The sequence below is a fragment of the Bacteroidota bacterium genome, from assembly GCA_018816945.1.
GTDB lineage: Bacteria > Bacteroidota > Bacteroidia > Bacteroidales.
In genome coordinates, this window is record JAHIVC010000064.1 from 1 (window position 1) to 49,157 (window position 49,157).

Sequence of the window (49,157 nt, forward strand, 5' to 3'; positions counted from 1 at the left end):
TGGGAAAAGCTATGGTCTGGAAATATTGATGCAACAAAAATTAAGTAATACCATATACGGTATCATATCATACACCTGGGTAAGAAGTGAATTTCAGGATAAAACCGGTAAATACATTCCTTCCGCCTGGGACAATCAACATATTTTAAATATAGCTGCAGGTAAAAAACTCAAAAGAAACTGGGAGGCAGGCATGAAATTCCGATTACTTGGAGGTGCTCCCTATACACCATATAATATTGAATTATCCTCTTTAAAAACGGTTTGGGACGTTACCCGCACCGGAATTCTGGATTGGAACCGTTTAAATACTTTGCGTAATCAGGTTAGTCATGGATTAGATATCAGAGTTGACAAGCGCTGGTATTTTAGAAAATGGGCTTTAGATTTATATCTGGATATCCAAAATATTTATAATTTCAAATCAAAAGGATTAGGATACCTGGATGTTCAAAGGGATATCAACGGCAATCTGATAGAAAACCCGAATAATCCTGATGCATATCTTACCAAAGAAATTGAAAATACAAATGGGACAATTCTTCCATCAATTGGCATAATGATCGAATTCTAAACCAACTGTCAAATTGTAATAAACATTTAAATAATAACACCAAATTGTAATTGATAGTTATTTATTACTACCAATCACATCTTTTATACATATTAATAAGTAATATTCTATCCTTAAATCCGTAACAAGGAGAACAATAAATCTTACTTAAAATCTAAAAAATTACAATATATTTATAAATTCTAATGATTATTGGTTGAGTATTTTCCCAATAAAAGTATAAATCAAAACAAATAGAACTATGATCAGTGCATACCTTACTATAGCCAGACAAAAATTGTCTGAGTTTTGTCTTCTTTCTTTTAATAAACCGAAGAAGTTATTTCTATTATCAATTTTTGTTTTCTCACTTATTTCTTCAACACAAGCTCAGGGAACAAGATTATTGCGCCAACCGAACATCAGTTCAAGCCATGTGGTTTATACCTATGGTGGCGACATTTGGATCAGTTCATTAAATAGCCATAATGCCGTACGACTTACAAGTACGCAGGCAGTTGAAAAAGATCCATTTCTATCCCCAGATGGGAAATTTGTAGCCTTTACCTCAAACCGTTCAGGAATGGATGCAATTTATTCCGTTTCAATTGATGGAGGCACTCCTACCCGACTCACATGGCATCCAAGTCCGTCCAGGGTGCGCGGTTGGACACCCGATGGAAAACATATCCTCTATTCTTCAACCAGAGAAACAGCTCCATCCGCTTATGATCGGCTTTGGACAGTTTCAGTGAATGGTGGCCCAAGTGAAATGCTAACAGCTCAATGGGGTACCAGTGGATCATTTTCACCGGATGGTAAACAAATTGTTATTGACCGCGTCAGGCGTTGGGATGTGGAATGGCGTAATTATCGCGGAGGACAAAATTCCCCTCTAGAAATTATCAATCTTAAAGATTTATCGGAAACCTTTATTCCAAACGAAAGTACTTTTGACATTCTTCCTGTATGGATGGGCGAAACAATTTACTTTTTATCCGATCGTGATTGGACCTCGAATATTTGGGCCTATTCTCCAAAATCCGGTGATTTAAAACAAATCACAAAATACACCGACATTGATATCAAATGGTTAGCTGCAAGCAATGGCAAACTGTCTTTTGAGCGCGATGGTTATCTACATATTTTAGATCCAAAATCGGATGAAACAACCCAATTAAATATAACTGTTACAGGAGATTTCCCCTGGGCCGAAACTAAATGGGAAGATGTGAGCAAAAACGCGAGATCAGCATCAATCTCGCCCAATGGGAAACGTGCGATTATGGAATCAAGAGGAGAAATTTTTACTATTCCGGTTGAATTTGGAGATGCAAGAAACTTAACACAAAGTTCGGATGCAGCAGATCGTACTCCAATCTGGTCTCCTAAAGGCGATCAAATTGCCTGGTTCTCGGATGCGAATGGTACAGGATATTCGTTGATGATTTCAACTCAAGATGGATTAAGTCCGACAAAAAGCATCTCTATTGGAGAATCAAAATTGGGATGGGAACCTGATTGGTCGCCAGATGGAAAATTTATTGCTTTTGTCGATGATGATGTTCGCATGAGAGTTGTAAATATTGCCGCAGGAACAATCCAAACCATTGATGTGGGAGGAAACAACCTTGAACGTGGTTCGGTTGGATTAAGCTGGTCGCCTGATTCGCAATGGTTGGCTTATGCAAAATCCGGGTCAAATAATTTTAGGCAAATAAAACTCTGGTCGTTAAAAGACAATAAAATTACTGCCATTACCGACCCATTTGCTGATTCATTTTCACCAAGCTGGGATCTCGACAAAAAGCATCTTTACTTTTTAGCCAGTACCGACGTTGCCTTGGGTTCAGGTTGGGCCAACACCAGTGCCATGACCGCAAATCCTGTTTATGCTGCTTATGTGGTTAATCTGCAAAAAGATGAACCTTCACCTTTTAAGGACAAGAGTGATGAAGAAGCAATAGAGAAGGAAGATTCGGAGAAAAAAGACACAGAAAAAGATGCTAAAAAACCTGAAACAAAAAAAGGAGAAAAGGAAGAAAAAGATGCCAAACCAGAAGCACCTAAAGTAATACAAATCGACTTTGATGGAATCGAACGCAGAACGATGGCTTTACCTATTCCATCACGTAATTATACGTTTACCTTAAGCGGTCCATCTGGTATTTTATTCATAGCTGAAAGGATTCCAAACAGCAGAGGATTAACCATTCAAAAATTTGATCTTAAAGAATCTGAATCTAAAGAATTTGCGAGTGGGGTTAATCAAGCAACCGTTTCGGCTAATGGAAAACAGATGTTGCTTAACATGGCTGGCAGTTGGAAAATTGTTGAAACTTCAAAACCAAATGCAAAGGATGCAAAATCCTTGAAAGTTGATTTAAAGATGAAACTTGACAGAACTGCTGAATGGAAGCAGATGTTCAATGAAGCGTGGCGTTATGAGGGTGATTATTTCTACGATCCAAATATGCATGGCAGGGACTGGAAAGTAGTTTATGAGCGTTACGCTCCATTAATTCCTTTCGTAAAACACCGTTCCGATCTTACCTATATTTTGGATCAGGTAAACGGAGAACTTTCCGTTGGTCATAGCTTTGTTATGGGTGGCGACTTCCCTGAAGTAGAACCGGTTAGCGTCGGATTACTCGGGGCCGATTTAGTTGCAGAAAACAATCGCTGGAAAATCAAACGTATTTACACAACCGAAAGCTGGAATCCTGAATTATCAAGTCCTCTCGATCAGCCCGGCACAAAAATTCAGGAAGGCTTTTTTATTGTTGGGATCAACGGGAAAGAGATTACCGCTAAGGATAATCCTTATGAATTTTTAGATGGAACCGTTGGAAAACAAACTGTTCTGCACTTGAATAAAAAAGCTGAATTTGAAGGTTCATGGAAGGAGATCGTAAAACCCATCAGAAGCGAAAACGCTTTACGTCAGAGAGCCTGGGTTGAAGATAACCGTCGTTTGGTTGATAAATTATCAAATGGCAGGTTAGGATATATCTGGGTTCCAAATACAGGAGGCCCCGGTTTTGTTTCCTTTAACCGATATTTCTTTGCTCAACAAGATAAAGAAGGTGCCGTGATTGATGAACGGTTCAATGGTGGTGGATCTTTGGATGATTATATGGTTGACCTGATGACTCGCAGTTTAAGGGCTGCATTGACCAATGAAGTTCCAAATGGCAAACCTTTACAATTACCTGCCGGAATACTCGGGCCAAAAGTTCTGTTGATTAATGAATTGGCAGGATCAGGTGGAGATTATTTTCCTTGGGCATTCCGTCAGCAAAAGATAGGACCATTAATTGGATCCAGAACCTGGGGCGGTCTTGTGAAATCATCAGTTCATTACAGTTTGGTTGATGGCGGTGCGCTTACAGCACCTGATAACGCTGTATTCGATCCAATCAATAACAAATGGGTTGCAGAAAACGAAGGAGTAGCCCCGGATATCGAGGTACGTCAGGATGCTAAATCGTTGGATAAAGGGATTGATCCACAACTTGAACGAGCTGTGAAGGAAGCTTTATTGTTAATAAATAAGCATCCTAAAAAAGAAATCACCCCTCCTCCGTTCCCAACACCTGCAATTAAGAAATAAGAAAGACTAAATTAATTTTATTTCCAGCCCTTCTGATACTTTTGCTGAAAAGCAATTGAATTAGAAGGGCATATTAATCTATCGAATTCATTATTATATGATTCTCATCGATCAACCCTATATCTCAGATTTTCTGATAAAAACTATTAAAGAAAATAATATTGAAATTATTTCGACCTCGGCAGCCAGAGAAATGGTTTCGGACAACTCCCTAAACTGGATTTCAGAAGAGGATGCAATTAACAACTTTAAAACCGATGCAAATAGTTTATTGCTTTCCATCTCAGAAAATGCAATTAGTTGGATCGAAAAGAATCTTGGATTTACGAATCTCCCGAATCAAATTAATCTTTTTAAAAACAAAATAAGGTTTAGAGAACTATTAAAGGACGCATATCCAAACTACTTCTTTAAAGGAATAAAATTTGAAGAACTTAAGCAATTCAAAAGTGATGACTTTAAATTTCCTTTCATCCTTAAACCGGCGGTTGGATTTTTTAGTGTTGGGGTATACAAAGTTGACTCGTTCGACGAATGGAATCAAACCATTGATAAAATTGAATTGGATATTGAAAAGATCAAAGGCTCTTATCCGAAAGAAGTTGTGGATGTTTCCGAATTTATCATTGAAGAAATAATTGGTGGTGAAGAATATGCCATCGATTGTTACTTTGATCATCATGGCGAGCCGATTATACTCAATATTTTTCATCATATTTTTTCATCAAACGATGATTTAAGCGATCGAATTTACAGTTCATCAAAAGAAATTATCGAATCTTTAAAAGATAAATCTGAAGAATTTTTGAAACTGATCAGTGCGAAAACAAATCTAAAAAATTTCCCTGCCCATATTGAAATTAGAATTGACAATGATGGAAATATCAATCCCATTGAAGTTAATCCTTTGCGATTTGGAGGATGGTGCACAACAGGAGATCTATCCTGGTTTGCTTATGGGTTCAATTCTTATGAGTACTTTTTGAAAGGTAAAAAGCCTGATTGGGATTCCATCTTTAAAACAAGAAAAGGCAAAAAGTACAGTATTGTAGTTCTGGATAATACTTCGGGATATAGTGCAGATGAAATTGAATTCTTTAATTACGATCTTTTATTGAAAGATTTTGATAAGCCTTTGGATTTAAGAAAAGTGAATATGAAAGGATATCCGATTTTTGGTTTTCTATTCACCGAAACGAGTGCTGATAAAGAAGCAGAATTAGTTCAAATACTAAATTCAAACCTCAGAAAGTATATCAAACTAAAGTAGCTGAATTTCACAATACGAATTAATACTTTGCATATTGTAAATTTTGTTATATTTTCATTCCTTAAATGTTAATCCAATCCCAAAAAATGAAAAAGATATTTAAATATAGCTTCTTATCAATTGCATTTACCGTAGTTTTATTCTCGTGTAATTATTCAGTCAAAACAGAAAAAACCTCAGATTCAGAAACACACCAAACAAGTGCTGGAATTAAAACAGATTGCAATGAAGTCCATTGGTCGCATGCCGCTGGAGAAAGTGGTCCGGAAAATTGGAAAAATTTGTGCGATGGTTTTACAGCCTGCGGTGGAGTAGCTCAATCGCCGATTAATATTGTCACGAGTACTATAGAGGAAATAGGTGGATTAAGTCCACTTAATATTATTTACAAGTCATCTAAAACTGATATTATTAATAATGGACATACGGTACAATTTAACACCTCGGGAGATAACATCCTGCTCATTGGAAATAAAGAATATGAGTTAGAGCAATTTCATTTTCATGCCTTGAGTGAACATACCATTAATGGGTATCATTACCCCATCGAGGTCCATTTTGTTCACAGGCATTCGGATACAGATTATGTGGTGCTCGGAATCATGTATGAAGAAGGTGAAGAAGATCCGCTCTTAACAGAATATTTAAATAATTTCCCGGTAAGCAAAGGGGAATTCACTTCCGATAAGTCCATTGATTTGAGTAAGCTGTATCCGGCTGAATTAAGCTATTATTATTATTCCGGTTCTTTGACCACACCACCATGTTCGGAAATTGTGAGCTGGTATGTTTTAAAAACCCCACTTCAGGCTTCAAAAGCGCAGGTGGATAAATTTTCGAAAATATTAAACAATAATTATCGGCCCGTTATGCCACTGAATGACAGGAAAGTATACGGATTCTAGAACTTAATAGAATAGAAAATCAGAATTTGATTGGTAAGAAACAAGTTGGAGAATTCACACTTTCCTTAGATATACTACTTTACTATCGTTTACTCCATAATAATCAGGTAACTCAGCGACTTTCTCACAATCAGTATTTTCATAAAAGGCCCTTGTTGGCTCATAAAGCTGTCGTGAGGATGTCTCAATCCAGATATTTTTGCCCCCTAATCGGGCTACATCCTCGTCAACCATTTTAAGCATCATTTTTCCAATTCCTTTTCCTTTTTCATCCTGGTGAACGACCATCCAGTATAAATCGTAACTATGAAATGTACAGGTATTCTTCCCGTAACAAGCGTAGGCAAGCACCCTATTGTCATGTTCTACAATGATAAAAATATATCCACTCTTTTCTTCACCTTTAGTTAAATTCTCTTGTGCCAATTCCAGTGCAACTTCTACTTCAAAATCATAAAAAAAACCGGTAGATACTAGTATTCCGCGCAAATCGTTAATATCGCTTTCTTTCAATTCCCTTCTAAATTCCATAATCTCAGTTTAAATCATTTAAAATCCTGCTAATCATCATTTCAATCGTATATCCGGCATAGTCATTCGCCGCAACAAAACCACTATCGGGAGCGATGCAAGGATTTCCATTTATTTCGAGTATAAATATATTTTCATTCTGATCTACTCTAAAATCTACCCGGGCATAGCCTTTTAAGTTAAAAGCCGTCCATGATTTTTGGCAAATTTCGATGAGCTCAGACTTAAGCTTTGGATTGTTTTCCAAAGTTCCGAAAGCACGGTTCGTTTGTTTGTATTCTTCGCTACTCTCATCCCACTTGGCTTTATAACCAACAATTTTGTGTTTGTCGTTAAAGAATTTATCAAAAACAATTTCGGCAGGAGGTAAAACCTCGGCTCCGGTTTTACTTGCTAAAATACTTACATTAAATTCTCTTCCTTCAATAAACTCTTCAATAAAATAATGAGAATCCGGGAATTTTTTGACCTTTTCAAATTTCTCTTTTTCAGCAACTTTAAAAATAAAATCTTCGGAAATACCTACCGATGCTTCTTCCCATATAGGCTTTGCGATATAGGTTTTTTCCGGATTTAATTTATTATGCTCATTGATAGCAAAAAAATCAGCCGTTGGCAACTGGTTAAAGCGCATCATTTTTTTTGCCAAAACTTTATTGGTCGTAACAAATAGTGCATCCAACGGAACACCTGTATAAGGGATTTTAAATGAATTTAAGATGGCTGGTGCAAAATAAATAAGCTCTCCTTTTCCCCAGGTTGCTTCCACCAAATTAAAAACCACATCAGCCTCCTCATCTTTTACTTTTAACAAATCGTCCATCAGATCATTACCGACTGTGAGGCATGCAACTTCACTATTCAGATTTTCACACGCTCTCTTAACCAAATTTCTTTGACTGATGACGTCCACTTCATCAGGGTTGTTGGTTAAAACCTGATTATGAACTATTACGATTTTCTTTTTCATCTGTTTATAATTTGTCTTTTATTTGCCAGATGCCTGCCTGTCGGCAGACAGGGAACTCGCCATTGATAACGATTCGCATGTGTGAGAATATCTCTCATGGCTCGTTTCATTTATGAAAATTTCTTTTTATGGCCGAATCTAATATTTCATCTATTATTTCCTGATATGAAATTCCATTCAAGCGACAAAGAATGGGCAAATCGGAGGTTACAGGATTAAGTCCTGCCAAAGGATTTACTTCGATAAAACTCACCTTACCAAAACGATCGATCTTGACATCAACCCTTCCACCATCCAAACAATTCAACGATCTCCATGCCGCAAGAGCCACCAATTTGCATTGTTCAAGCATTTCTCCTTCAACAGCAATATAATCAACAAGATCTTCATAATTTTCTTTAGTGTCGTATGAATATACCTCTTGTATATTTTCCCGATACACGATTTCCATTGCTCCCGGTACGTAAGCATCTTCACCACAACCAAGCACCCCAACCGTAAATTCCCTTCCCGGCAGGTATTCCTCTACCAAAACCGGCTGGTTAAAAGTTCGAAGCAAATGAACACAAACCATTTCTAATTCGGCTTTTGAATTGATCACTGATTTTGAATCAATACCTTTACCAGTTCCTTCAGAAATAGGTTTAGCAAAAAGTGGATATTCAAGATTAAGCTTTTTTAAATCAGAAATTTGAGAAACAACATGGAATAAAGGTGTATTTACGCCACTATCGCGAACAATTTGTTTAGCAAAGGCCTTATTTAATGAAACACCTAATGTTACAGGTCCTGAAAAAACATACGGAATTTTATGAGCATCAAGCAAGGCAGGAACTAAGGATTCACGTCCTTCACCATAAAGCCCTTCAGCAATATTGAAAACCATATCCCATCTTTTACCAACAAGCATTGCGTTCATTAAACTAATAGCATGACCGATTCGCTCGGTTTGGTGGCCGGCATTTTGAATCGCTTGCTCAATTCCTTCAATGGTGCTTTCCTTATCGAATTCGGCAGTTTCTTCTAAGGTATAACCTTGCTTTAAATAATCGGATCTAAGGTCGTAAGTAAGTCCTATTTTCATTTTCCATTATTAATTCTTGTTGACAAATATCCTTCAAAAAAATTGCGTGCATTAATTCCGAGTGAGCGGTTTTTATACCCGCCTTCCTGAGCGAACAACATTGGAAACGGTAATTTACCCAATTCAGTTCCATTATTTTTGAAGTCGGTGGCTGTAAGCGACCAGGTGCCAGTCGGATCACCTTTTGCCGGGTCAAAACCAAGGCTGACAATTAAATATGCAGGTATGAATGAAATGATTTCTTTGATCGCTTTTTTCAAATGATGTAAGTATTCCTCTCCTGACAATAGTTCTTTCAAAGGATGATTTATATTAAATCCTTCACCAATCCCCTCACCTTTTTCATCCGCAAAACCTGTAAAATAAGGATATGCAAAGGAAGGATTCCCATGAATGGAAATGGTTAGGACATCCTTACGATCATAAAATATTTGCTGATGACCGTTGCCATGATGATAATCAATGTCTAAAATTGCCACTTTGCCATATTTTGACAGGAAATTAGCAGCGATTGAAGCATTGTTAAAATAGCAAAAACCTCCAAAAACACTTCTTTCCGCATGATGGCCAGGAGGTCTGATCAATGCATAAACTGTATGATATCCTTCCAATAATAATTCAGCTCCGGTCAAAGCACAGTTCACTCCCGAACGGGCTGCTAAATATGCATTTTTATTAATTGGTGTAAAAGTATCCATACAATAATAACCTGCAAGTACCGAATAATCATGTGGTGGTCGTGTTGCATTACGAACAGGGAAAACATAAGGATAAATAGATTTCCCTTCAGGCAATTTGTCGCAAACTGTTTTTATATAATTAAAATATTTGGCGTCGTGCACATCCGTAATATGTTTATCAGGAAATCCTCTTGTTGGTTTTGTTTTAAATACATTTAATTTTTCAATTTCCTTTAAAATACTTCGTATCCGTATGGGTGATTCAATATAGCCCACCTCTTTAATATGGTGAATATCATGTTTGTCGTTAATGATCAGTGCGATCTCATCTTTTACGGCGTGTTTTTTTTCATAAGGGCGTTCCTTAATGATATATTTAAAATCCCTTAGTTTAACGGGATCGTCCTTTACCGAAGACAATACCATTTTAATATAATCTTCGGGACAATAATCAGGATATTTCCGCTCTAATATAGCTCGGATTATTTTTTTCATCTGAACAGATGAAATCCGGATATCATTACCCAAATCATCATAAACTAGATATGGTGGGCAATCGTCAGTTTCTGTATCGACTAAGGTTTCATATTTTGTACCTATTATCGGTCTGGCTCCATATCTTTCATAGAATGCCAGCCTACCTTTATTTTGTTTTATGAAACTCTTATCCTTACAAAGTTTTTCATCATCCGGTAAGCATTCCATAAAGATTCCGATAGATTTCAGCATTTGTGCCTCTTCTCTTAACCTTTCGTAAATTGCACCGCCAACCCCCGATGAAGTCTTACCTGGTTTAACTGCAATGTAGTCCAGGAAACAAAAATTTTTATCGGGCATAAAAAACATGATGGCAAATCCTTTAACATTTGACCTGCCATCTTCGGCAACGAATAAAATAGATGCAAACTTAAATTTTAAGGGGTCTTTCATCTGTTCGAGAATTTCATTTACTTTTCCTTCCTTTACCGAAGGGAAATGCATTCTCAAGATGCTGAATACCTGTTCAATTGAAGCAGCATTTGATGGAAGATAAGCGTCTGTAATCTTCCTGATTTTAAACATGGCCATTATTTTATGGGATCGTAGTATTTAAAGGTCTTTCCTTCAAAATTTTTCAAGACGACATTATCTCCTTCCCTGCCCTGATAATATTCGGGAAGGATAGGTATTTTACCACCTCCGCCGGGAGCATCGATAACATAATGCGGAATGGCATAACCACTTGTAAATCCTCGTAATCCTTTAATAATTTCAAGACCTTTTGAAACCGGTGTTCTGAAATGTGATGAACCCGGAATAGGATCGCATTGATAAATATAATAAGGCCTCACCCTGACTTTTAAGAGTTTATGCATGAGTTCTTTCATCGTGTCAACATTATCGTTCACATCTTTAAGCAGAACCGTCTGGCTCCCCATAACAATTCCTGCATCAGCAATACGATTGCAAGCCTCAGTAACTTCAGGGGTAATTTCATCAGGATGGGTGAAATGAATGCTCATGTATAGCGGATGAAATTTCTTCAACATTTTCACCAGCTTGGTCGTAATTCTTTGAGGCATAACAACCGGAACTTTCGTACCGATACGAATAATATCCAGATGCGGTATTGCCCTCAATGATGATAATAGAAACTCAAGATGCCGATCTGGTAATGTTAGTGGATCACCTCCTGAAAGAATGACGTCCCTGACATTTGGATTGTTGCGGATATATTCAATTGATGTTTCCCAAGCTTTCACACCAAAATGCTTCTTATCTTTTGATATCATATGCGAGCGCGTACAATATCGGCAATAAACAGAACAAAATCCTGTAGATAGCATTAAAACCCTGTCTGGATAACGATGTATCAGGTTTTCAACCGGACACATAGAATCCTCGTGCAAGGGATCACTCTCTTCACCGGGTGAAGTAATGAGTTCGAGCTTATTGGGAACTACCGCCTTGTTTAAGGCATAACCCTTTGGTTTACCATATAAAAGGCTTGCATAATATGGTGTTATCCTTAGTGGCAATTTTCTTGATTTTGATAAAAAATCGAAATCATCTATATTGCTGATATCAAACAATTCAGAAAGCTTTTTGAAATTTGTATAACTGTTTTGGATTTGCCATCTCCAACTGCTCCATTGTTTTTCGGTTGCTTGAGGGAAGAATGTTTCGCGAAATTTTACTGCTTCGGGGCTGGTAACTTTGAAATCGGAAGGAGAAATTTCGGTTTTACCGAATAATAAATCTTCTGAGGTTGTGGTTTCAAGGATTACTTCAATTGAAGATAAATCCTCCACAAGGGGAGGTTCGTAATCCATCTGTGAAATTTCATTCATAATATTATATCTTTAAATAGTTATTTCTATGTTAATTTTCTGCTTTATTAAAATTTTAAAACCTATATAAAAACCGAAACGAAATTACATTTTTTATACACTAAAAAACATTCATATTCGCATCTCAAAATTATTCAAATTAGCAGTAAATTATTTTTTTAAAAAAAATAAAATATGAACAAGTAATTACCACACACAACACTGATAATCTGATACTTTACAGAATTGAAAGATAATTGCTATCAAAAAATATTAAATAAAATTTAATAATAAAGATTGTTAGAAATAAAAGGTACTTAAACCTGTAAAAATAATGATCTGGTAAGAACCCATCCGATTTAACTTATTTTTATAGAATTACGTTTTATCAAAAAAAAAAACGAAAGAAGGCCAATTATACCATTTTATATAAAATTTTCTCAAGAGATTGGTGATCATTTTTCGTACTTATTTTTTTTTCGATAGAACCGGATAAATAATTTTCTGACATCAGTGGTATAGGGTTTACAACTTCTCTTCAATTTTTGTTGTATTGAAATCAGCTAAAATTACTACACTCATTATTCCCATTTTAGGAATATGTTCTTAAAGTTGTCCATTTTTAATAAGTACATTTAATTTATCAAACTACTATTCAGCATCTTACACAACTTGTACAATTCTTGATCTGATTATAAAAGTATGAATAGATAAAAAGGTAATTTAGAGTAGGATTGAAATCCCAAACAGTTATCGGATACATAATTGGCAATAGAAATGACATCAACATTTAACAATTACCTTTCTAGTGTAGTCTTGTTTCATGAAGAAAAAAAACGCTGCCCTTGAACTAGGCAGCGTTTTTTGTTTAAAACATTATCAACTAGAACATTCTTCGTTCACCTTCAGCCGGAGCTTTATATGGCTTACGCGGCAATTGATTATCTCTCATCGCTGCATTATATATAAATGATGCAACTACAATTGCATTATGTGTTAAATCACCCATCACTAATCGTTCGTAAGTATCCATATTGGTATGATAACCCCTATCATATTCGATTTCGTCTTGAATAAACTGAAATGCAGGCAACCCTAAAGGATCGAATGATTGATGGTCGGTACCGCCTGTATTTCCTATTGCAATTATGCTCATTCCCATAGGATTAAATGGTTTCATCCATGCTTCAAAAATGGGTCGAACCATTTCGTTTTGTTGTAAATAAATACCTCTGAACTTACCTGTACCATTATCCATATTAAAATAAACATCAAATTTTTCAAAACCGGATTTCAATTTATTACTTTTTGGATCACGTATGTATTTTTCAACATAACCTCTTGATCCATGCAATCCTTGTTCCTCTCCTCCCCATAATGCAATACGGATGGTACGTTTAGGTTTTACATCAAGTGCTTTCAAAATACGCATTGCTTCCATCATTACGATACAACCAGATGCATTATCAGCAGCACCGGTTCCCCCGTGCCATGAATCAAAATGCCCGCCAATTAAAACAATTTCATCTTTTAATTTTGGATCAGTTCCTATTATTTCGCCCATTACGTTGGTTACTTGCGGACTAGTACTAAACTCGTTTTGTATATCAATTTCCAGTTTAACCGCAACTTTATGCTGTAGTAACCTTGTGATGCGCCCATGTGCTTCAATTGGTAGATTTACTTGAGGAATTGGTTGTGGATCGCCACTTTTGTAATTGGCACCACTTGATCGTGGTACATTAAACTCACCAGATCCATTCAAAATGACAGCAGCTCCTTCACTGATTAAAAACTCAGATATTTTTTGTCGGAGTAGCCTCATTTTCATATAATCCTCCATATTGAAATTGCCTCTTCTCCTTCGGGCTTCTGTACTTTCCTCCTGAATCTTTAATAAATCAGACTCAGTATACCTTGTCGCAAGCGGTTCAAAACTTAATTCATAAGTCTCAGTTGATGGCATCAGAATTATTTTACCCTTAAGCTGTCCCTTATATTTTTCTAAATCTTTCTCATCTTTAACATCTATTAAGACTGCTTCTCCGCTTATTTCACCAGTTGTACTGCCGGTCCATGCAATTGGAGTGGCAGAAAAATTAGCATAATATGGCGCAGTCATTGCAACATATGTTCTGATATTATCCCAACCTCCTCTATCAAAAGCCCTAACTTCATCAATCATAACATTTTCGAAGCCATATTCGATCATTTTATTTTTAACCCAAACATTTGCATTGAGTTTGGCTTTAGAGGCTGTCAATCTAGGTCCCAGAAAATCCGTCATCCAAAACGACAGGTCTTCAATTTTTGAATTCGCCTTTCCTTCTTGCTTAATTTGATAAACGATATTCAGGTCAACTTGCTCCGTTTGGGCAATAATATAGATTGGAAGAAACAAGAAAAGAATGATAGCACTAATTAAATTTTTATTCTTCATAATAATACTGTTTAGGTTTTGGTCAAATCTAAGAAATAAATAAAGCAGCGTTTGACCTACTTATAAATAATATATAAATCGAAATTATTTAGCTACGTATATACAAGAATGAAGTATGAGAAGATTAAAATTATCATAAATTATGATGATTTTTTTGATTTGTTCATTTTTAAAATTATTTTTACCCGATAAACAAAAAAAAACTCAATGAAAAACGCTATTCTACTTATTTTTATGCTATTATGTGGTAATTTATTTGCATTCAATATTAATTGCAATGTCGATGATGAATCTATACTTATTCAAGAACTCAATTTAGCTAAAGTTACTGAAGATGTTGATGCAAAAGTTAAATCTATTCGTAGAGTAATTAATAAAAAAGTACAAAGAACTTTATTTAGTTTCACTGAAGATCTTATTGCAGATTTGGTTCGTACTTCTAGTGGTGTTTATTACGAGGAAATGGGCAAAAAAGTAGTTACTAATAATTTTGAGAAATTAACACCTGAACAAATCGATGTTTTGAATTTTTTCTTACTTGCAGAAGCTGCAAGTGAACTTGACAGAAAAAATTTTCTCGCCGAAGAAGATTCATTGCGCCTTGAATTATATAGGGATCGCAGAGATAAGCTATACGGTGCATTGGAAAAAATTTTGGAAAAAATTTCAGGCATCTCAGATTCAGTAATAGAAGATATTAAATAATTATCGCATTAATTTCAGCTCAACAATTTAAGAACAAGTAATCTTTTAATGAATTTGATAAAGAAAAGCATTAAAATTTACGCCTTATCTTAGATTTTGTTTATAAATATCTGCTATATCTATTTCAATCTATAAGATATCGAAATGTTTTTTCGTTAAATAGTAGATTTTTATAACATATTCTACTCTTATCATTATTTATATTTATATTGATATTATCTAAGACCATATTTTAGATCATTTTTTATATTTATATTTGACCATATTTAACTAACCACCAAGCTGACCCATCGATGACAAGAAGATTATTATTCAAGTTATTTTTTATTGTTATAATTTGTGTTCTATTTCCATTCAAATCTTATCTTCAAACGAATTCGAAAAATGATATCATCCTCATAAATCTAAAAATTCATACTGATAACATTTACAGGCTTAACGACCTGCTTGTTAATGGCAAACTTTATCGCCCACTGAATGCCAATGCCAATGGATCGCCATATTTTCAAAATGACAAGCTTTGGAGAAAGAGTAAATTATTTATTAAAGGAACCGAATTTTCGGACCAAAATATTTTATATAACATTGAAAATGATGAATTAATTGCAAATATTATTTATCCTGATGGCAATACCAAAAATATTGTTCTTGATCAAGAGTTAATTGATTCATTATGGATTGAGGATCATTTCTTTATTAACATAACATCTTTTACAAAGGAAAATATTAAAGGTATTTATGAGCAGGTATATAACGGTCGTTTTAAAGCTCTTATAAAGCATCACGTTACCTATAAGCGCGTGATTGATTATAATGCTCCTAATGGTTATTACGATGATCCTGAAAAATCTATTTTTATTCTCACAGAGGATAGACTTGTTAAAATATCAAATAAACGAACCCTTTTAAGTTATTTTAAATCCGATAAAAAAGAAATAGGACGTTTCATAAGAAGAAACAAAATCAATTTAAAAACCGCATCTATTATCGAATACTTCACCCTGTTTAAAATTTGTGATGACCTTTCCAACGAATAAAATATATTTTTTAAAGCTGTTTAGTATAATCTTCTTTGCATTTTTTGCAAATTGCCCAATCTTTTCTCAAAGTAGAGACGTAATAGTAACAAAAGACTATAATAATTTGTCTTGGGAAGCTTTTGTTCAAAAAGCAGAACTTGAATTACAGATAAAGATTTACTACAAAATTGCGGAATTTCCTTCATTGACAGTGCACATTTCGGAAAATATGCTGTTGAGTTCACTTTTAGCTGATCATCTCAATAAATTTGGCTATCAAATTGCCATTGATAAATACAATAACGTTTTTATTTCAAAAGAGTCAATTATCACCACTATGATTTCTGATTTTTTCAAAGACTTTAATGATGATCAAAGCAACCTAAAGTTAGTAGATGAAGTGCAAGTAAAATCAAATTTTATCCAAACAAATGATGAATTCATAGCTAAAGAAATAACCGTTGGATCTAAGAAACAAGGTCTTAATAAAAGCAAAGCTGTGGTGAGTGGATATATTAAAGATGCCATTTCAAAAAAACCAATTTCAGGGGCAACTATTGCATTATCAGACTTAAGTTTCGGTGCGGTTACTGATGATGAAGGACATTTTAGTTTCCAGATAGATAAAGGGAAACACAATATGACAGTAAGCTATATAGGCAGCAAAAAAGAAAAAATTGAAGTCAACGTATTATCGGATGGATCATTTGAGCTGTTTCTGGAAGATGAAGCCATTCTTCTAAATGAAGCCGTAATCAGTGCAAATAAATATGATAAGGTCAAAGGTACCGAAATGGGTATTGAAAAAATAACCACAAAAAGCATAAAAGAAATCCCGCTTGTAATGGGTGAAAAGGATATCATAAAGGTTGCTTTATTACTACCTGGAATACAAACAGTTGGAGAAGGCTCATCAGGGTTTAACGTCAGGGGTAGTCCTACGGATCAAAATTTATTTTACATAAATAATTTACCCATCTATAACACCTCCCATTTAGCAGGATTTTTCTCTTCATTTAATTCGGATGTGATTGATGAGTTTACACTTTATAAGAGCAACATCCCTGTTAAATTTGGCGGGCGTTTATCTTCTATTTTTGAAATTACAGCAAAACAAGGTAACAAAGAAAGATATACGGCAAGTGGCGGGATTAGCCCTATAACCGGCAGGGTTTTATTTGAAGGCCCAATTAAAAAGAATACGAGTAGTTTCATTATTGGGTTAAGATCGACTTATTCAGACTGGTTACTTAAATTAGCAAAAAACCCTGACATAAAAGAAAGCTCCGCAAATTTTGGTGATGCAATCGCAAATTTCACATTCAATTTAGGGAATAAGAATCAAATCAATCTATTTTCATATTATAGTTATGATCAAATGGATCTTGCAAAGAGAACGAATTATAATTATAAGAATATTGGCTCCTCGTTGGTTTGGAAACACATATTTAACAATGTTAACAGTCATGATTTAAGTTTTGTACACAGTATTTATAATTTTTCGGAAGAAAGTAAGGATATTGCCGTTGCTTCTTATACCCATTCAAATAAATTAGAACATACGGAGATAAAATCCAGTTTTAACATCAATAATATTAAGGATCATAAAATCAATTTTGGATTAAATAGTATCCTTTATCAGGTTTACAGAGGGAAATACGAACCGTTGAGTTTGGAAAGTTTAATTGATTCGAAGGACCTGGGAAAAGAGAAAGGAATCGAATCTGCCTTATTTTTTAGCGATGAATGGACATTATCTCCTAAATTATCGGTGAGTGCAGGGCTACGTTACAATTTATTTGCATATATAGGAGCCCAGGATGTAAACGTATATCTCGATAATTTACCAAAAATTAGTGCAAACATTATTGACACACTACATTTTAAGAATAATGAAATCATAAAATCCTATGGAGGTTTAGATTATAGAATTGCAGCAAATTACATGTTCAGTAATGATTTTTCAATAAAACTTTCCTATAACCGACAGCATCAATACATCTATATGTTATCAAACAGCATCGCCATATCTCCTGATTATAAGTGGAAACTTTCTGATTATAATACCAAACCTATTGTTGGCGATCAGTATGCCGCAGGATTATATTTTAATACTTATTGGGGAGGCCACACTTACGATCTTTCAATCGAAGGATATTATAAAAATGCTAAAAACATTGTAGAAATTAAAGATGGGGCAAACCTGATCATGAACGAATTTTCGGAGCAATCAACGCTACAAGGCAAAATGGATGCGTATGGAGTCGAATTTATGCTTAAGAAGAACACCGGAAAATTAAATGGTTGGTTTAATTATACTTATTCGAAAACCAGTGTGAAAGTTGACAGTGAATTTCCTGAAAACAAGATCAATTTTGGTTATTCATATCCATCAAACTATGATAAACCACATGCTTTAAATCTGGTTGCCAGTTATCGTATTAAAAGACGATTAAGTGTTTCAGGCAATGTTGTTTATTCTATAGGAAGACCGATTACATACCCAACTGCGATATATTATCAAAATGGATTTAAAACACTACATTATTCCAAACGCAATGAATATCGAATTCCTGATTACTTCAGGGTTGATCTTTCGGTTTCGATAGAAGGCAATTTAAAGAAAAATAAACTTGCTCATGGTTCCTGGACTTTCTCAGTATATAATCTTACCGGACGAAATAATGCATATTCGGTATATTTCAGATATGAAGAAGGTAAAATCAACGGATATAAATTATCCATTTTTGGAAGTCCTATCGTATCATTAACTTATAATTTCAAACTTGGGAATTATGCAAATTAGAAAATCAGGCAGAAACAAACTATTGATTATATTTTTAATCATTGCTTTAGGGTTGGGGCTCTCATGTAGTGAAAAATATTGGCCTGAATTGAATCCTGCTTACGAAAATCTACTGGTCATTGATGGTAAAATCACCAATGAACCAGGACCATATACCATTAATTTATCAACCAGTTCTTCGATCGAGGAAAATAGTTTCAATCCCTTATCAAATGCTCAAGTTGTGCTTAGCGATGATTTTGGCAATAGTGAATTACTTCTTGAAACAAGTTCTGGTAAATATCAGACTGCCATAAATGGGCTCCAGGGAATTATTGGGCGAAAATATAAAATTTCAATCATAGCAAACGGAAAATCCTATGAATCTTCATTTGAAGAACTTAAAAACCCGATTGAAGTTGAAAAGTTAAATGCTGAATGGGTAAAACATACAGGAGCATCAGATGAGGAAGATGAATACGGGTATCAATTTTATCTGAGCACAGAAACAGCCAGCGAAGCATTGAATTATTATTACTGGGAACTGACCGAAACGTATCAGTATACTTCCTATTATTTTGCGCACTCAATTTACTGGGGTAAAAACCTTCCGGGGAAAAATGGGTTTGAATTCTTTCTTCATCCGGATACGCTATTTATTTGCTGGAATTCAAGACAAATAGATGAACGTTTCAGTTATACCACCAAAAATCTTAAAATCCCCAAATTAAATAGGTTTGTGATCAATTTTGTTCCAAATAGTGAAAAATTAAATTTCAAATATGCATTACAGGTGAAACAATACACAATTTCTGAGAATGCATATATATTTTTAAATAGTTTACAAAAGCAAAACGATATTGAAAATTCATTATATACCACACAGCCATTTCAGATATTAGGAAATGTGCAAAATGTTGATGATCCTGAGGAACCTGTTTTAGGTTACTTTCTGACTGCAGGAGTTAATGAAAGCAAACCTCTATTGGTTAATAGACCGATAGGTTTTTATATTCCGTCCGACTGGGGCGAATGCAGCGTACTTACAGCTGATAATATTTTTAACGTAATGCAGAGAGTACAAGCATTGCCTTCGCGATACTGGCCAGTTATACTTGCTGTTGATCCAAATCCTGAAAACACAAATCCCATTCTTGTTGATGCGGAATGCGTTGATTGTCGAGTAAAAGGAGGAGTTCCGGTTAGACCAGCTTTTTGGGATGACAATTCATTGTTAAATACTCCGGATGGAAAAATTAAATAATTGAATGAAAAAGATTTTTATCATATATTTCGTTTTTTTGGGATGGCTATCCAATGCTTATCCTCAATCAGATTTTAGCAGACTGACCAATAATTTGACTGAAAACATTGTTTTGACAACAGATAGGGATATTTATATCAGTGGTGAAAAAGTATGGTTTAAAGCACAAGGATTCATCGCATTAGATGTTCCAAATAATCAACTTAGTAATATTTTATATGTCGAACTTTTCAATGCCTCTAATCAATCCTATGTAAGAAAAAAGTTCAAAATTATAAATGGGATGGTTTCTGGAATGTTTATCATTCCACAAGAACTGAATTCAGGAAATTATTTTATAAGGGCATATACGCAATATCAACGAAACAGTTTACCCGAAACATTTTTCACTCAAGTCATTACCATCATAAACCCCGCTATCAAATTATCCAAAGAGATTTCGGAATATAAAGGAATTGAAATCTTTCCTGAATTTGGCCTGATCATGAATAATTTGACCAATAGAATAGCAATAAATTTTGGTCAAAGAGATGAGAACAAAACTTTAACCGCCTGGTTAACAGATGAAAATCAAAACAGGGTTTCCGATGTATCAATCAATAACGGACTGGGACTCATGCAGTTTATCCCTACTGAAAACAAGCAGTACACACTCCACACGTTTAATATTCAGGATACATTGCTTACTAAACTACCCAAAGCCTCAAATGAAGGAATAGTAATGAATGTTTTAAAAAGCAATTTTTCAGATCAAATAGATCTGCAAATCATTAGCCGGCAAGCATTAAATCAGGAACTTAAGCTGGAATTATTATCCTCTCATTTAAATAAAAAAACTGAACAGCAAATTTATTTACAAAATCATGAAACGCATTTATCGATTCCGACTAGCTCCTTTGATCCGGGATTTAATTATTTTATCCTGCGAAACAATAAAAATGAAATATTAAGTATTTATTGTCATCTTAAACCCTTCGACAATCCTATCGCAATTAAAATTACGCCCGACAAACAAAGCTATAAGCGACGCGAAAAGATTGAATTGGAAATTGAACCGACCGTGAAAAGTGAAGAATTTATCGACTTATCAATCACTGTAGCAAAAAAAGGTACCATAAACGGTTATAATGATAAAATGCCAAGACAAATCATCGAAAACCCTGTCCTGTTAAATTCATACCTGAGCTCAAATAGTGGAATAAATGCAGAAACTAAAGAATTAGATGCGCTATTAGTTGCATATAATAGCAAACTTGCAAACGATGTTGTTTTTAGAAATAATTTGACAAAATTTAAATACAATCTTGAATGGATTCCTGAAATAAGAGATGTTTCACTAAGTGGGTTCGTGATAAACAAAGAAACAAGAATGCCTACTGCTAATGCAGAAGTATATGCTTCTGTATTCAAAAATAATCCTCAAGTTCATATGTATAAAACTGATAAAGATGGTTTTTTTATTTTCTCTCTCAATAAATTAACTGAGTTACATGATGTTTATTTAAGTGTCAAAAAAAATAATATTACTGATAATCAAGAATTTGAACTGCTTGTAAATCATGATTTTTTAAGATCGTACCCCACACTTAATTCAACTTCAATAGATATTGATTCTACCCAAATTCCTTTTATTGAGGAACTTTACATTAATACTCAAGCTTCTAAAGTCTTTAATACTGAGACCGGAAACCGGGCCAAACCAACTGATAATCTACCTTTTATTTTTTCAAATCCCGAATTTAGCCTTGATTTGGATAACTATGTTGAGAATCCTTCACTCGAAGTTATTTTCAGAGAATTGGTTCCAAGTGTTAAAGTTAAAAATGATGGTGGAAAATATTCATTAACGGTTACCGATCCGGATAGAAGATTAGCACAAAGTGATCCCTTAATTATGGTTGATTTCATAGCTATTTTTGATGTGAACGAACTGATGAAGATTGACCCCGCAGACATTAAAAAAATTGATATATATACCACTCCATTCATATTGGGCAACACACAAATTGAAGGAGTTATTTTGATTACCACTAATACCGATAATTTCGGGGGAATAAAAATGTCTGCCGAATCTGCATTTTTCGAATATACTACCGTATCCGATTCATATTATTTTGATCCGCCAACTTATGAATCAGTTGAAACAGCCAATAGTCATGATGCCGATTTCAGAAATTTACTTCATTGGCATGCCTCCTTAAAAGTCAAAGATTTCAAAAAAGTTACATTTTATGCATCTGATCATTGTTCCGAATATGATATCATCATCAGAGGAGTAACAAAAGATGGAAAAAAGTATTATGGAAAGAGCAGTATTGAAATATCAAGATAAAAAAAGGACCCGAAATCGGGTCCTTTTTTTATCTGTCCATTCGTATTTTCTATTGATATAAAACAGGTTTTCCGAATCCCACTTTCTCCAACTCTTTCAATTGTGTTTCGGCATCCCCTACTACAACATAATACATTTTATCAGGATGAATGTATTTTACAGCCAATTCCTTGAGTTGTTCGAGGGTTAAATTCTTAACCGCATTTTCCTCATTTCTGATGTAATCGGCCGGAAGATTATAAGTTCCCATATCTCTTAACATTCCATTCAAGGCCCAGAGCGTCTCAAAATTCCTTGCATTGGATTTTATTAATGCATCCTTTGTAAATCTAAGGTCCTCATCCGAAACCACATCTTTGTACGTTTCCATCAGATTTTTAAAAATTTCGACCGACTCAAGTGTTGCAGTTGATCGCACACTTGATGATGCTATAAAGGTACCGGGTATAAAACTTCCGTTAAAACTGCTGCGGGCACCATAGGTAAATCCTTTTTCTTCACGTAAAACTGTATTAATAAAGCTATTAAAGGATCCGCCCAGCTTGTAATTCATTACGGTGGTCAAATAGTAATCCGGGTCGGTTCTAGCAAGCCCTAAGTTGCCTATACTAATAACCGATTGTTTGGCACCCGGAACATCGATAAAATATATCTTTGATTCGCTTGGTTGCTCCGGTAAGCTATATTCAGGAAAAACAACCTCTTTTTCGGTCCACTTTTCGGCCAACTTACTTAATGATGCCATTACTTTTTGCTGGTTGATTTGTCCCGCAACGGTAAAAAAGGCTACACTCGGTGATATATTGGAATTGTAATAATCTTTTAGGTCATCAATTGTGATCGATGAAACTGTTTCTACTGTTCCCTGTCGATCGATCGATAAGATATGCCCATCCCCGTAAATAAGCTTATTGAATGCCTGACTTGCCAAAGAATTTGGATTCGCTTTTTGTCTCATCAATCCGTTCTGAATGGCTGTTTTTGCAAGTGCAAATTCTTCCTCATCCCAACGTGGCTCAAGCAAGATCTCTTCGACCAGGGCCAAAACGGCATCATAATTTCTTTCAAGCGTATTAGCACTGATAGACATTCCATCCGCTCCTGCAAATACATTGATTGACGCACCTAAATTATCAATAGCTTCTTCTAATTCAAGCGGGGTTTTGTTCTTTGTTCCTTGCGTCATCAGATTGGCCATTAAAGAAGCAGTGCCGGCTTTATCAATCTTATCGAGATAATGCCCGCCTTTTAGGATAATATTGAATTGAACCAATGGCAGTTCATTTTGCTCGATACCAAATACCTCCATGTTATTGCTAAGTTTAGCTTGCCAAACTACCGGTAAGTTTAAAGCCGGTTCAGGACCAAATGAAGGGCGAACAGAACGATCAAAAGCTGTTTTTGTTTTGATAATTTCTTCTTCGGCCTCATCCGTAATTTCAACCTGAGTGGCGTTCAAAATATTTTCTTCTACAACATCGGCTTTTACTGAGCCTTCAGCAACCATATCAACCTGTCCTTTAGGGACAAAACTAACTGCCAGGTATGGTTTGTCTTTGATGTATTTATTGTAAACCCTCAAGATATCATCTTTGGTCACTGCTTTTAACATTTCGATGTCTTTCTTAAAATAAGAAGGATCTCCAGCATATTCATTATAGGTAGCTAATTGGCGCGATTTTCCAAGAATGCTGCTCATTCCATTATAAAAGTCAGTTTCTAAACTGGCTTTGATCCTTTCCACATCACCTTCTGTAAAGCCCTCATCTTCAAACTTTTTAAATGCTTCAAAAACTGAAGATTCGACTTCACTTAAACTTACGCCCCTGTTGGCAGTTACCATTACGTTAAAGGTTCCTGCAATTTCAATAGATCTGTTTGATGCCCTCGGGCCAGAGGCTAGCTTCTTCTCTTTCTCCAATACCGTATAGAAAGGAGCTTTTTTACCCTGAGATAATAAACTTCCTAGATATGAAAGGGCATAAGAGTCAGGTGTATACTCTTCGATGGTTGGCCATACCATGCGTAATTGCGAAGCTCTGGCAAAATTATCTTCGTGATAAACTTTTTTGATTTTGTCCAATTTCACAGGTTGTGGTTTTGAATCCTCCACTTTATTTCCTGAAGGGATTTCTCCAAAATATTTCTCAACCCATTCTTTAGTTTGAGCAATATCGAAATCACCTGCTATTACAATGGTTGCATTATTTGGAACATAAAACCGACCATGGAATTCTTTTACATCCTCTACAGTAGCATTTAGCAAATCTTCCATTTCCCCTATCACGGTCCAGCTATAAGGATGACCATCAGGATATAAATTTTTTGCTGTTACCCATCCTGCATGCCCATAAGGAGCATTATCGACAGATTGTCTTTTTTCATTTTGCACCACATTCTGCTGAATGTTGAATGCTTTTTTGGTCACTGTATTGATCATGTATCCCATACGGTCAGATTCCATCCAAAGAACCATTTCCAGCGCATTTTTAGGCACAACTTCGAAGTAAGTAGTAGCATCGTTACCTGTACCACCGTTCAATGTACCACCGGCACTTTGAATCAATTTAAAGTACTCGTCTTCACCAACGTTTTCCGATTTTTGAAACATCATGTGTTCGAATAAATGGGCGAATCCGGTTCGACCGGTAACTTCACGGTTTGAACCTACATGGTACTGTACCGAAAAAGATACGATCGGATCCGAACGATCAACATGCAGTATAACGTCCAGTCCGTTACCGAGTGTGTATTTTTCGTAATCAATTGTTAATTGGTCCTTTTGCGTACTGCACGAAAACGAAATCAGTAAAAATAACGCGATCAGGACATTCATAAATTTTTTCATAATTAAAGTTATTAGGTTAATATTTGTGGTTTTAAGGTATTTCAATCTCAGAACTCAAATTTAATGATAAATTAATGCCAAAAACAACTTATAATCCTGTTTTAAAGCCATAATATACATACCATGAATTAGTTACTATTAACGAGGTGATAGATCAGGCAAATAATACACATGAATACAAACTTCTGAATTTAAAAAACAGAGGAAGATTTGCCCGGATTGAAACTTTCCAAATAAAAATATAAGAAATAAAGAATTAAAATAACGTTGGTTATTTCAAAATTCAGAAAATGAAAATACTGTTTTTGATATTGGATATTTTTTTATCTTTGCAGCTCGAAAAATGGTCGCATAGCTCAGTTGGATAGAGCAACAGCCTTCTAAGCTGTGGGTCGAAGGTTCGAATCCTTCTGCGATCACTTGAGTGTATAGAATAAAAACGCAAAGCCCTGTAAATCACAAAACTACAGGTCTTTTTTGTTTTCAGCCTTCTGCGTTTTTACCCCCTTTTCTATACCTTGCTGTTGGACTTACTATTGGACTTGAAATTTTTCAAAAAAGTCCAATAGTGATACACCTTAGATGCTGATAATCATTGCTTTATTTTGCTTGAACTTTCTAAATTAAGTTAAACATTTAAACAATTTCTGTCATGGGCCGTTGGACATCTTACAATCTGTTATTTTTCATCAAAAGAAAAAAACTTCTTAAATCAGGAAAAGCAGCATTATTTGCTAAGATTACTGTCAATAAAAGGAGTGCTGAATTCGTATTAAAATGCACTGTAAATCCTGAGCACTGGAGCAAGGAAATGGGCGCAGCTAAAGGAAATTCACAGGAAGCCAAGTTAGTTAATGAATTTATTAATTCCGTTAAATTCAGGTTTCAATCCAACATCAATAAGATGATCAGTGGAGGTATTGAGATAACTGCTGAAAATCTTAAAAATAAGTACCTTGGATTCGAACCAAAAGCTAAAACTGTTCTGGAAATTTTCCAAGAACACAATCAAAAATTAAAGGCATTGGTAGGCAATGAATTTGCTTATGGAACATATCAGAATTACCTCACTTCATACCGGCACATCAGGGATTTTATTCTTTTTAAATTTAAAAAGGATGATTTGGAAATCTCTAAGGTAAATCATGAATTCATTTCCTCTTACGCATTCTACCTCAAGAGTGAGAAAAGCTGTAATCATAATACTGCAATGAAGCAGCTTAATAACTTCAAAAAAATTACCCGTACTGCGCTTTATAGTGATTTATTGCCAAAGGATCCTTTTTTAAATTATAAACTCTCAGTGAAGAAAGTCGATCGCGATTTCTTAACAGATCATGAATTATCTAAACTTATTAATAAGAAGTTCACTATTTATAGACTTCAGGTTGTAAAGGACTGTTTCCTTTTCGCCTGTTATACCGGCCTGGCTCATGCTGACCTACAAAGACTGACTTCTGAAAATCTCATCATTGGTGTTGACAATAAACTCTGGATAAGCATAAAAAGAAAAAAAACCAATGTCCAAAGTAATATTCCACTCTTACCGGTTGCAAAAGCAATCCTGGATGAATACAAAGAACACCCAATAGTCATCGAAAAGGGGTTACTTCTACCAATTCTATCCAACCAAAAAATGAATGCATACCTGAAGGAAATTGCAGATATTTGTGGCATAACTAAAACACTTACAAGTCACATAGCCAGATATACTTTTGCAACCACAATCACACTTAATAATGATGTGCCAATTGAAAGCGTTTCAAAAATGTTAGGGCACAGTTCCCTGGAAATGACTAAAATTTATGCCAGATTACTAGATAAAAAAGTCGGAAGGGACATGGAACACATCGCTGAAAAGTACTCGTCTTAAAATTATTTTTACTTTTTAGGTGCGACAAATTTGATTTAGAGGTATAAAGTAATTTATCCTATTATCTTTTTTAGCAAAATTCTTTTGAATCACTTTTAAGCTTAAGATTTGAATTCAATTATAATTAAGGAAGAGCAGGAATTTAGAGTTTATGGAGATATCTTGCAAGGACGCCTGCAACCATTTAAACCTCAATTTAATGATCGGGATCTATTATCCGGATTAATTGAGTATGCCAATACCCGGGAAGTTGTTATAAAAGTGACTGATCTTGACTTAAACAAAGACCTTGATACCATTGAATTTTCCAAATTGGGTTATAGGGACAAAGACGATTTTTCTGCCAATATCCGATCAGGTGAAAAACCCGGGACCGCTATTATTACCATCGTTCCAATCAGTCACTACCTTCTGGGAGATAAAATGGACAATGATATCGAGCAGCCTCCCTGTTTTAAATCTAAATGCTATCTGCGTTTAATCATCGATGAATTCGAAAGAATAAAGATCAGGGCATGTAAACTTTTGAATACTCCACAAGATCCTGAACAATTAAAATTTATTGCATTAAAAAATCTCCGTACAGCGGAGTTCCTGCTTCGTGAATCTTCAGCCGTAAGTCATTTCCTGTTTGTTCCGGAAGATGATACTCAAAAACGATCCTTATACTACATAACTGTTTGCTTGAAAAAGTTCCTGATTAAATCCATCCGTTTCTATCATAAACTTTTTGATCCTTTAATTACTGAATTCTTTGAGCAATCCGAGAACCTAATTAAAAATATTGATTGTATCACTAATTCCGATTGTATTAAATATCTGTACCCCGATGAACTCGATAACAACCTGAAAGAGCAAACAGAAAATTATTTTCGATATCCGATAAATCCTAATAGAGGCAAGGACGACTTTTTAAATATTTTAAAGAGTAACCCGGCACCCATCTCAAAAATAAAGTTCAAACAAAATGGAACACCGGTTCTAAGATGGACCGGCAAAATTAATTTACTTATCACCCTATTTTATGATCTGATGGAAAATGGTCAAATTACCTCCTCCGATGGAAAACATATCAAGGAAAATTCAAACATATCCGATATGTTTAAGAACACTGATACAAATATGAAACTCGTAGAATTTTTATATGATAACTTTCTGGATAACAGTGGTCAAAGGCTATCAAAAAATACGCTTAGAACCTACCTGAATCCCAACCGTCCCGACAAAAGGTCCAAAAGGTCTCAAAACTTAAATCTGGACAAATACAAATAGTTTTTACCAACCCACTGAATTTCAAAAACATATCAAATAAAATGGTATCATGATACTATTTTATTGCTCTTGGACTTTTTTTTTCCTCTTACAATTGCTTTGATTTTCATAAGCCCTGCATGAAAATCGTGAAACACCTTGAGCTGTTCATCGAACTGTTCATCGAGCGGAGCCGAGATGAACGAGATGAACAAGATGGCCAAGATGAATCCACACCCAAGGTGAAGGGCATAACCAAAACAATTTAAATCATGGAAGTAATTACAATCGAAAGTGAAACTTTTAAAAAATTGATTAAGAGTTTAGAGGAATTAAAAACTGTTGTTTCCGAAAACTTCAATCATTCCTCAAATCCGGGAAACCTGAACAATAAAACCTGGCTAAACAAAAAAGAAGCCTGTCAAAAGCTGAGGGTATCCGAAAGAACCCTGCAGACATACCGCAATACTGGTATCATTCCATTTTCAAGGATACAGGGCAAAATCTATTACAAAGCCGAAGACTTACAAGCATTTTTTAACGACCATTATCAAAAAGGTAATTCGCATTAGTAAAACAATTTAAAAGCGTTGGCCCGGAAGAACGGCGGGGATTAGGTATGGCCTTGCGCGTAGAAGCATCGTTCTTCCTTGATTTTTTGCTTCGTTTTGTATCAAGACAAAATGAAGATTAGAATCTACCATTAATTAACAAAAAGTAAACATGGCAACCTTACCTGAATTTATATCAGGATTTCTTTCCTGCCCGCCCTGTTTGGTCTCACTATGGCAGGCGGGTGGACAAGCAAAAGAAACGTAGCGAAGCGAATTTCGGCATAGCCAAATGAACGAATAAATCGAACACTTTTTATTGCTTAAACATTATACAACATGAAACGAGCATGTTCGTTGAACGCAAACAAGGATGAAAATCTCATATGCGAGTTCCATCCGACCTATTTTATTAAAATTATTTACGGATGAAAAAACAAGATAATATCAATAAGCTTAGAACAAAACTAGCCTACTTCAAAATCCTATACCGGATATTTTGTTTTCACAATTTCCAATTAAAATTGATAGACCTGATCCTTCGTGTTTATGACAAAAAAGATGCTTTTCTCGATACCGAAATCAGCTCTAACGAACTTATCATCAATTCACTCCATCAGGACATCAGGCATCTAAAGAAAAAACTGAAGGTCAATGGCTAAACTCGATGAACCAAAATACGGTGCTTACTATTCAAAAAGAATCATTGAAGAACTGGGTATCGACGACCACTTGAATAGCATCTGGCTTTATGGTTTCTTGAACCGTAAATATCAGGATCAAATATTTTCTAAAAAAGCGTTGGCCTGAAAAAACGGCGGGGATTAGGTAGGCTTGTGTGGTGGGAGCTTCGTTTTTTCTGTCTTTTTCTTTGGTTCGTTGATACTTGCCCCGAGCATGGTCGAGGGGTTGACAAGCAAAAGAAACGTAGCGAAGCGAAGTTCGGCATAGCCAAATGAATAAAAAAACATTGATAAACCACCATCAAATAAATGAGCAAAACAAAAAACACATATGGCCATTACTACACAAAACGCATAATCAAAGAACTGGCTATTGATGACAGTCAAAATAGCATCTGGCTTTATGGTTTTATGAACCGTAAATACACACAAAATATCTTCTCTGAAGATGAGCATGGCAACATTCGGATATTGGTTTACTCATTGCATCGTCATCCAATACAGTATGATCACAACAAGGCGACGCCTTTTAAACCAAACATCAATAACAATCGCGAACAAACCTATTATATCACAAGGCTCAAGGATCCGGTTGCTGATAAAGACGGGAAAGTAAAAAAGTACCACATCCCAAAAGGAGCCGGTACTTTTCCTTTTTTCCCTCCCCTGCTGCTCGAAAAGTTTGAAAACAAAACCCCGATTAAAACCCTGGTGCTGACCGAAGGTTTCTTTAAAGCCTTCAAAGGTTGTATGCATGACATGGATGTGGTCGGATTATCTTCAATTACGCACTATCGTGATAAAAAAACCAAAACTTTGCATCCAGAAATATTAGAACTGATCACAGAATGTAAAGTTGAAAATGTCATTATTCTATACGATGGTGATTGCCTTGATATTTCTGCAAAAGCCCTTGAAAACCACGACGACCTCTACAAACGCCCCGGCGGTTTCTATTCTTCAGCTCATAACATTCAGGAGTTGCTAAAAGATTACGATTTAAACATCTATTTCTCCCATATAATAAGCGATTGCCACCCCGAACACCCAAAAGGTCTGGACGACATCATGATCGCTTTTAAGGCAGAAGAATGGAAACTGGCCAAAGATTTATCTTTATTCAGCAAACCCGGAAAGTATTTTTTCAAACTTAACATATCGCATTCAACGCATAAATTGCGAAAATACTTTCACATCAATTCCCCTGAAGAATTCTATACCTTCCACGCTGAGTTCATAAAAGATCAAAAATTTGTTTACAATGGAACTCAATACAATTGGGATGAGGAAGCCGGAAAACTGAATGTCATCATACCGGCAGCAGCGCGCGACTATTTTAGGGTAGGCGATTCATATTACGAATTTGTGGAGGTCCCAAATAAATTCCATAACCTCGAGCGTAGATTCGAACGACGCCTAAAAGGAACCATTATCGACGACCACAGCAAAAGCTTTTTAGATCATGTACCTAAATATAAATCCTTTTGCAATGTCCCCGATCACAATAACTTTCACCAGGTCACCAGCAATTGCTTTAACATCTATGCACCATTCGATCACGAGCCCGAAGAAGGGAATTGCGAATTGACATTGGATTTTATCCGGCACATCTTTGGTGAACAATTAAATCTAGGTCTTGATTACATTCAACTGTTATTTCAAAAGCCAACGCAGATCCTTCCAATACTTTGTTTAGTATCAAAGGAAAATCACACGGGTAAAACCACTTTTGCCAAATTCCTCAAAGAGATTTTTACCCAAAATGTGACCGTAGTTGGCAATGATGAACTTTCTGCCAGTTTCAATACTACTTATGCAAATAAACTCATTATTATTTCCGAAGAAACATTCCTGGATAAAAAGCAGATCATTGAGAAAATCAAGGCGCTATCTACTGCCGATAAAATTTTGATGAATGCAAAGGGAAAGGACCACATTGAAATTGATTTCTTTGGCAAGTTCATACTTCTATCCAACAATGAGGATAATTTCATTTATGCCTCTAAAAACGATATTCGTTATTGGGTCCGTAAAATCCCAATTCCTGAAAAAGTAAATGTTGACATACTCGAAGATCTCAAATTCGAAATACCGGCCTTTCTCGATTACCTCAACAAACGCAAATTAAGCACCGGGCATGAAAGCCGTATGTGGTTTCATCCCGATTTGTTAAAAACCGATGCCTTAAAAATCATTCAGGAAAACAGTCAGCCCTGGGCCGAACAGGAAATAAAATCCCGCATCACCGAATTACTCTACGACACCGGTGAAGATCATATCATGATGTCTGCTTCAATCATCAATAAAGAATTCTTTAAAGGCCGTTATAATGAAAACTATATCAGCAAAATTGTAAAAGAAAATCTGGGCATCGACAACATAAAAAATGAAGATGGTCAATATTTGGTGAGAGTTTATAAATACCCTCATCCCTATCAAACCTGGGATGAAGGCGAACCGGTTGAAAAGATGAATTATATAAAACACCGTGGCCGCCCATTCCAATTCAAACGCGAACTCTTCATCAACCCCGAAGAAGAAAAAAATATTCAATACATCCCCGATCCCGATGTCACAACGAGCTGTTCATTGAGCGCCTGCCCTGAGCGTAGTCGAAGGGAAGTCGAAACGAAGTCGAGTGTCACATCGAGCTGTTCATCGAGCGGAGCCGAGATGAAGTCGAGATGCCTTCACGAACCCAATCACCAGGAAGACCTCCCATTCTGATCTTATTCTCCCCTTTGGGGTGATCACTTGCTTACCTGTTCAAAGCGAGGCAAAGGTGGGAAACTGCTGTGTGGTTTTAATAAAAATAAAAAACTTATAGGTATTGAAAAGTATTTATATTTAGATTTCTGTCTTGTAATAATTATTCTATTTTTGTAAAATTAATTTTCAATACAATAATGTCTAACAATCATTTGCTTGAAACAGCATACGAAGAGGAATTCTATTTCCAGTGGCATATAACAAATGAATGCAATCTGCGTTGTAAACACTGTTATCATGATAATTATCTTGATGATTCCTTAAAATTGGATCAATTAATAAAAATTGGGAATCATTTATGTGATGCAGCAAAAAAATGGGGTAAGAAAGCATCATTTAGTCTTACCGGAGGAGAACCATTTACTAATCCGGAAAATCTATTCGCAATACTTGAACTCCTAGAAACACGTAATGTCGACAGGATTGACATCCTTACCAATGGATTTTTAATAGATGAAGAAATTATTAATAGGCTCAAAAAATTTAAAAAACTTAGGAGGATTCAGCTTTCACTTGAAGGGCTGAAAGAAACAAATGATAGGATACGTGGTGATGGTTCTTTTGACAAAACGATTAAAATTATAAAACTATTAAAAGATCATTCATTCACAATAAGTATAATGATGACCATTGGGAAGCATAATAAAGATGAAGTAATTCCCCTTGCAAAAGAACTTAAAGTTTTAAATGTTGATACATTTATTCTTGACCGTTTTATCCCCGAAGGCCAAAGCCAGAATAAGAAAGACTGGTTGTTATCACCTGAAGAAATTAAAAATGTATATTCAGAAGCATATAATTATTTTCAAAATTGTTTAAAACCTCGCTTCTTACTTTATAGAACGTTATTTTGTCTTTTAAATCCTGATGATCCCCATATTGGTGCAATCTGTTCTGTAGGTAATAATGCAGTGACAATTATGCCAAATGGTGATGTTTTGCCCTGTAGAAGACTACCTATTAAAATTGGAAACTTATTAGAAGAAACAATTTATAAAATTTGGTATACCTCTCCTTTACTTTGGGAAATGAGAAATCCTAAAAACTTAAAGGGTAAATGTAATAATTGTGAACATATTCCTATTTGTAGGGGGTGCAGAGCAATGGCATATGCAATAACGGATGATTATTTTGAAACCGATCCTCAATGTTGGAAATAAAAATGAAAAAATATATCCTTGTCGAAAACATTATCCTTAAATTTGATGAAGTATCAAATAGATATTACGCTTTCTGTATTTCAACTGGTGATCATTTTATTTTAACCAAAAGTGGATATTTTATTTTAGAGTTCCTTGAGATGGGCAAAGATATTAATGAAATTATTAGCTTTGTTCATAAAAATGAAAATATTGACCTTGACACATGCAAAAGAGACACATTAAATTTTATTAATAAATCTGAAAAAATTGGTATAATTTCTATTCTTAAAGAGGAGCAAAAAAATGATAAAAAAGAGCACAATTAAAGGACAATCGGTACAGAGCTACACAAAACCCGATATTACTAAGGTTGACAAAATGACTTTTATGTTTGAACCTTATAAAAGTAGTTACTCAAAAGTTGCATGCAGGCAATGTTCTTCTTGCCATGGATGCAGATAATAACAATAAGCTAAATAAATTAAAAGATTCATTAGAAGCTATTTTAATTGATTATCTGGAAAGGAAATTGCCTTTAAGAAGGATTGTTTTTCTCTCATCAATTTTAAAAATGGCCTCGCACGAATTAGATTCATTCAAAAAAGTCACTAAACGAATTATTACCGAACAAAAAACTGACGGTGGCTGGGTTGATTGCGAAGATACCGCCTGGAACATATTTTTTCTCTCCTCACAAGATAATTATTCTGTTAATAGATCAAAAGCTATTGAATGGCTTAATAGTGAACGTCCTTCAAAATTTGGATGGGGTTTTTGCAAACGCGATTACTCAAACATACCAATTACATCTCAGGTATTACTTTTAGTTCCTGAGTTAAGAAATCTCCCAGAGTTCAAATGGATATTTAATGAATGGAATAAAGATATTAACTCACCAATTAATTTGAACTATAAAGGAGCTTGGTACTTACTTTTAATGAGCACTCAGAATTTATCTCTTGATTATGAAGCATTCAATATAAAACAAACAGAAGCATATCTTATTCAGGAGCAAAGAGATGATGGAGGTTGGGGTCCATGGAAAAATCATCCAGCTATCTCAGATCCTTTTATTACTGGTTTATGTAGTTTAGCCCTTTCAAATTCATTTAAAATTACTCACACAAAAGAAATTCTAGTCAGTTTATATAAGAGCATTAAATGGTTTGAAAGTAATCAGCTTGAAAATGGATTATTCCCAACACATTATATTGAAGAAGGATCTGCATGGTGTTACTTTGGTTGGCAAATGGCATTAAATACTGTATATGAAGGATATTCATCGTAAAAATGTTTTGTTAATCGGGAAATATCCTCCCATGCAAGGTGGTATTGCTGCCAAAACATTTTGGTTATACAAGAGATTAGCCAAAAATGGGTATAATTTTCGCGTTGTCACTATTGAGATTGAAAATTATTCTGTGCCGGTAATTAAGGACGACATAAAGGTTTTCTCAGTCGACAAAGCATCCACACCATGGCATATACCCGACTCAAGCCTTTATTTTGACAGAATACTGAACAAATGTTTTGAAGCTCTGGCTAATTTTACACCTGATATAATTGAAACAAATTATTTATGGCCATTTTGCAGTGTTGCAATTCACTTATCAAAAATATTAAACAAACCTCTTCTTATAAGACATGCTGGTAGTGATATTTTAAAATTCTACACATCCAATGAATTCAGAGATATTATAAAAAGATATTTTGAGCAAGCCTCTATAATTGTTACAAATAATACCAGTATCGAGATTGTAAGTGAATTATGCAATGATAAAACAAAAATCAGATTAACAGACAGGTATATACCTGATCCTGATTATTTTCACGATCTGAAACACCCGAAACAATACGATATTTTATTCGCTGGAAAAATCAATTACTATTGGAAACATAAAGGGATCAGTTATCTTCTTGAATATATTAAGGCTTATAATCTTCATGCCCTTTTATTGTGTGATGGTAATTACATAGATGAAATTTATTCTCTCGTTGATAAGCAGAAATTGGAAAATAATATTGAAATAAAAAAATTCGTGCATCCCTATGAAATGCCAGCAATAATTAACAAGTCCAATACTGTATGGTGTTGGGATGAAGAAGGTAGTATTGATGATTTTTCAAATATTATTTGGGAAGCTTGTTATTGCAATGTTGAATGTCTAATAAATGAGAAAATAGAAAAAACTACAGACTTAAAAAAAATGAAAGAACTTTTTTCTGAGAATCTTTTGGAGTTCAAGAAAGTAGAATCAATGAGTTATTTTAACAATGAAATTAGTTTTAGTAATTCAATAAATCTTGAGGCGATAATAAAAGAGTTCAAATTATATATTGATCAGAATGTTTCAATATATAATAATATTTAAACCCATTTACTTGAAATGCAACTAGTATTAGCATAAAAATGATGATGAATATGAACTCGTGTAAGTCTATAAAGACAATGATTTAACAGAGGTTACGGGTCAAGTATTGCAAGTTTGCAGACAGAATAGCGAAAAATGAATTTGAATAACTATATTATAAAAATGAAAATATTCTAATGTGTGGCATATGTGGTATATATGGTAAAAGAAGTCCTAATAAGGTCAAATTAATGGCCGATGCTATAAAACACAGAGGACCAGACGGGGAATCTTTTGCTAATTTCCCATGGGGTTCTCTAGGTTTTCGCTGGCTTGATATTTTCGGACCGGAAACGAATCCACAACCTGCTGTTAACAATAAAAAGAATATTTCAATATTGTTTAATGGTGAAATCTATAATTTTAATGAACTCGTTCCACTAATACAGCCTAAGAAAATAGTTGACGAAGCTAATCTCATACTTGAATTATATCTTATATTTGGAGAAAAGGTCTTTGAAAAGCTTAAAGGAATGTTCGCTATTGCAATATTGAGTCCCGAAAAGCTGATTCTTGCTCGTGATTCATTTGGAATAAAACCGTTAGTATATTTCCAAAAAGGTTCAGAAATATATTTTGCTTCCGAAATAAAAGCACTATTAAGAGTTCACGAAAATGCAATTGAAATAAACAAAGATTCTCTTGCAGAAACTGCAGTTTTTGGATTTATATTTAACTTGGGAGAAACTATGTTTAAGGGAATAAAACAAGTGCTGCCTGGTTCATATATAGTATTTGAAGATGGTTTGTCAAAAACAGTAAAATACAATAATAATCCCAATTCGTTTTATAATCCTAATTCGGTCATTGATAAAAAAACGATTTCACATTTTTCTGAATTAATGAACAGTACCGCTAAATTGCATCTCTCACATTCAAAGCACGACCATGCATTATATCTATCAGGTGGCCTTGATTCAAGTTTGATGGCTTATTATTTGCAGAATAATTCAAGTAATAATATTCATTCATATACTTTGTTCGACGATTTAAATAATGAAGATCGTTTATTTGCAAATAAAGTAGCTTCAGAAATTGGCACAATTCATACTGAAATTGAAACTGGATTTGATGAAACCCTGAATCTCTTGAAGCATTATCTTTATCATTATGAGTCTCTTGTAACCAATGGTTTGTATGATGTTCTGGGAAGTGTTGCGTTTCATATTTTATCTGCAAAAATTGCAAAAAAACACAAAGTTGCATATTGTGGTGAGGGTGCTGATGAACTCTTTGGTGGTTATTACTGGTTACATGCACATCCGTTAGGTGTAGGGGATAGATTAAGAGCAAAATCGTTTAAAGTAAATAATGGAAGTACACAAATTCATGATTACATCATGCAGCATTTTCCTGACGATGATACTAAGAAACTGGAAATGCAAAAAGAGATTTTTGATTTTCTTAATGGCCCCGGTCTTACTAATTGCCATCTTTGGAGCGTTGATAGGTCAAGTTCTGCTTTTTCTTTCGAAGCACGTCCTTTCTATTTGTACAACGATATTGCTGAGTGGGCTTTAACTTTCTCAATTAATAATAAAGTCACTGAAAGCAAGGAAACTAAATTAATCATGAAACAATACGCTTCATCAAGACTTAGTCCTTTGTTTCAGGATATTTCAAAAAGAAAAAAAATAGCAATGTCAGCAGCTTTAAATAACTCATTGAGGATGCTTATTGAACATTCAACTAGGAGATTTCAATCATCGAATAAGAAAGATTTACCACATTATGACTTCTCAACTTATCTTAATACAGATCTTGATAAATTTATGTTTGACAACTTTTATAAAATGTTTGTTATTAATAGGGGGGATTTTTCAATAGATTAAGAAAGTAATAGGTTGATAAAACAATAATAATAAAATATATGATAAGCCCCATAAATTATTTATTCGATTAATAAAGGATTGCATATTCTGATAAGCAATTGATTTAATTTAATTATTATAATATGAATAGAATTGAAAAATATACAACAGAAGTTATGCTAAATTGGCTGACTGAACATTTTAAATATAGAGGTTATGATACAGAGCATTATTCAGAGCGTTTTCTGCCAGCCAGAGTTCCACTATATTGCAGAATGGAAGGTAATCTTGAATGGTCCAAGATTCCAGGTATCGGAAATGCTAAATTAAAGGAATTTCTAAGTAAGATCCCGGATTCTAATTGGATAGAAAATGCTACTATTAACAAATCTGATGATGGTAATAGCATTAATGTTACTTATGAGCAAAACAGTATTATAGTCTCTCTTAAAGACAAAAGATTATTTATCAAAAAAAACCAATTAAATCTATATGAATTTGTTGTGGAGGAGGAGGGTGATGAAATTGATTTTTATGATGAGATAGTTGTTGAAATAACAACAGATAAGTATATATTAAAAGATGACTTTTTCCCTTTACTAGCAATAGGTAGAAAAAAAATTCCTGAAGCCTCACCTGTGAGATTTTACAAACACTATTTCCCGAAAGCAAGAATATATTATTCCTTTCCACAATATGTCGAAGAAAATGATGGATTTAAAGAATTTAAGGAAGTTTGCCTTGAAAGAGGTATAGGCTTACTTAAAACATCAGAAACAAAAATTGAAGAAGTGTGTAAATCTGTCTCGTTGTTTGATGAGATATGTAGTAATCTTTATGAAAAAAAGAATTCTCGAAAAAGTATTGAAACAATTATTGGAAATTATTTTGAAGATAATCTAGATCAGCTTGTTTTCTACCCTGAACCAGATTATAAAAGAAGAGCCATAGTCAGAAGATTAACGGAGGATAATCGAATTAGTTTACTGTTGTTAAAAAAACTACAAAACCCCAAAAATATTCAATACAAAGACAAACTTAAGAAATTAACATCTGACTATTTATTAAAAGAAACTAGAGATGATTTCAATATCGCATCTGAATATGTTAAGGAACTATGGACTGAATATCTTGGAATGGAATATCCAAATCCAGATATTCAAATAAAATTTGAAGAAATCTTTCAAAAAGATAAAGGTTATAGAGAACATTTCGTCCATCAATTTCAGGTGTTCTTATTAGGATCATATATTATTGATAAATTATATGAATCAAGAAATGAAATCTTAGAATCATTTAAAAAATCATATGGAGTTCCAATAGAAATTGGTTGGTTAGCTGCTTCAACTTATCATGATTTTAACTATAGTACACAAAAATATCAGACTTGGCTTATTGAATACTTGACAGAAGTGTTGAGGTTTGAAAATGAAGAAGTAAAAGGGGAACTAAGCAAGTTGAATCTTGATACGGCAATTGTTCGAGAAAGTTTTCTTTTAACTTCAGAAAAACTAATTAATATTATCTGTAAAAAATATATTGAAGTAAATAGCTCAATAAAGCAAAAGATCAATTTATTTCTTTATGAAACAATAGTAAGAAAAAAGAATCATGGGCTTCTGAGTAGTTTAACATTGATGAAAATATTTAATACTACGAAGAATAGAAAATTAATTTCTGAGAAAGGAATTGAACAAGCAGCCTTGGCTATTGCTTTGCACGATGAAAAAATGTGGGAATTCTTTTGTGGATGTAAAGGGTACTTACTTGAAGAAAAAAATTGCGAAAAAGGATGTTCCATAAAACACAATTGCTCCCCTTGGGATAAAGATCTTATGGAATGTGGAATATTAAGAACAATTAGCTTTGAAACCGATCCTTTAATATACCTACTAATCCTATGTGACTCTGTTCAAGATGAAGGAAGAGTTGAAGAGCAATCAGAATTTATTAAATCTCATATAAAGGACGTAGAAGTTACTATTGATAAAAAAGTTGTAATCACCTTAGTTTCTGGTGATTCTAATTCTCACAGAATTAAACAAACAGAATTTAGCAGGGTTGAACAATTTCTCGATGATGGAGGTTTTGAAATAGTGCTCAAACCAAATAAACCAAGTTATGGTAAGGAGAAAAAAATTATTTTTTAAGAATAGTAAATAATATAATTTTTTTCAGCAGAAAAGATACTTGAATCCTTAAATTGTAAAATTCATTATACCATTTTTCTAATAGATATTTTTAGCATTTGATAAAATATATCATAACATTGCATCTTAGAGCCGAAATATTCAATCTCTAATACATCATAATGTTCCTCAATTCTATCTGAAGGGAATTACGGCAAAGAATGGGAAAGATTTTGCCCTGAATCATATTCCTATGTGAGTACTGCAAATACTCTAGTTTCTCCTTTGAGTAAGGGCGAGTCTTTAGATTTTACTGTAATAAATTCATTTTTAGTTATTTATTTCAATCGCTAACTTTTTTCTCACAAATCAGGATCAAAATTCAGGGCTTGTAAGGAATTACATTCAACCCTTCGAGGATATCCCAATTTCATTATGTGGAGTTGAAGGAAATCTCATATAAGGAGTCTAATCAGCCTTGTAATTGTAAATTTCCCAACAGCCAAAAAGTGCGTGCATTCTGTTCATATTAAATATATATTATTAATAATCAAATAAATATAACGAACACATTAAACGAACATAGTTCAAATCAGAGCTTTCAATGTTCACCTGCTGTTCGATCCAAAACATGCTTTACGAAAATATGTGTGCGTAATCCTTCACGCTATAACAAGTACAATATCAGCATTATACACAAATCGCACACAAACCACCCCCTTTAAAATCATTATATTCTTCAATTTTTAGTGTAAACCTATATCAGGACGTTACAACTTAAACTCGCAGGGGTGGGTCTTAATCCTAAATTAACTTTACTTTCTTGTTCCATTTTACACTTTTTTGTGTAAACCTATATCAGGACAAGACATCTCCCCTCCCTAAAATAGGGAGGGGTCAGGGGTGGGTTACGTTATTAAATTCTTTCCTTTTCCCTAGATTGCATATTCAAACTATTTCCATATATTTGATTTGAATAAAAGCAAAGTGCTATTTTTTAATAATTAATTCAACTAAAAATGCTCCCCCCTCTGTTTTTATTCATTTGAGAACGATTGAATTGGATGTTGGATTAATTGATTTCATTACAAATTGGATACAATGAATCAATGTACTAACAGTTTATATTTATTGGGTTATTCCAAAAAAAACATTAAGTATGCCAACAATATTTGATAACATTGATGCAGTACTAGCAGATGATCTAAGGGAAACCTTAGCCAAATCATACCGATCTGATTTTTGTGTTGGATATTTCAATTTAAGGGGTTGGAAAAACGTTTCAGCTTTTATTGATAAATATACAGGCAAAGATGAAAACTATTGCCGTTTAATTGTTGGTATGCAACGTTCTTCCGAAGACCTATTAAAACAAATTTTGTCTAACCAAAAACCAGGGCTTGTTGACCAAGCGCAAGTTGTTGCTCTAAAGAAACGTATGGCAAAGGAGTTCAGAGATCAACTAATGTTTGGTATTCCTAAAGCTGGTGATGAAATAACTTTAAGGCAGCTCTCAACTCAATTAAAAAATCAAAAAGTTAAAGTTAAACTCTATTTGAGTCATCCACTTCACGCAAAACTTTATTTAGGATTTAGGTATGATAAAAAGGCACCAACTATCGGATATGTTGGAAGCAGCAATCTTACAATGGCCGGTCTTGAAAAGCAAGGAGAATTAAATGTTGATGTTATTGAGCAAGATGCTGCAAAGAAGTTGGCAGATTGGTTCGAGGACCGTTGGAACGATAGATTTGCAATTGAAATTTCAGCCGAGCTAATTGAAATTATTGATGAAAGCTGGGCGGGAGAAAAGATCATTTTACCATATTATATATATCTTAAAATAGCCTATCACTTATCTCAAGAGGCTCAAACAGGTGAAGATACTTATGAAATTCCAAAAGAATTTGAACATCTTTTAACATTCCAAAAAAAAGCAGTAACCTTAGCTGCTCAGCATTTAAAAAACAGAAATGGTGTAATCATTGGGGATGTAGTTGGCCTTGGTAAAACCATGACAGCTTCTGCTTTAGCAAAACTTTTTGAAGAAACTTTTATTTTAGAAACATTAATAATTTGTCCTAAGAACCTTGTTGAAATGTGGAAAGACTATAAACACAATTATAGGCTGCGGGCAGATGTCGTTAGTATCTCTAGGATAAACGAAGCATGGCTTGAAAGAGAAAGGAGATATCGACTGATAATAATCGATGAAAGTCATAATTTGAGGAATAAGGAGGGTAAACGCTACGGTTTGTTAAAGGATTACATCAACAGGAATGAACCTAAAGTGATCATGTTAACAGCCACCCCCTACAATAAAACTTATTTCGATCTTTCCAATCAGTTACGCCTTTTTGTCCCAGAAGACTTAGATTTAGGGATTGGCCCAGAGCGTTACCTTGAGTCAATTGGAGGCCAGCATGAATATGTGGCTGAACACCAAACAAGCCCATTTAGTATTGCAGCTTTCGAGAAAAGCAACTTTTCAGACGACTGGCGTGATTTACTCAAAATGTTCATGGTAAGAAGAACTCGTTCTTTTATCCGTGATAATTATGCTGAAACAGACCTATCTAATAATAGAAAATATTTAACATTTGATGATGGAAGTAAATTTTATTTTCCTGAGCGGATTCCTAAAAAAATTGAATATGATTTCAATGCAGATGACAAAGAAGATATTTATGCCAGGTTATTTTCACCAAATATTGTTAATACAATAAATAAAATGTCATTACCAAGGTATGGGCTTGGAAATTATATTGATGAATCAGAATTACCAAATGCATCTAGTTCAGAACAAACTCAACTTGAAAATCTAACGCGAGCTGGAAAAAGATTGATGGGATTTTGCCGCACTAATTTATTTAAAAGACTTGAAAGCTGCTGATATTCTTTTCTCCTGTCTCTTGCACGACATGCTATGCGTAATTATGTTTATGTATATGCCATCGAAAACAATCTTACACTCCCTATTGGATCTCAAGAAACCCAATTAATGGATGAGTTTATTGAAGAACATGACGAGGATCTTGACGAATTGGGATTGATTAGAATTCACAACGATATAGACGAATATAAGAATGGAGCTGCTAATATTTATAAAATAATGGCAGCACATCCCCGAAAATATAAATGGATTGCATCAAAGTTCTTTAAATCATCTTTGAAAATTAAATTGAAAAAAGATGCTCAACTCATCATGGACATTTTAGAAAAGGGAAAAGACTGGGATGCAACAATGGATAAACAAATTGATTCATTCGAACATCTATGTAAAATTGAACATAAAGGAGAAAAGATTTTACTGTTCACTCAGTTCGCTGACACTGCAAGATATCTTGAAAAGGAGCTTAGAAGACGTGGATTAAAAGATTTATTATGTGTAACAGGAAACACAGAAAACCCAACCGAAGCAGCTCATCGTTTTAGTCCAAAAAGCAATGAATCGAAACTTAAAAAAGATGAGGTGAGGGTGTTGATTACAACAGATGTTTTAAGTGAAGGTCAAAATCTTCAGGATGCACATATCATTGTGAATTTTGACCTTCCCTGGGCTTTGATTCGCTTAATTCAAAGAGCGGGTCGTGTGGATCGAATTGGTCAACAATCCGAAGTGATTTATTGTTATTCCTTCCTTCCAACTGATGGGGTTGAAAATATCATCAGATTACGTCATAGGTTACAACAAAGAATTAAAGAAAATTCAGAGGTTGTTGGTTCAGACGAAGTATTTTTTGATGGTGATCCAGTGAATATTCGTGATTTATATAATGAAAAAGCTGGCATTTTAGATGAGGATGATTCAGATGATGATGTAGATTTAACCTCAAAGGCATTTGAAATTTGGAATCAAGCCACTAAAGCAAATCCTGAGTTACGAAAAACAATTATTAATCTACCCAATGTAATTTATTCCACAAAACCCAAGCCTGATGAAGCAATACATAACGGCGTAATTACTTACCACAAAACAGCAGCAGGTACAGATGTATTAACATGGTTGGATGAACATAAAAACATTCGTTCGAGAAGTCAAAATAGGATTTTAAAAATACTGGAGTGCTCACTGGATACTCCTGCTCTTGAAAAATTAGAAGATCACCACTTGTTAGTAGCACGAGCTGTAGAAATTGCTCAACAAGCGCAAAAATCTACAGGTGGTCATCTTGGTAAAAAAAGCAGTGTTCGATACAAAACCTACATGCGTTTACATCGATATTATGAAGAAAGCAAAAATACCTTGTTCGAAAACGATAATTTGAAAAAGGCTATCGATGACATTTATAAATATCCAATGCAGGAAAGCAGCAAAACCTTATTAAACAGAAGACTGCGTTTGGGCATTTCTGAACAGGACTTATCTCAAGTAGCAATCATATTAAGAAATGAAGGACGACTTTGTATCATCGACGACCATAATTCATCACAGTTAAATGCACCACAGGTGATATGTTCTATGGGTTTAAAAGAAGAAATTTAGAATATGGTATCAATTAATAGAAAGAACTTCAATCGCTACATCCGGCAATTTGAATTCGACCAATTATTCAATCAATTAGGTTGGAATTATGTTGACAATAGTTTTCCGAAAAAAGCAGCCGATCAAACCTTTAATTTTCAGCAAATTGCTGAAAAAGCTGGATTTGCTATTTTAATTTGCAAACCCAATTCTGTGGGGCATATTCCCGATGCACAGACCAGAAAGCGCATTCATACCGAAATCACAAAGTTGCATCATGAGCACCTGATTATTTTTGTTGACGAAAGGAAATCATGCCAACAATGGGAACTATTGATAAGAGAACCCAATAAACCTACTCGAACAATCAGTCATAAGTGGATCAATACTCAAGCTCCCGAATTGCTTTATCAAAAACTTTCAGGTGCATTTTTTAGTATTGAGGAAGATGAAAAAGGGGAATTAACGATTGTGGATGTAGTTCAGCGCCTAAGAGAAAATTTTGGAGCCAATGCCGAAAAAGTCACCAAAAAATTCTATACCGAATTTAAAAATCAGCATAAGTCCTTTATGGATTTTATAGAAGGGATTGATGATCATATAAAAAGTAAGGAGAATAAAAACAAGCAGTGGTACACCTCTTTGATGTTAAACCGCTTGATGTTCTGCTATTTTATACAGAAGAAGGGATTCTTAGATCAGGATAAAAACTACTTAAAGAATAAGCTGGCAGCATGTTCTACACTTAACGGAAAAGGCAATTTTTATAATTTTTATCGTAATTTTTTACTGGAACTCTTTCATGATGGATTAGGCAAACCAGAAAGAGAAAGAAACATTAAATGCGTCATTGAATTAGGAAAAATCCCTTACCTCAACGGTGGTTTATTTGATGTGCATGAATTAGAACGACAATTCGACGCTATCCATATTGATGATGAAGCTTTCAAAGGAATTTTTGATTTTTTCGATAAATGGGAATGGCATCTCGACACCCGCGACCATGCCGCAGGAAACACAATTAATCCGGATGTGATTGGATATATATTTGAAAAGTATATCAATGAAAGGGCTGCTATGGGTGCCTATTATACCAAGGAAGATATCACCGATTATATCGGCAAAAACACCATCATTCCTTTTCTTTTTGATGAAACAAAACGGAATTATAACAATGCTTTTAAATCTAACGGAACACTAAGCGGAGCCGAAGTGTGGGATATGCTTAAACATAGTGGCGCCACCTATATCTATGAAGCTGTAAAAAAAGGCATTCCGACTGAAGGGGGTTTATTTGACGACTTGCCTCATGAGGTAAAAGCCGGATTTATCCCTGAAATGGAACTAGAAATTGTTGAAGAAAAGACTTCGCCACACTTATGGGAACTTCGCCAGGCATGGAACCAAAAAGCTCCTGAAGAGATAGCGTTACCTACTGAAATATATCGCGAACTTATTGAACGCCGTAAACGCTACGCCGATCTGAAACAAAAAATCGAAAAGGGCGAAATAACAGAGATTAACGATTTTATTACTTATAACCTCAACATACGCCAGTTTACACAGGATTTAATTGAAACTTCGGAAGATGCTGAATTTATCCGCCACTTTTATAAGGCCATACAAAAAATTACTATCCTTGATCCTACATGTGGTTCCGGAGCTTTTTTGTTTGCAGCTTTAAATATCCTGGAACCTCTTTACGAAACTTGCATCAAGCGTATGGAAGAGTTTGTGGAAGAGGCTCCGGGTAAGCATAAGTTTTTTGAAGATACACTGGCCGATATCAATTCGGCACACCACCACAATCTGCAATACTTTATTTACAAAAATATCATCCTGAACAATCTTTACGGAGTTGATATTATGAAGGAGGCAGTTGAAATTGCCAAACTTAGGCTATTTCTGAAACTGGTTGGAACAGTGGATGTGGATCCTAAAAAGGATAATTTTGGATTGGAACCCTTGCCTGATATCGATTTTAATATTCGAGCTGGCAATACTTTGGTAGGATTTACCACCGAAAAAGAACTATTTGAAACCATTGTAAAAAAGGATGCATTGTTTGCTCAGGATAAGCTGGACTTTTTTAACGAAGAATCGCGACTAACGGCCCAATTATTTGAACGTTTTCAAGATACTCAATTAATTAATGATGGAGGAACAGGCAATTTCAGAAAAGCAAAGAAGGCATTAAGCGAGAAGCTTGCCTCTCTCAACGAAAACCTAAACGAATACCTGGCAACCAATTATGGAATTGACAAATCTTTAAATAGACAGATAGATATTGATGTGACTAATGATGATGGTAAAAACGAAAAAAAGAAAGTGAACCAGTACCTAAATTGGCTCGAAACTCACCAGCCTTTTCATTGGTTTGCTGAGTTTTATCAAATTGTGGCAGGAAATGGTGGGTTTAATTGTATTATTGGAAATCCTCCTTATGTTGAGTATAGTTCAATTAGAAATAATTATTCCCTTCAAAATCTCAATACAATCAGTTGTGGCAATCTATATGCAATGGTTATAGAGCAGTCCATAAAATTAAATTCTATTAAAGGTTGTTTAGGAATGATCTTACCTATAAGCTTGACCTGCACAAAAAGAATGGAAGCACTTCAAGATTTAATTATAGAAAATTTTGATTTAAATCTTAACAGTAGCTTTGCTGAAAGACCATCTAAACTCTTTTCAGGTGCGGAAACCCTAGTAACTATTTCAATTAATATTAGGAAAAGTAAGGAAAATGAAAAGTATTCGACAAATCTAATTAAATGGAAATCTGAATGTAGAAATACCCTATTTGAAACATTATCTTACGTGAAAAACAATGAAAAAATACGACACTATCTGCTTCCAAAATTCATTAGTAACCTTGAAATATCAATAGTTGAGAAGTTCTTTTTTAATAACAATAAATTAGGAAAACTTCATATAATTAATAAAACAAAGCCAAAACTATATTATAGATATGCAGGCGGCAGATATTGGAAAGTTTTCACAGATTTTCAACCAATTTTTACTTCTAACGGTGATAAAAGTGTGTCTCACAGCGAAAGGTATTTGTACTTTGAAAGCAAAGAAATACGAAATCTAAGTATAATATCTCTTAGTGCAAATTTATTCTATTGGTATTTTGTTATTTCAACAGATGGACGGAATCTAAATCCATTTGACTTAAATGAGTATCCAATACCAGTTTCTCTGCCAAACGAGAAAGATTCATTAGAAATAGTAAACGAGTTAATGGAAGACTATAAGCTTAATAAGAAGGTTAAAAGGAAAGCAACTAAAAAAAGTGGAGAAGTTGAATATGAAGAAATTTATCCTCGTAGATCAAAACAATTCATTGACCAAATAGACACTGTGTTAGCTCAACACTATTGTTTTACAGAAGAAGAGTTGGACTTTATAATTAATTATGACATAAAGTACCGCATGGGCAAGACTTTGTTTGGTGAGGAGGATAATGATGAGGAGGAGGAATAAAAGAGAAACGCTCCTTGCGGAGCGTCGGACTGAAGATACTATCTCCAGCGATGTTTGTGCTACAAATATAATACAATTAAAACTAATAATGCAAGAAATATGACAAAAAAAGAACGAGTTATAGTTTTTGTAGATGGTTTCAATCTTTATTTTGGTATGGTTGATGCAGGATTTACAAATAGTAAATGGCTTAATATAGACGCATTAATTAGAAATCTAATTCAACCTAATCAAGAATTGATAGCAATAAAATATTTTACTAGCAGAGTTAGCAATGATCCTGATAAACAAAAGAGACAAACAACTTATTTAGAGGCATTGGAATCGGTGGGTATTAAAATATATTATGGTCATTATCAACGAGATACCATTAAATGTCATCGTTGTGATAACATATGGGCCTCTTATAATGAAAAAATGACAGATGTTAATATTGCTACTCAAATGATAATTGATGCTTATCAGGATAAATATGACATGGCAATGTTAATATCCGGAGATAGTGATCTCGTTCCACCAATAAAGGAAATTCACGAAAATTTTCATAATAAACGGGTATTTGTAGCATTCCCGCCAAAAAGAAGTAATAGTTCTGTTAGTATAGTAGCAAAAGGTTCTATAACGATAGGTCGTAAGAAATTAGCTGATAGTCAATTTGCTGAAGAAGTCACAAAAAAGGATGGATATATTCTCAAGAAACCTAACGATTGGTAATAAATGGAATATATAGGTAATAAAGATATTCTGAAACAAAACAAAATAGCATTTCTCTGTTCTCAGAAATGCCCTGCAGAAGTTATTCTCAGAAGCTATGATTGGGCAAAAGAACAACGAGAACAGGGAAATTGCATCATCTGTGGTAATCACTCACAAATAGAAAAAGATGTTTTTCAAATATTACTCAAAGGCAAACAGCCACTAATATTGGTGCTTGCCAGAGCCATAAAAAAACGGTGGGAACCTGAGTACCTTAAAGCAATTGTAGAAGATCGTTTGCTCATAATCTCTCCATTCACCAATAACGAAAAAAGAATTACCCGCGATAAGGCTGAAATCAGAAACAAATTGATTGTTGAGGTTGCCGATAAAATCATTGTTGGCAGCATAACAAAAGGAGGGCAATTGGAGCAAATTTTCAAACAAACTAATAAGAGAATCGAAAATATTTAATTGAGTAGTTATGGATAGTAAACTAAATTTTTTAACAAAAGAACTAGTTGTTAGCGCTGCCAATATTATTGATAAAACTGGAATCCCAGGAAAAAGAAGTGGCAA

31 protein-coding genes, 1 tRNA gene and 1 pseudogene are annotated in these 49,157 nt (G+C 34.4%); 26 read left to right on the forward strand and 7 right to left on the reverse strand.

What is annotated here, in order from left to right; translation table 11 throughout:
• From KKG99_09710 to KKG99_09725, 4 genes are all read left to right on the forward strand, one after another.
• Positions 1-574 (forward strand): TonB-dependent receptor (locus KKG99_09710; protein ID MBU1013273.1); only part of this gene is annotated, 574 nt, incomplete at its 5' end.
• Positions 575-815: 241 nt separating this feature from the next.
• The gene (locus KKG99_09715) at positions 816-4,166 is read left to right on the forward strand and encodes a PDZ domain-containing protein (protein ID MBU1013274.1); all 3,351 of its coding nucleotides are present in this window, start codon (positions 816-818) and stop codon (positions 4,164-4,166) included.
• A gap of 97 nt (positions 4,167-4,263) precedes the next feature.
• Positions 4,264-5,436, forward strand: coding sequence for an ATP-grasp domain-containing protein (locus tag KKG99_09720; protein ID MBU1013275.1), 1,173 nt, complete (start codon positions 4,264-4,266; stop codon positions 5,434-5,436).
• An 86-nt stretch (positions 5,437-5,522) separates the two neighbouring features.
• Complete coding sequence (locus KKG99_09725) at positions 5,523-6,341, forward strand: carbonic anhydrase family protein (GenBank protein ID MBU1013276.1); 819 nt, start codon at positions 5,523-5,525, stop codon at positions 6,339-6,341.
• Between the two features lie 54 nt (positions 6,342-6,395).
• On the opposite strand, the gene KKG99_09730 is transcribed toward KKG99_09725, so the two are convergent.
• The 6 genes from KKG99_09730 to KKG99_09755 all read right to left on the reverse strand — a co-directional run bounded on the left by KKG99_09730 (position 6,396) and on the right by KKG99_09755 (position 14,355).
• Positions 6,396-6,872, reverse strand: coding sequence for a GNAT family N-acetyltransferase (locus tag KKG99_09730; protein ID MBU1013277.1), 477 nt, complete (start codon positions 6,870-6,872; stop codon positions 6,396-6,398).
• A 4-nt stretch (positions 6,873-6,876) separates the two neighbouring features.
• Positions 6,877-7,842, reverse strand: a complete 966-nt coding sequence (locus tag KKG99_09735; protein MBU1013278.1) for an ATP-grasp domain-containing protein — start codon at positions 7,840-7,842, stop codon at positions 6,877-6,879.
• A 106-nt stretch (positions 7,843-7,948) separates the two neighbouring features.
• Complete coding sequence (locus KKG99_09740; protein MBU1013279.1) at positions 7,949-8,926, reverse strand: D-alanine--D-alanine ligase; 978 nt, start codon at positions 8,924-8,926, stop codon at positions 7,949-7,951.
• Positions 8,923-10,668 (reverse strand): acetylpolyamine amidohydrolase, encoded by a 1,746-nt coding sequence (locus KKG99_09745; protein MBU1013280.1) that lies wholly within the window; start codon positions 10,666-10,668, stop codon positions 8,923-8,925. Before KKG99_09745 ends, KKG99_09740 begins: the two co-directional genes overlap by 4 nt.
• A gap of 5 nt (positions 10,669-10,673) precedes the next feature.
• On the reverse strand, positions 10,674-11,936 hold the full coding sequence (locus tag KKG99_09750) for a KamA family radical SAM protein (protein ID MBU1013281.1): 1,263 nt from the start codon (positions 11,934-11,936) through the stop codon (positions 10,674-10,676).
• A gap of 862 nt (positions 11,937-12,798) precedes the next feature.
• Positions 12,799-14,355, reverse strand: coding sequence for a M20/M25/M40 family metallo-hydrolase (locus tag KKG99_09755; GenBank protein MBU1013282.1), 1,557 nt, complete (start codon positions 14,353-14,355; stop codon positions 12,799-12,801).
• Between the two features lie 207 nt (positions 14,356-14,562).
• Here KKG99_09755 and KKG99_09760 point away from each other — a divergent pair, with 207 nt between their 5' ends.
• The 5 genes from KKG99_09760 to KKG99_09780 all read left to right on the forward strand — a co-directional run bounded on the left by KKG99_09760 (position 14,563) and on the right by KKG99_09780 (position 22,460).
• Positions 14,563-15,060, forward strand: a complete 498-nt coding sequence (locus tag KKG99_09760) for a hypothetical protein (GenBank protein ID MBU1013283.1) — start codon at positions 14,563-14,565, stop codon at positions 15,058-15,060.
• 293 nt (positions 15,061-15,353) lie between these two features.
• Complete coding sequence (locus tag KKG99_09765; GenBank protein ID MBU1013284.1) at positions 15,354-16,097, forward strand: hypothetical protein; 744 nt, start codon at positions 15,354-15,356, stop codon at positions 16,095-16,097.
• The gene (locus KKG99_09770; protein ID MBU1013285.1) at positions 16,078-18,885 is read left to right on the forward strand and encodes a TonB-dependent receptor; all 2,808 of its coding nucleotides are present in this window, start codon (positions 16,078-16,080) and stop codon (positions 18,883-18,885) included. Before KKG99_09765 ends, KKG99_09770 begins: the two co-directional genes overlap by 20 nt.
• Positions 18,875-20,128 (forward strand): DUF4249 domain-containing protein, encoded by a 1,254-nt coding sequence (locus KKG99_09775; protein MBU1013286.1) that lies wholly within the window; start codon positions 18,875-18,877, stop codon positions 20,126-20,128. The genes KKG99_09770 and KKG99_09775 overlap by 11 nt, the downstream gene beginning before the upstream one ends.
• 4 nt (positions 20,129-20,132) lie before the next feature.
• Complete coding sequence (locus KKG99_09780; GenBank protein ID MBU1013287.1) at positions 20,133-22,460, forward strand: hypothetical protein; 2,328 nt, start codon at positions 20,133-20,135, stop codon at positions 22,458-22,460.
• 49 nt (positions 22,461-22,509) lie between these two features.
• Here KKG99_09780 and KKG99_09785 read toward each other — a convergent pair whose 3' ends face one another.
• The gene (locus KKG99_09785; GenBank protein MBU1013288.1) at positions 22,510-25,308 is read right to left on the reverse strand and encodes an insulinase family protein; all 2,799 of its coding nucleotides are present in this window, start codon (positions 25,306-25,308) and stop codon (positions 22,510-22,512) included.
• Between the two features lie 345 nt (positions 25,309-25,653).
• Here KKG99_09785 and KKG99_09790 point away from each other — a divergent pair.
• The 17 genes and pseudogenes from KKG99_09790 to KKG99_09870 all read left to right on the forward strand — a co-directional run bounded on the left by KKG99_09790 (position 25,654) and on the right by KKG99_09870 (position 49,052).
• Positions 25,654-25,727 (forward strand) — tRNA-Arg (locus KKG99_09790).
• A 233-nt stretch (positions 25,728-25,960) separates the two neighbouring features.
• A complete protein-coding gene (locus tag KKG99_09795; protein MBU1013289.1) occupies positions 25,961-27,181 on the forward strand; it encodes a site-specific integrase in 1,221 nt (406 codons plus the stop codon).
• 108 nt (positions 27,182-27,289) lie between these two features.
• Positions 27,290-28,453 carry a hypothetical protein gene (locus tag KKG99_09800; protein MBU1013290.1) on the forward strand — a complete coding sequence of 388 codons (1,164 nt, stop codon included), beginning with the start codon at positions 27,290-27,292 and terminating at the stop codon, positions 28,451-28,453.
• 251 nt (positions 28,454-28,704) lie between these two features.
• A complete protein-coding gene (locus KKG99_09805) occupies positions 28,705-29,004 on the forward strand; it encodes a helix-turn-helix domain-containing protein (GenBank protein ID MBU1013291.1) in 300 nt (99 codons plus the stop codon).
• A gap of 407 nt (positions 29,005-29,411) precedes the next feature.
• Positions 29,412-29,645, forward strand: coding sequence for a hypothetical protein (locus tag KKG99_09810; GenBank protein ID MBU1013292.1), 234 nt, complete (start codon positions 29,412-29,414; stop codon positions 29,643-29,645).
• Entirely contained in the window at positions 29,638-29,793 is a 156-nt protein-coding gene (locus tag KKG99_09815; protein ID MBU1013293.1) for a hypothetical protein, read from the forward strand. The genes KKG99_09810 and KKG99_09815 overlap by 8 nt, the downstream gene beginning before the upstream one ends.
• Positions 29,794-29,975: 182 nt before the next feature.
• A complete protein-coding gene (locus KKG99_09820) occupies positions 29,976-32,393 on the forward strand; it encodes a hypothetical protein (protein ID MBU1013294.1) in 2,418 nt (805 codons plus the stop codon).
• A 194-nt stretch (positions 32,394-32,587) separates the two neighbouring features.
• Positions 32,588-33,595 carry a radical SAM protein gene (locus tag KKG99_09825; GenBank protein MBU1013295.1) on the forward strand — a complete coding sequence of 336 codons (1,008 nt, stop codon included), beginning with the start codon at positions 32,588-32,590 and terminating at the stop codon, positions 33,593-33,595.
• On the forward strand, positions 33,583-33,903 hold the full coding sequence (locus tag KKG99_09830; protein MBU1013296.1) for a PqqD family protein: 321 nt from the start codon (positions 33,583-33,585) through the stop codon (positions 33,901-33,903). The genes KKG99_09825 and KKG99_09830 overlap by 13 nt, the downstream gene beginning before the upstream one ends.
• A 65-nt stretch (positions 33,904-33,968) precedes the next feature.
• A complete protein-coding gene (locus KKG99_09835; protein MBU1013297.1) occupies positions 33,969-34,865 on the forward strand; it encodes a hypothetical protein in 897 nt (298 codons plus the stop codon).
• Entirely contained in the window at positions 34,846-35,949 is a 1,104-nt protein-coding gene (locus tag KKG99_09840) for a hypothetical protein (GenBank protein ID MBU1013298.1), read from the forward strand. Before KKG99_09835 ends, KKG99_09840 begins: the two co-directional genes overlap by 20 nt.
• Before the next feature lie 230 nt (positions 35,950-36,179).
• Positions 36,180-37,820, forward strand: a complete 1,641-nt coding sequence (locus KKG99_09845; protein MBU1013299.1) for a hypothetical protein — start codon at positions 36,180-36,182, stop codon at positions 37,818-37,820.
• 122 nt (positions 37,821-37,942) lie between these two features.
• Entirely contained in the window at positions 37,943-39,949 is a 2,007-nt protein-coding gene (locus KKG99_09850; protein MBU1013300.1) for a hypothetical protein, read from the forward strand.
• A gap of 1,138 nt (positions 39,950-41,087) precedes the next feature.
• Positions 41,088-44,414, forward strand: a pseudogene (locus KKG99_09855) (NgoFVII family restriction endonuclease).
• Positions 44,415-44,417: 3 nt separating this feature from the next.
• A complete protein-coding gene (locus tag KKG99_09860; GenBank protein MBU1013301.1) occupies positions 44,418-47,882 on the forward strand; it encodes an Eco57I restriction-modification methylase domain-containing protein in 3,465 nt (1,154 codons plus the stop codon).
• A 99-nt stretch (positions 47,883-47,981) separates the two neighbouring features.
• Positions 47,982-48,596, forward strand: a complete 615-nt coding sequence (locus KKG99_09865; GenBank protein ID MBU1013302.1) for an NYN domain-containing protein — start codon at positions 47,982-47,984, stop codon at positions 48,594-48,596.
• A gap of 3 nt (positions 48,597-48,599) precedes the next feature.
• Positions 48,600-49,052 carry a DNA-binding protein gene (locus tag KKG99_09870; protein ID MBU1013303.1) on the forward strand — a complete coding sequence of 151 codons (453 nt, stop codon included), beginning with the start codon at positions 48,600-48,602 and terminating at the stop codon, positions 49,050-49,052.
• Positions 49,053-49,157: the final 105 nt, after the last annotated feature.

What these genes read in the sequence shown, in the direction of transcription:
- KKG99_09715 (MBU1013274.1), top strand. Translation starts at nt 816, where the DNA reads ATGATCAGTGCATACCTTACTATAGCCAGACAAAAATTGTCTGAGTTT.
- KKG99_09720 (MBU1013275.1), top strand. Translation starts at nt 4,264, where the DNA reads ATGATTCTCATCGATCAACCCTATATCTCAGATTTTCTGATAAAAACT.
- KKG99_09725 (MBU1013276.1), top strand. Translation starts at nt 5,523, where the DNA reads ATGAAAAAGATATTTAAATATAGCTTCTTATCAATTGCATTTACCGTA.
- KKG99_09730 (MBU1013277.1), bottom strand. Translation starts at nt 6,872, where the DNA reads ATGGAATTTAGAAGGGAATTGAAAGAAAGCGATATTAACGATTTGCGC.
- KKG99_09735 (MBU1013278.1), bottom strand. Translation starts at nt 7,842, where the DNA reads ATGAAAAAGAAAATCGTAATAGTTCATAATCAGGTTTTAACCAACAAC.
- KKG99_09740 (MBU1013279.1), bottom strand. Translation starts at nt 8,926, where the DNA reads ATGAAAATAGGACTTACTTACGACCTTAGATCCGATTATTTAAAGCAA.
- KKG99_09745 (MBU1013280.1), bottom strand. Translation starts at nt 10,668, where the DNA reads ATGTTTAAAATCAGGAAGATTACAGACGCTTATCTTCCATCAAATGCT.
- KKG99_09750 (MBU1013281.1), bottom strand. Translation starts at nt 11,936, where the DNA reads ATGAATGAAATTTCACAGATGGATTACGAACCTCCCCTTGTGGAGGAT.
- KKG99_09755 (MBU1013282.1), bottom strand. Translation starts at nt 14,355, where the DNA reads ATGAAGAATAAAAATTTAATTAGTGCTATCATTCTTTTCTTGTTTCTT.
- KKG99_09760 (MBU1013283.1), top strand. Translation starts at nt 14,563, where the DNA reads ATGAAAAACGCTATTCTACTTATTTTTATGCTATTATGTGGTAATTTA.
- KKG99_09765 (MBU1013284.1), top strand. Translation starts at nt 15,354, where the DNA reads ATGACAAGAAGATTATTATTCAAGTTATTTTTTATTGTTATAATTTGT.
- KKG99_09770 (MBU1013285.1), top strand. Translation starts at nt 16,078, where the DNA reads ATGACCTTTCCAACGAATAAAATATATTTTTTAAAGCTGTTTAGTATA.
- KKG99_09775 (MBU1013286.1), top strand. Translation starts at nt 18,875, where the DNA reads ATGCAAATTAGAAAATCAGGCAGAAACAAACTATTGATTATATTTTTA.
- KKG99_09780 (MBU1013287.1), top strand. Translation starts at nt 20,133, where the DNA reads ATGAAAAAGATTTTTATCATATATTTCGTTTTTTTGGGATGGCTATCC.
- KKG99_09785 (MBU1013288.1), bottom strand. Translation starts at nt 25,308, where the DNA reads ATGAAAAAATTTATGAATGTCCTGATCGCGTTATTTTTACTGATTTCG.
- KKG99_09795 (MBU1013289.1), top strand. Translation starts at nt 25,961, where the DNA reads ATGGGCCGTTGGACATCTTACAATCTGTTATTTTTCATCAAAAGAAAA.
- KKG99_09805 (MBU1013291.1), top strand. Translation starts at nt 28,705, where the DNA reads ATGGAAGTAATTACAATCGAAAGTGAAACTTTTAAAAAATTGATTAAG.
- KKG99_09810 (MBU1013292.1), top strand. Translation starts at nt 29,412, where the DNA reads ATGAAAAAACAAGATAATATCAATAAGCTTAGAACAAAACTAGCCTAC.
- KKG99_09815 (MBU1013293.1), top strand. Translation starts at nt 29,638, where the DNA reads ATGGCTAAACTCGATGAACCAAAATACGGTGCTTACTATTCAAAAAGA.
- KKG99_09820 (MBU1013294.1), top strand. Translation starts at nt 29,976, where the DNA reads ATGAGCAAAACAAAAAACACATATGGCCATTACTACACAAAACGCATA.
- KKG99_09830 (MBU1013296.1), top strand. Translation starts at nt 33,583, where the DNA reads ATGTTGGAAATAAAAATGAAAAAATATATCCTTGTCGAAAACATTATC.
- KKG99_09840 (MBU1013298.1), top strand. Translation starts at nt 34,846, where the DNA reads ATGAAGGATATTCATCGTAAAAATGTTTTGTTAATCGGGAAATATCCT.
- KKG99_09845 (MBU1013299.1), top strand. Translation starts at nt 36,180, where the DNA reads ATGGCCGATGCTATAAAACACAGAGGACCAGACGGGGAATCTTTTGCT.
- KKG99_09850 (MBU1013300.1), top strand. Translation starts at nt 37,943, where the DNA reads ATGAATAGAATTGAAAAATATACAACAGAAGTTATGCTAAATTGGCTG.
- KKG99_09860 (MBU1013301.1), top strand. Translation starts at nt 44,418, where the DNA reads ATGGTATCAATTAATAGAAAGAACTTCAATCGCTACATCCGGCAATTT.
- KKG99_09865 (MBU1013302.1), top strand. Translation starts at nt 47,982, where the DNA reads ATGACAAAAAAAGAACGAGTTATAGTTTTTGTAGATGGTTTCAATCTT.
- KKG99_09870 (MBU1013303.1), top strand. Translation starts at nt 48,600, where the DNA reads ATGGAATATATAGGTAATAAAGATATTCTGAAACAAAACAAAATAGCA.